51 protein-coding genes and 2 pseudogenes (1 of these 53 running past the window's edge) are annotated in these 57,671 nt (G+C 61.9%); 30 read left to right on the top strand and 23 right to left on the bottom strand.

All coding sequences use genetic code 11. From position 1 onward, the window contains the following. A partial coding sequence (locus FJ979_RS25915; RefSeq protein WP_140584223.1) for a hydantoinase/oxoprolinase family protein occupies positions 1-1,748 on the top strand: 1,748 nt, incomplete at its 5' end. 64 nt (positions 1,749-1,812) lie between these two features. On the opposite strand, the pseudogene FJ979_RS33160 reads toward FJ979_RS25915, so the two are convergent. The 3 genes and pseudogenes from FJ979_RS33160 to FJ979_RS25930 form a co-directional block, all read right to left on the bottom strand. Then, positions 1,813-2,068: pseudogene (locus FJ979_RS33160) on the bottom strand (zinc-binding dehydrogenase); the annotation flags it as partial. A 74-nt stretch (positions 2,069-2,142) separates the two neighbouring features. Beyond that, complete coding sequence (locus tag FJ979_RS25925) at positions 2,143-3,198, bottom strand: hybrid-cluster NAD(P)-dependent oxidoreductase (protein WP_181181814.1); 1,056 nt, start codon at positions 3,196-3,198, stop codon at positions 2,143-2,145. A gap of 89 nt (positions 3,199-3,287) precedes the next feature. Then, a complete protein-coding gene (locus tag FJ979_RS25930; RefSeq protein WP_140584225.1) occupies positions 3,288-4,145 on the bottom strand; it encodes a LysR family transcriptional regulator in 858 nt (285 codons plus the stop codon). Positions 4,146-4,269: 124 nt separating this feature from the next. Between FJ979_RS25930 and FJ979_RS25935 the strand changes: the two genes are divergently transcribed. From FJ979_RS25935 to FJ979_RS25955, 5 genes are all read left to right on the top strand, one after another. Beyond that, complete coding sequence (locus tag FJ979_RS25935; RefSeq protein WP_140521568.1) at positions 4,270-5,352, top strand: amidohydrolase family protein; 1,083 nt, start codon at positions 4,270-4,272, stop codon at positions 5,350-5,352. A gap of 9 nt (positions 5,353-5,361) precedes the next feature. Then, positions 5,362-5,715 carry a Rieske (2Fe-2S) protein gene (locus FJ979_RS25940; RefSeq protein ID WP_140584226.1) on the top strand — a complete coding sequence of 118 codons (354 nt, stop codon included), beginning with the start codon at positions 5,362-5,364 and terminating at the stop codon, positions 5,713-5,715. 120 nt (positions 5,716-5,835) lie between these two features. Next, the gene (locus tag FJ979_RS25945; protein ID WP_140577957.1) at positions 5,836-6,849 is read left to right on the top strand and encodes a glycine betaine ABC transporter substrate-binding protein; all 1,014 of its coding nucleotides are present in this window, start codon (positions 5,836-5,838) and stop codon (positions 6,847-6,849) included. A 125-nt stretch (positions 6,850-6,974) separates the two neighbouring features. Beyond that, a complete protein-coding gene (locus FJ979_RS25950) occupies positions 6,975-8,066 on the top strand; it encodes a betaine/proline/choline family ABC transporter ATP-binding protein (RefSeq protein ID WP_224519145.1) in 1,092 nt (363 codons plus the stop codon). Then, complete coding sequence (locus FJ979_RS25955) at positions 8,053-9,579, top strand: ABC transporter permease subunit (RefSeq protein WP_210241484.1); 1,527 nt, start codon at positions 8,053-8,055, stop codon at positions 9,577-9,579. Before FJ979_RS25950 ends, FJ979_RS25955 begins: the two co-directional genes overlap by 14 nt. An 80-nt stretch (positions 9,580-9,659) precedes the next feature. Here the strand turns inward: FJ979_RS25955 and FJ979_RS25960 are convergent, their stop codons facing one another. From FJ979_RS25960 to FJ979_RS25970, 3 genes are read right to left on the bottom strand one after another with little or no spacing between them, the layout of a single operon-like run. Next, complete coding sequence (locus FJ979_RS25960; RefSeq protein WP_246675965.1) at positions 9,660-11,216, bottom strand: trimethylamine methyltransferase family protein; 1,557 nt, start codon at positions 11,214-11,216, stop codon at positions 9,660-9,662. 14 nt (positions 11,217-11,230) lie between these two features. Continuing rightward, on the bottom strand, positions 11,231-13,696 hold the full coding sequence (locus FJ979_RS25965) for an FAD-dependent oxidoreductase (RefSeq protein WP_140584227.1): 2,466 nt from the start codon (positions 13,694-13,696) through the stop codon (positions 11,231-11,233). After that, the gene (locus FJ979_RS25970; RefSeq protein ID WP_140584228.1) at positions 13,693-16,140 is read right to left on the bottom strand and encodes an FAD-dependent oxidoreductase; all 2,448 of its coding nucleotides are present in this window, start codon (positions 16,138-16,140) and stop codon (positions 13,693-13,695) included. Before FJ979_RS25970 ends, FJ979_RS25965 begins: the two co-directional genes overlap by 4 nt. A gap of 119 nt (positions 16,141-16,259) precedes the next feature. On the opposite strand from FJ979_RS25970, the gene FJ979_RS25975 reads away from it, so the two are divergent. From FJ979_RS25975 to FJ979_RS26035, 14 genes and pseudogenes are all read left to right on the top strand, one after another. Then, positions 16,260-17,237 carry a LysR family transcriptional regulator gene (locus FJ979_RS25975; protein WP_140500683.1) on the top strand — a complete coding sequence of 326 codons (978 nt, stop codon included), beginning with the start codon at positions 16,260-16,262 and terminating at the stop codon, positions 17,235-17,237. Between the two features lie 97 nt (positions 17,238-17,334). Then, complete coding sequence (locus tag FJ979_RS25980) at positions 17,335-18,666, top strand: aspartate aminotransferase family protein (RefSeq protein WP_140500682.1); 1,332 nt, start codon at positions 17,335-17,337, stop codon at positions 18,664-18,666. Between the two features lie 154 nt (positions 18,667-18,820). Next, a pseudogene (locus tag FJ979_RS33165) lies at positions 18,821-18,931 on the top strand (integrase); the annotation flags it as partial. 223 nt (positions 18,932-19,154) lie between these two features. After that, positions 19,155-20,636: a PLP-dependent aminotransferase family protein gene (locus tag FJ979_RS25985; protein ID WP_140584229.1), complete on the top strand. Its 1,482-nt coding sequence runs from the start codon at positions 19,155-19,157 to the stop codon at positions 20,634-20,636. A gap of 129 nt (positions 20,637-20,765) precedes the next feature. After that, the gene (locus tag FJ979_RS25990; protein WP_140500680.1) at positions 20,766-21,530 is read left to right on the top strand and encodes an ATP-binding cassette domain-containing protein; all 765 of its coding nucleotides are present in this window, start codon (positions 20,766-20,768) and stop codon (positions 21,528-21,530) included. Positions 21,531-21,555: 25 nt separating this feature from the next. Then, positions 21,556-22,347, top strand: coding sequence for a transporter substrate-binding domain-containing protein (locus FJ979_RS25995; protein WP_181165247.1), 792 nt, complete (start codon positions 21,556-21,558; stop codon positions 22,345-22,347). A 77-nt stretch (positions 22,348-22,424) separates the two neighbouring features. Then, the gene (locus FJ979_RS26000) at positions 22,425-23,123 is read left to right on the top strand and encodes an ABC transporter permease subunit (protein WP_140517485.1); all 699 of its coding nucleotides are present in this window, start codon (positions 22,425-22,427) and stop codon (positions 23,121-23,123) included. Continuing rightward, on the top strand, positions 23,120-23,854 hold the full coding sequence (locus FJ979_RS26005) for an ABC transporter permease (RefSeq protein WP_140500677.1): 735 nt from the start codon (positions 23,120-23,122) through the stop codon (positions 23,852-23,854). The genes FJ979_RS26000 and FJ979_RS26005 overlap by 4 nt, the downstream gene beginning before the upstream one ends. Then, positions 23,841-24,650, top strand: coding sequence for an inositol monophosphatase family protein (locus FJ979_RS26010; RefSeq protein ID WP_140584230.1), 810 nt, complete (start codon positions 23,841-23,843; stop codon positions 24,648-24,650). The genes FJ979_RS26005 and FJ979_RS26010 overlap by 14 nt, the downstream gene beginning before the upstream one ends. A gap of 20 nt (positions 24,651-24,670) precedes the next feature. Next, on the top strand, positions 24,671-25,795 hold the full coding sequence (locus FJ979_RS26015; protein ID WP_140584231.1) for an aminotransferase class I/II-fold pyridoxal phosphate-dependent enzyme: 1,125 nt from the start codon (positions 24,671-24,673) through the stop codon (positions 25,793-25,795). 11 nt (positions 25,796-25,806) lie between these two features. Further along, positions 25,807-26,793 (top strand): ornithine cyclodeaminase family protein, encoded by a 987-nt coding sequence (locus tag FJ979_RS26020; RefSeq protein ID WP_140584232.1) that lies wholly within the window; start codon positions 25,807-25,809, stop codon positions 26,791-26,793. A 14-nt stretch (positions 26,794-26,807) separates the two neighbouring features. Beyond that, positions 26,808-27,797 (top strand): pyridoxal-phosphate dependent enzyme, encoded by a 990-nt coding sequence (locus tag FJ979_RS26025; RefSeq protein WP_140584233.1) that lies wholly within the window; start codon positions 26,808-26,810, stop codon positions 27,795-27,797. Between the two features lie 11 nt (positions 27,798-27,808). After that, positions 27,809-29,068 (top strand): cysteine desulfurase-like protein, encoded by a 1,260-nt coding sequence (locus tag FJ979_RS26030; protein WP_140500672.1) that lies wholly within the window; start codon positions 27,809-27,811, stop codon positions 29,066-29,068. Between the two features lie 11 nt (positions 29,069-29,079). Continuing rightward, a complete protein-coding gene (locus FJ979_RS26035) occupies positions 29,080-30,201 on the top strand; it encodes an aminotransferase class I/II-fold pyridoxal phosphate-dependent enzyme (RefSeq protein WP_140517481.1) in 1,122 nt (373 codons plus the stop codon). A 200-nt stretch (positions 30,202-30,401) separates the two neighbouring features. Here FJ979_RS26035 and FJ979_RS26040 read toward each other — a convergent pair whose 3' ends face one another. Beyond that, entirely contained in the window at positions 30,402-30,878 is a 477-nt protein-coding gene (locus tag FJ979_RS26040) for a hypothetical protein (protein ID WP_140517480.1), read from the bottom strand. A gap of 294 nt (positions 30,879-31,172) precedes the next feature. Here FJ979_RS26040 and FJ979_RS26045 point away from each other — a divergent pair, with 294 nt between their 5' ends. From FJ979_RS26045 to FJ979_RS26085, 9 genes are read left to right on the top strand one after another with little or no spacing between them, the layout of a single operon-like run. Further along, positions 31,173-32,318, top strand: coding sequence for a glycosyltransferase family A protein (locus tag FJ979_RS26045; RefSeq protein WP_181165248.1), 1,146 nt, complete (start codon positions 31,173-31,175; stop codon positions 32,316-32,318). Further along, positions 32,315-33,331, top strand: a complete 1,017-nt coding sequence (locus tag FJ979_RS26050) for a glycosyltransferase (protein WP_140517478.1) — start codon at positions 32,315-32,317, stop codon at positions 33,329-33,331. Before FJ979_RS26045 ends, FJ979_RS26050 begins: the two co-directional genes overlap by 4 nt. Beyond that, on the top strand, positions 33,328-34,320 hold the full coding sequence (locus tag FJ979_RS26055) for a glycosyltransferase (RefSeq protein WP_140517477.1): 993 nt from the start codon (positions 33,328-33,330) through the stop codon (positions 34,318-34,320). Before FJ979_RS26050 ends, FJ979_RS26055 begins: the two co-directional genes overlap by 4 nt. Further along, the gene (locus FJ979_RS26060; protein ID WP_181165249.1) at positions 34,304-35,407 is read left to right on the top strand and encodes a Gfo/Idh/MocA family oxidoreductase; all 1,104 of its coding nucleotides are present in this window, start codon (positions 34,304-34,306) and stop codon (positions 35,405-35,407) included. The genes FJ979_RS26055 and FJ979_RS26060 overlap by 17 nt, the downstream gene beginning before the upstream one ends. Next, positions 35,404-36,498 carry an NAD-dependent epimerase/dehydratase family protein gene (locus tag FJ979_RS26065; RefSeq protein ID WP_181167683.1) on the top strand — a complete coding sequence of 365 codons (1,095 nt, stop codon included), beginning with the start codon at positions 35,404-35,406 and terminating at the stop codon, positions 36,496-36,498. The genes FJ979_RS26060 and FJ979_RS26065 overlap by 4 nt, the downstream gene beginning before the upstream one ends. Beyond that, positions 36,495-38,066 carry a glycosyltransferase gene (locus tag FJ979_RS26070; protein WP_140517474.1) on the top strand — a complete coding sequence of 524 codons (1,572 nt, stop codon included), beginning with the start codon at positions 36,495-36,497 and terminating at the stop codon, positions 38,064-38,066. The genes FJ979_RS26065 and FJ979_RS26070 overlap by 4 nt, the downstream gene beginning before the upstream one ends. Positions 38,067-38,107: 41 nt before the next feature. Then, positions 38,108-39,052: a polysaccharide deacetylase family protein gene (locus tag FJ979_RS26075; protein ID WP_181165251.1), complete on the top strand. Its 945-nt coding sequence runs from the start codon at positions 38,108-38,110 to the stop codon at positions 39,050-39,052. Next, complete coding sequence (locus tag FJ979_RS26080; protein WP_140500663.1) at positions 39,045-39,923, top strand: glycosyltransferase; 879 nt, start codon at positions 39,045-39,047, stop codon at positions 39,921-39,923. The genes FJ979_RS26075 and FJ979_RS26080 overlap by 8 nt, the downstream gene beginning before the upstream one ends. Next, positions 39,920-40,858, top strand: a complete 939-nt coding sequence (locus FJ979_RS26085; RefSeq protein WP_181168454.1) for a glycosyltransferase — start codon at positions 39,920-39,922, stop codon at positions 40,856-40,858. Before FJ979_RS26080 ends, FJ979_RS26085 begins: the two co-directional genes overlap by 4 nt. A 9-nt stretch (positions 40,859-40,867) precedes the next feature. Here the strand turns inward: FJ979_RS26085 and FJ979_RS26090 are convergent, their stop codons facing one another. Both FJ979_RS26090 and FJ979_RS26095 read right to left on the bottom strand, forming a co-directional pair. After that, entirely contained in the window at positions 40,868-42,097 is a 1,230-nt protein-coding gene (locus tag FJ979_RS26090) for an ABC transporter ATP-binding protein (protein ID WP_140584235.1), read from the bottom strand. Between the two features lie 3 nt (positions 42,098-42,100). Further along, positions 42,101-42,910 (bottom strand): ABC transporter permease, encoded by an 810-nt coding sequence (locus FJ979_RS26095; protein WP_181168455.1) that lies wholly within the window; start codon positions 42,908-42,910, stop codon positions 42,101-42,103. A gap of 629 nt (positions 42,911-43,539) precedes the next feature. Between FJ979_RS26095 and FJ979_RS26100 the strand changes: the two genes are divergently transcribed. Beyond that, a complete protein-coding gene (locus FJ979_RS26100) occupies positions 43,540-44,529 on the top strand; it encodes an NAD-dependent epimerase/dehydratase family protein (RefSeq protein ID WP_140558719.1) in 990 nt (329 codons plus the stop codon). Between the two features lie 340 nt (positions 44,530-44,869). On the opposite strand, the gene FJ979_RS33400 is transcribed toward FJ979_RS26100, so the two are convergent. The 14 genes from FJ979_RS33400 to cyoB form a co-directional block, all read right to left on the bottom strand. Further along, the gene (locus FJ979_RS33400; protein WP_263486168.1) at positions 44,870-44,995 is read right to left on the bottom strand and encodes a hypothetical protein; all 126 of its coding nucleotides are present in this window, start codon (positions 44,993-44,995) and stop codon (positions 44,870-44,872) included. Positions 44,996-45,221: 226 nt separating this feature from the next. Next, entirely contained in the window at positions 45,222-45,608 is a 387-nt protein-coding gene (locus FJ979_RS26105; RefSeq protein WP_224684686.1) for a c-type cytochrome, read from the bottom strand. A gap of 1 nt (position 45,609) precedes the next feature. After that, positions 45,610-46,488, bottom strand: coding sequence for a cytochrome c oxidase assembly protein (locus FJ979_RS26110; RefSeq protein ID WP_140584237.1), 879 nt, complete (start codon positions 46,486-46,488; stop codon positions 45,610-45,612). Continuing rightward, positions 46,485-46,787 carry a hypothetical protein gene (locus FJ979_RS26115; RefSeq protein ID WP_224656132.1) on the bottom strand — a complete coding sequence of 101 codons (303 nt, stop codon included), beginning with the start codon at positions 46,785-46,787 and terminating at the stop codon, positions 46,485-46,487. The genes FJ979_RS26110 and FJ979_RS26115 overlap by 4 nt, the downstream gene beginning before the upstream one ends. 40 nt (positions 46,788-46,827) lie before the next feature. Then, entirely contained in the window at positions 46,828-47,433 is a 606-nt protein-coding gene (locus FJ979_RS26120) for a cytochrome c oxidase subunit 3 (RefSeq protein ID WP_140500655.1), read from the bottom strand. Next, positions 47,430-49,400, bottom strand: a complete 1,971-nt coding sequence (gene ctaD, locus FJ979_RS26125) for a cytochrome c oxidase subunit I (protein WP_140584238.1) — start codon at positions 49,398-49,400, stop codon at positions 47,430-47,432. Before ctaD ends, FJ979_RS26120 begins: the two co-directional genes overlap by 4 nt. Further along, the gene (gene coxB, locus FJ979_RS26130) at positions 49,397-50,410 is read right to left on the bottom strand and encodes a cytochrome c oxidase subunit II (RefSeq protein ID WP_140584239.1); all 1,014 of its coding nucleotides are present in this window, start codon (positions 50,408-50,410) and stop codon (positions 49,397-49,399) included. Before coxB ends, ctaD begins: the two co-directional genes overlap by 4 nt. Continuing rightward, on the bottom strand, positions 50,407-50,940 hold the full coding sequence (locus FJ979_RS26135; protein WP_140500652.1) for a c-type cytochrome: 534 nt from the start codon (positions 50,938-50,940) through the stop codon (positions 50,407-50,409). The genes coxB and FJ979_RS26135 overlap by 4 nt, the downstream gene beginning before the upstream one ends. Further along, positions 50,937-51,737 (bottom strand): substrate-binding domain-containing protein, encoded by an 801-nt coding sequence (locus FJ979_RS26140; RefSeq protein ID WP_224655851.1) that lies wholly within the window; start codon positions 51,735-51,737, stop codon positions 50,937-50,939. Before FJ979_RS26140 ends, FJ979_RS26135 begins: the two co-directional genes overlap by 4 nt. A gap of 49 nt (positions 51,738-51,786) precedes the next feature. Next, a complete protein-coding gene (locus FJ979_RS26145; protein ID WP_263483110.1) occupies positions 51,787-53,547 on the bottom strand; it encodes a methanol/ethanol family PQQ-dependent dehydrogenase in 1,761 nt (586 codons plus the stop codon). A gap of 122 nt (positions 53,548-53,669) precedes the next feature. Next, complete coding sequence (locus FJ979_RS26150) at positions 53,670-54,506, bottom strand: heme-binding protein (RefSeq protein ID WP_224655849.1); 837 nt, start codon at positions 54,504-54,506, stop codon at positions 53,670-53,672. A gap of 315 nt (positions 54,507-54,821) precedes the next feature. Beyond that, positions 54,822-55,232: a cytochrome o ubiquinol oxidase subunit IV gene (gene cyoD / locus FJ979_RS26155; RefSeq protein WP_140500648.1), complete on the bottom strand. Its 411-nt coding sequence runs from the start codon at positions 55,230-55,232 to the stop codon at positions 54,822-54,824. After that, positions 55,229-55,903, bottom strand: coding sequence for a cytochrome o ubiquinol oxidase subunit III (gene cyoC, locus FJ979_RS26160; protein ID WP_140521305.1), 675 nt, complete (start codon positions 55,901-55,903; stop codon positions 55,229-55,231). The genes cyoD and cyoC overlap by 4 nt, the downstream gene beginning before the upstream one ends. Next, positions 55,900-57,671, bottom strand: partial view of a cytochrome o ubiquinol oxidase subunit I gene (gene cyoB / locus FJ979_RS26165; protein WP_181167678.1) — the 3' portion only. Its footprint extends 232 nt past the window's final position; only the last 1,772 of its 2,004 coding nucleotides appear in the window; its start codon lies beyond the right edge, outside the window; its stop codon occupies positions 55,900-55,902. The genes cyoC and cyoB overlap by 4 nt, the downstream gene beginning before the upstream one ends.

The raw sequence follows: 57,671 nt of genomic DNA on the forward strand, positions 1-57,671 counted from the left end.
CGCTGGTGATGATCGGCTTCACTGAAGCCGACCTTGCCCGGAACGGATTGTCAAAAGCCCTCGGCTCCGATCCCGTGATCTTTTGCCCGGGCGGACATGACGTCCACGGAGATCCGCGTGAGCTGGTGCTCGACGCTCTCGTGGCTGCGCTGCCGTTTCTCGCCGACACAGTTTCAGGCGTCGCCGTGGCCTCCTATTTTGCCGTTCGCAATCCCGAACACGAAATCGCGGTACGTGACGTCATCCGCGAGCGCACCGGGCTCCCGGTGACCTGTTCGCATGAATTGTCGTCGAAACTCGGCGGCCCGCGTCGGGCGCTGACCACGCTTCTCAACGCCCGGTTGATCTCGATGATCGATCGCCTTGTCGACGCCACCGAGAGCTTTCTGGCAAGACGCGGGATCGTCGCTCCGCTCATGGTCGTGCGCGGCGACGGCGCGCTCATTACCGCAGAATTCGCCCGCGCTCGGCCAATCGAGACCATTCTGTCAGGACCAGCGGCAAGCCTGGTGGGGGCGCGGTACATGACCGGCATCGATGATGCGGTGGTGTCCGACATCGGCGGCACCACCACCGACATCGCAGTTCTGGACGGCGGCCGCCTGCGGCTCGATCCGGAAGGCGCCACCGTCGGCGGAATGCGAACCATGGTGGAAGCCGTCGCCATGCGCACCTTTGGCCTTGGTGGGGATTCGGAAGTTTCGCTTCATGAGCAGTCGTTGGCTTCGACGATCGTGCTCGGGCCCCGGCGGCTGGTACCGCTCGCGCTCGCTGCGGTGAAACACGGCGATGCCATATACCAAGGTCTCAAGCGGCAATTGCTCAGTCCCAACACCAGCCGGCTGGACGGCCGCTTCGCATTGCGCACAGGTGTGCCCGAACGTCTAGCCGCAGGCCTGACGGTTACCGAGACGCGGCTCTATGCTGACATTTCGGCAATTCCCGCCGCGCTCGACCGGTTGCTCGTATCGACGTCACAGGTCGCGACGCTCAATCGCCTCGTCGCACGTGGCCTGGTGCATATCGTCGGCTTCACGCCATCCGATGCAGCCCATGTGCTCGGCCGGCAAGGGAACTGGGATCCTGTCGCGGCTCGACTGGGCGCCGAATTGTTCTCACGCAAGCGCGACGGCCAGGGGCATCGTGTCGCCAAAGGCGCAGAAGCGTTTTCCGAGATGGTTCTTGCCGCCGTCACCCGGCGTTCTGCCGAAGTAATTCTTGAATCGGTATTTGCCGAGGACGGGCTGGAGGGCGGCGTCTCCGTTGCCAACCCGCTGGTTCAGCGGGCGGTTGGCGGGCGAGGCGGCATGGCGCGGCTGTCGATCGCGCTCGACCGGCCGGTGATCGGCCTCGGGGCGTCGGCTTCGCTGCACTTTGCCGGGCTGCCGCAATTGATCGGCAATGAATGCAGCATTGCCGAACACGCCGATGTCGCAAATGCGTTGGGCGCCGTGGTTGGACAGGTGCGAATGTCAGCGGAAGCGCGCGTCAGCCAACCGGAGATCGGGCTTTTCCGTCTCAATTCCGGCGAGCGGCTGGACGACTATGACACCGAGGACGAGGCGATGGCCGCAGCCGAAGCCCACATTCGAGTCTTGGCGGCAGGTCTTGCCGAGCGCGCCGGGGCCGATCAGGCTCGGATCGAGATCGCACGCGACATAAGAGTTGCTACAATCGAAGGCGAGCGCAGTTTCGTGGAAGCCATCGTCGTCGCGACAGCCACCGGGCGGCCGCGAATCGCGTCGTGACATGCACGCGTTGTTGTGGTGGAGCGTTGTCGAGTGACAATGCTCTGACAGTATTTTTTCCTGAGGCGGCGATCGCCTCGTCGAGATCGCGACCTTGCCAATGTTCATCCGCAGCCGCCCATTCCGCACCTGCTGGACGATCTCGCTCAACTGGCCACGACCGGACTCGACGACGAAATCGACCGCCAAGCCATCCGCGGGCTGCGCCTCGGCTGGTCCGACGACGGTCACCAGCATACCTCGCCCCGGATCAGGGCTGCAGACCGCTTCTGGATGTCGCCACCGATGACGTCGAACACCAGATCGATGCTGCCGACGTCTTATCGGTGCCTTCCACGACAATATCGGCACTGAATTGCTTTGTGATTTGCACGGCCGCGGTGTGCGCCTGCAGTTACAAGTCTATCGACACCGCTCCCATGGGATGAGTGCAGCAGGCGAGCACATATCCGGCGTCCTTCTCCTGTGCGCTGAGTCCGCCGAAATCAGCCATTTCCACGTCGCCGCTGACCTTCAGCACACGACAGGTCCCACAAATCCCTTGCTGGCAAGCGCTTGGCAGGTACAGACCAACGCTTCGAGCGATTTCGAGCAGGGTCTGTGTCGAACGGCATTGGTGGGTGACACCTGTGCGAGCAAAACGCACGGAAGCGGCCTGGGCTGTTTGCAACACCGGTGCAGGCTTCAGCAGGCCGCCAAAGCTCTCCTCATGGTACCGACCAGGATCCAAGCCGATGCTGTTGAGGGCGTTCCGGACTGCGTTCATGTAAGGCTCGGGCCCACAGGCATAAACGGTGCGCTCCCTAATGTCGGGAGCAAACTTCAGCAACATGGACCCACCAACCAATCCAGTTGGACCGGCCCAATTATGCACAGCTTCGGCGCAGACGACATGGACGTGAAAATTGCGATGGTCCCGTGCCAGGTTGTCAAGCTCGTCACCGAAGATGATGTCCTTCGGCGAGCGTGCGCTATGAATGAAGCAGACATCCTTGTCGGAGCCACTGTCGGCGAGCGTACGCAGCATCGACATCACCGGTGTTATGCCGCTGCCGCCGGAGAGGAAAAGCGGCCGGTCGCTCCGCAGGTCATCCCAGTTGAAGCTGCCGGACGGGCCGTCGATCTCTATTTCGCTTCCCTGTTCGAGATTGTCATGCAGCCAATTGGAAGCGAGGCCGCCGGGGACGCGCTTGACGGTTATCCTGAGGTCTCCCACCCGGGTTGGCGGCGAAGAGATCGAGTAAGTTCGGACGGCCGGAGCGCCGTCGATCACGAGGTTCAGAGTGATAAACTGCCCGGCTTTGAACTGGCCGGCCTGCCCGCGCTTTGGACAAAAGACGAAGGTCTTCACGTCGTGCGTCTCCTGAACGATGCCGCGACAGATCAGCGTGTGACGTCCGCTGACGCGGTCGGATCGGCAGGAGGGAGCGAAAGAAACGAGGGCGTTCATCATCTGGCTCCCATTAAGGGGCCAAGAATGCCAGCAGGCCTACGTTCGATACAGGAGGAACCTCAAGCATCTATGATCGACAATATCGATCAACCTTCCAGCGACATGACCGCAAGATGAAGCGCGCGAATGCCTTTCTTTATGTTTGGCTCATGCCGGCGTCGCGCGAGAATTGCGGTGTAGACGGGCTGATGCAGAGTTGGAGCACCTTCCACAATGTGGGAGGGTTGCTCGGCGGCGAAGCGACGCGCACCGTCGGCGCGCATGTAGCAGGTGCCGCCTGCGCGCCTCAGCATATTGTCGGCCAGCGTTTCGGAGCCCATCGAAAGCCGGCACGCAGTCAGATTTGGCAACGCCTCGGCATGAGCCTTCTCGAGCGCAACGGTGTAACCCGGCCGGATGTAATTGTCCGGGCTTACATCGCTAAGCCGGCGTGCCTTGGTCGAGACCATTGTATATTCCTCGACCATCAGTTGGTCATATGTGATCTCGGGCAGGTAGCGTGGAGCATAAACAACAGCAATATCGAGGTTTCCCAGGCTCAGATCAGATATCATCTGCGGCGAGTAGTCGGATTCGACATGGATCGAGGACCGCCGCAAGACTTGCAGCAGCATTTCCAACCAACCCGGCAGGATCGAGCGGGTCATTCCAACCTGGGCAGCGACCCGAAGGCTGCCTTCGAATCTGTTAAAGGCGCGCACGTCGTGACGGGCCTGGGACCAGGTCGACAGCATTGACCGCGCGTAAACCTCAAACCGCCGCCCTGCCGCGGTCGGCTCAGCACCGGCGCGGCCGCGATGGAAGAGTTCGGACCCCACGGCGGCCTCCAGGTTCTTGACACGAGTGCTGACCGTCGATTGCGTCAGTCCGAGGCGCTCCGCCGACCGGTTGAAGTTTCGCGATTCAATGATGTCGAGAAACGTCTCTATTTGTTCCAACTGCATAGGCGAGCCATCGATTTTTGCGATCGTATCTAGCTGTTCATACGCTTGATCCGTGCACTATCAAAGCGGAAGTTCGGTGCAGAAGCCACGGTCTGTGACGGCCGCATCAAAGGAAGAGGGAAAAGTGTTCATAGTCGATTGCGATTGCCACAACTATTGGTCCAACGCGACGGTGCTGGAGCCCTACCTGTCCGGTGTCTGGAAAGACATGTTCATCGAGGGCGAGAAGACCGGCCCGGTCGGCGCTTTTCCGCACGGCCATCGCCCCTGGTTTCATCCGCAGGATTTCTCCCGCAAGGATGTGCGACCGAAGGTGGAGGCGGACAACTACCTGATCATGAAGGAGAAGCACCTCGATAAATACAATGTCGGAGTGGCAATCCTAACTGGCGACGAGCCCATCGAAGCGTCGACACTGGCAAATCCCTATTACGCTAGCGCGCTGGTAAGCGCCTACAACGACTACCAGATCAATGAATGGCTGCCGAAAGACAGCCGCTTCATGGGCTCCATCATCATCGCACCGCAAGACCCGCGCCTTGCGGCGGCGGAGATCCGGCGCCTCGGCGCGCATCCCCGGATGGCGCAAGTTCTGGCCTCCCAAGGCTCTGTGCGGCCGTATGGCGACCCGTTCTATCACCCGATCTTCGAGGCCTGTGCCGAGGTCAGTTTGCCGTTCGCCATACATCTTGGTGGACATGGCGGCATCAACTGGAACGCTGTCGCGCCAGCGCCCACCACTTTCTTCTGGGAGACCCATGCGATCCTGCACATGTCGGCCATGTCGCATGTGGCAAGCATGATTGCCCATGGCGTTTTTGAGAAATGGCCGGACCTCTACTTCGTGATCATCGAGTGCGGCGTCGCCTGGGTCCCGTCGGTCCTGTGGCGCCTGGATGCCGACTACAAAGCACTGCGAAAAGAGACGCCATGGCTGAAAATGCTGCCGTCGGAATATTGCCGGCGTAACATACGTTTCTCCACCCAACCGCTGGAGCAGCCTTCGAATGTCAACCACCTCTGGGCGATCCTGGAGGCCATGGACGGGGAGCACACGCTGCTGTTTGCGTCCGACTACCCCCATTGGGACTACGATGACGTCAACACTTTGCACATCCCGCCGGAATGGCGCCGCAAGGTGCTCGGCCAGAATGCGCTAGACGTTTACAAGCGCATTCCCCGCCCGCAAGCCGCTGCTGCAGCGTGACGACCTGACATGGCTGAGAAGACGTATATTTGTCGCGCCGACGAGATCCAGGTCGGAACGCCGTTCATCGCCAAGGTGCGCAGCCTGTCGATCGGCGTGTTCCGGATCGGCGATAGTTTCCATGCGCTGCTGAATGTATGCCCGCATCGAGGGGCCCCCCTTTGTGAGGGACCGAAATGCGGAACGACTGCTCCCGTCGAGCGAGCCGAATTCATCTATCACCGTGAGAATGAAATCGTTCGCTGTGCCTGGCATGGGTGGGAATTCGACATCAGGTCGGGCGCAGCATTGGTCAACCCGTCCGTTCGCGCGAGGACGTTCCCAGTCTCCGTCGAGGCAGGGAGCATATACGTGACGGCCTGAGCATGGAGACACCCTCTGCCTACAGAGCGGGTATCGGAATCTCAACGACCGCCTTATGCGCTTCATCGTTTTTGCTAATGCGGCACAATTTGGGATGGATTGCCTGCACGTTTCGCTAACTTGACCAATAAGCTGAGAAAAATCAGCGCAACTCAACTGGGGAACGATATGAAAAACCGACTTCTTGCACCATCTCTCGGCGTTCTATTGTTGGCGCCGGTATCGTCGGCGTTCGGTGCAGACGTGACTATGCCGGATCCAAACTATGCTACCGCAACGGCGGTCATGAACGTCATCAAGAACGCGGCCGAACAGGAGCTTGGGCTCGACGTTTCCACCGTCACCACCACCGCAGTCCCAGTCATTTGGGAAGCCATGGATCGCAACAAAGGGGAGGTCGACATCTGGCCAGATGTCTGGCTGCCGAACCAGCAGGGCCTGGTAGACAAATATGTCAAAAGCGCCGGCACGGTGAAACTCGCGCAGAACGGCTACGAAGCCAAGCAAGGCTACTGCGTCACCCAGGTCACGATCGACAAATATGGCATCAAGGATGTCGCGGATCTCACCAATCCGGACAACGCCAAGATCTTCGATACCAATGGCGACGGCAAGGGGGAAATCTGGATCGGCGCGTCAGGCTGGCAGTCGACAAACATCGAAAAGGTGCGGGCCCGCGACTATGGATTCGCCGATTTCTTCGATCTCCAGGTGACCGACGAAGCGGTGGCCGCGGCATCGCTCGACCGGGCCGCGAAGGCAGACAAGCCATGGGTCGGCTACTGCTACGGCCCACACCAGAATTTCGCCCGCTACAAGCTTGCCTTTCTCACCGAACCGAAACACGACCCAGCCAAGTTCATGATGCTGCAGCCGAGCGAGGATCCTCAATGGTTCGAAAAATCGAAAGTGTCGTCGGCATATGCTGACACCACCGTGCACATCGCCTATGCTGGTTCGCTGGCCCAGCGGCAACCGGAACTGACCGCCGCTTTGGATCGGATTACTTTCAATCCGGACGACATCAGCAAATGGGCCTATGCAATCATCGTCGACAAGAAGCCGGCAGGCGATGTGGCGAAGGAATGGATCAAAGCCCACCCCGACGACGTGGCGAAGTGGTTCGGTCATTGAAGGCCAGGGCCGGCATTGCAGGCTCTGAACCGGCCTGCACTGTTGCCCGGCCGCTCAAATCCGTGATCGGACGGGAGCGGTAGCCGGTGGACACCGCACCGATCATTGCGCCGGGAGGACCCGGCCTGGCGGACCGCGGAGACGCGGCAAGCCACGGTGCCGCCATCATTTTGAAGGGCGTCTGGAAAATCTTTGGCGCCCGCGCGCCAGTGGCGATGATGGCGATTTTGCGCGACCGCCTGGACAAGGACGAAGTGGCCAGGCGCTTCGGATGTGTCGTGGGCGTCGCCAACGTCAACATTTCGGTTCGGCCGGGTGAAATCTTCTGCGTCATGGGCCTGTCGGGCAGTGGCAAATCGACATTGATCCGCCATATAAACCGCCTGCTCGAGCCGTCCGCCGGCGAGATTTTCGTCGACGGTGAAAACGTCATGGCCAAGTCGCCCGCTGAGTTGAGGGCATTGCGGTCTCGCAGGATCGCCATGGTGTTCCAGAGCTTCGGTCTGCTTCCGCATCGCACCGTACGCGACAACGTCGCGCTCCCGCTGGAGATCCAAGCCGCGACCAAGCAGCGGAGATTTGACGCGGCCGAGGCGGCACTTGCCAAGGTGAACCTGTCGGGCTGGGGGGATCGCTACTGCCATGAGCTCTCGGGCGGCATGCAGCAGCGCGTCGGCCTCGCCCGCGCTTTGGCTGCCGATCCAGCGATCCTGCTCATGGACGAGCCATTCAGCGCGCTCGATCCCTTGATAAGGCGGCAACTTCAAGACGAGTTCCTGGCCCTCTCGCGCTCGATGGGAAAGACAGTGATCTTCATCACCCATGACCTCGACGAGGCGATCCGGATCGGCGATCGCATCGCGATCATGAAAGATGGCGTCATCGTCCAGACCGACACGCCCGAGGAGATCGTCACATCTCCGAAGCACGACTATGTCGCGAAATTCGTCGCCGACATCTCGCGCCTGAAGGTGATCACCGCCGGGCGCATCATGGAGTCGGTCGAGAGTTTCAAGAGCCGGTCTCATCCGGAATTGGACGTCGAGCGGTTGCGCAGGGTGGATTCTCGAGAATCCCTGGCCGAACTCGTCGAACTCGCGGCACGGGATGCCGCACCGCTTGCTGTGACAGATCCCGGTGGGTCTGTCGTCGGCATCGTCGACAGGCAGATCCTGCTCCACGGTCTGCGAAAGGGCGAAATCCGTGAACGCCCATGATCCTGTCGCTGTGCAATCGATAGAGCACGCCCAAGCGGCAGAGGAAGGACTCGTACGAGAATTCGTCCTCCGCAACCCCGATTACTATATCGATGTGTTCGCCCGCATCCGGCGGGCTTCCGGTGCCGTCTGGCCGTTCAACCTGGCGGCCGCGCTGCTTGGACCGGTGTGGGCCGCTGCCCGAGGCATCACACTTCTGTTCTGGCTCATCTTCTTCCTGGAGACGCTTGCGGTGGTTCAGATCGGCGTCGGCGCGGCTGGCAACCTCGGCGCCGGGGAGCAAGCACGCGCCGAACGCGTCACCAAGCAGGCACAGGTGCGCGCGGAACAGGCAAAGGCCGCCGAGGCAGCGGGGGCGGACAATGCAGCTGGCCTGAAATCATCAGCGGCCGCTCTGGAGAAAGCTGCCAACACGGCCAGAATGCGGGCCGACGCCGCAAAAGCGAAGGCGCCGGTTGTAATTGGGTCCGGCATTGTCACTTTGCTCTTCGCCAGGTTGATCGCCGGTTTCCTCGCCAACCGGATGCTGGAGCGGCGCTTCGCGCGCTGGCGTTCGAACCCGACGCTTCAGCGCGGGCTCAATCATCCGCTGGCGCTATGCGCCCTTGCCTTCTGCATCGCAGCCTATGGGCTTTCGGTCTATCGCTTCGCCGCGCCGACACCAGCCGTCTGGCTGACTGCCGCGCCCTCGAATCGCGAGTGGCAGGCCGCGTTGTCATCGGGTCTGGACAGCCTGATGGGAGCGGTGTCGCATCTCGGGGAGGGCTTTTTCGGCGGCATCACAGGCGCAATATCGTTGGTGCTCGATGTCTTGGCCTATGGACTGACGGGCATGCCCTGGCCAGTGACGATGGCGATCATTCTAGCCCTGGCCTGGCAACTGGCGGGGCCGCGCGTAGCCATCTTCACCGCGGCTGCGCTCGCCTATCTTGCCGTGCTTGGCTTTTGGGAAAAGAGCCTGGAAACAGTCGCCCTGTTGGGCACATCGGCCATTATCTGCCTCGCGATAGGAATTCCGCTTGGGATATGGTGCGGACGCCGACCGCGCGTCTATGCCGCCGTGCGACCGGTGCTCGACTTCATGCAGACCATGCCGGCATTCGTCTATTTGATCCCGGTGATCGCATTATTCGGCATCGGCAAGCCGCCCGGCGTCATCGCCACGTTGATTTTCGGTACGCCGCCAGTGGTGCGCCTGACCGCGCTCGGCTTGCAGGGCGTCCCGCCGGCCATTAGAGAGGCCGCGCAAGCCTATGGTGCAACAAGATGGTTTCTCCTGACCCGGGTCGATCTCCCGCTAGCGATGCCTTCCATCATGGCCGGCATAAACCAGACCATTTTGATGTGCCTTTCAATGGTGGTCATCGCTTCCCTGATCGGCGCCAAAGGGTTGGGAGAAGATGTCCTCAATGCGCTTCAATACGCAGCTGTCGGGCAGGGACTGCTTGCGGGCTTCGCCATACTTCTCTGCGCCATGATCATCGACCGTATCGTGCAAGGACGAACCAGATAAAGCCGTTTGGGAACGATCTTCTCGCGGAGCTCGGCCGGTCAACATTCCACGAACGGGCCATCAAAGATGCGGTACCGGCTCTAGAAATAAGCCTGGTCCGGCTCGCTGGCCTTGCGGTTGGCGATGAAGGCCTGGAGCGCTTCGTCGATCGCCGGATCGAGCCCCGGATCCTGGTAGTCGTCGAGCAGCCTCTTCCATTGCCGGTTGGCGCGTTGCGCGGCGTCGAGCCGGCCGTCCTCGTTCCATTGCTCGAAGGAATTGTTGTCGCTGCTGGTGGAGCGATAGAAGGCCGAGAGGAAATTGGACTGCGTATGCGCACTGCCCAGGAAATGCGATCCCGGCCCGACCGCTTCGATCGCCTCCATCGCCTGCGCATTGAGCGACAGATCGATGCCTTCGAACAGGCTGGCGACCTTGCCGCAGAGATCGGCGTCGATGACCGTCTTTTCGAAACCGGTGACCAGTCCGCCCTCGAGCCAGCCGGTGGCGTGGTTGATCACGTTGGCGCCGGCAAACATCGACATCAATATGCCCCATGTCGCTTCCTGCTCGGCCTGTGCGTCGGGAAGCTTTGAGGCCGACAGCGAACCGACGGTGTGGAACGGAACGCCGACGCGACGCGCCAACTGCCCGCAGGCGAGCACCATCTTGCCCGCTTCCGGCGTCCCGAAGGTCGGCGCTCCACTCTGCATCGAGATCGTGCTGGCAAAGCTTCCCATCAGGCAGGGCGCGCCGGGGTTGATCAGCTGTACGAGGCTGAGACAGGCGAGCGCCTCGGCCAGCACCTGCGCCAGCGTGCCGGCGACCGTGCACGGGCTCATCGCGCCGGCCAGCGTCCATGGCGTGCAGGCGACCGGCTGGTTGTTGCGGGCGCAGACCTTCAGCGAACCCGACATGTTGGCGTCGAGCACCAGCGGCGCATTGGTGTTGGAGACGTTGTAGAGCACAGCGTTGTGGGCGACGAACTCCTCGCCGAAGACGATCTTGGCCATGTCAACCGCGTCCTGCGCTCGCCTCGACCCGATGAACGCGCCCATGAAGGCACGGTCCGAATGGCGGATGTGGGTGTAGAGCATGTCGAGATGACGCTTGTTGGCCGGCAGGTCGACAGGCTCGCAAACGACGCCGCCCGAATGATGCAGATGCGGGATCATCTGATGGATCTTCACCAGATCGCGGAAGTCCGCGATCGTGGCGTAGCGCCGTCCGCGATCGAGATCGTGGACGAAGGGCGGCCCCCACGACGGACACAGCACGGTGTTGTCGCCGCCGATCACCACCGTGTTGGCCGGGTTGCGGGCGTGCTGCTTGAATTGCGAAGGCGCGGTGGCGCGGACGATCTTGCGGCACATGCCGGGCTCGAAGCGGACTCTGGTGCCCTGCACGTCGGCGCCCGCATCGCGAAAAATGTCGAGGATCTCGGGATCGTCATGGAACTCCATGCCGACCTCCTTGAGCAGCCGGTCGGCGTTCGCCTCGATCAGGCTCAGGCCTTCTTCGTCGAGGATATTGAACGTGCCGATCCGCCGGCTGATGTAGGGACGCCGCGGCGCCTGCTGGGCCAGGCGCTGGCCCTGTCTTCCGGCCCGGCCTCCGCTTCGTGGCGCTGGAGCGTCGATCATCGCGTCCTTGTCCATTGTCGTCTCCGTGATCAGGCAGGCATGAAGGCGGCCGGCGCATCGGCCTGAAGGCCGCGCAGCCGCAGATTGTCCGGATCGTAAGGCGCTTTCTTCAGCTCCCGCGCCGTCAGTTCCCTGCCGAGGATCGAGACGGTCAGGCCTTCAGCCGCAACACCGGGTCGCAGATAGGCGAGCGCAACGGTCTTGCCGGTCCGGAAGCCGTGGCTGCCGGAGGAAACGATCCCGACCGGGCGCCCCGCCTGCATCACGGCATGGGCGTAAAACGGCAGTCGCTCGCCGTCGTCGTCGATTTCGAGCAGCAGCATGGACCAGGCGTTTTCGCCGACCCGCTCCAGCATCGCCTCACGACCGACGAACATCCGGTTGTCAGTCTTGACCAAGGCACCCAGTCCGGCCTCCAGCGGCGTGCGCTCCGTGGTCAGGTCGGCGCCCCAGGCGCGGTAGCCCTTTTCCAGCCGCATTGCGTTGAGCGCGTAGATGCCGAACGGACGCAAATCGAACTGCGCTCCGGCTTTGGTGATCGCTTCGTAGAGCTTGCCGAACTGCGCCAACTGAACGTGCAGTTCCCATCCGATCTCACCGGCATAAGAGACCCGGAGCGCTGCCGTCTTGATGCCGGCCACGCGGATGATCTGCGCGGAAAGCCAGGGGAATGCAGCATTCGATAGATCGGCTTCGCAGATCTTTCCCAAGAGGTCACGGGCACGCGGCCCCATCACGCCGAGCACGCCGCGCCTCTCGGTGACGTTGTCGATCGTCACACCTGGAAACGCTGCGGCGCGTGAGCGTAGCAGACCTTCGTCATGTCGCTCCGCAAGTGCTGCGCTGGTCAAGTAGAACCCATCGTCGCCGAGTCGGGTCACGGTAAATTCCGACGCCACGCCGCCCTTTGCCGTCAGCGCGTGAATGAGCCCGATGCGGCCGTGACGTTCCGGTGGTCGGTTGGCGCCGAGCGAAGCCATGAAGGCGCTGGCGCCTGGTCCGCCGATCTCGAATTTGGAGAAGGCCGAAAGGTCGATGGCGCCGACGCTGGCCTGCACGTCACGGCACTCGCCGCGCACCGCGTCGAACCAGCCGGGCTTGCGGAAGGTCAGTGGCGGGTCACGGTCGGCGCCCTTGGCAGCGAACCAGTTCGGCCGCTCCCAACCATAGGCGGCGCCCAGCACTGCCCCCTGGCTTCTCTGGAGTTCGAGCGCCGGCGTCGTGCGGCGCGGGCGGCCGGCCTCGCGTTCCTCGTTGGGATAGTGGATGCCGAATTGCAGGCCGAACCCTTCCACCGCCTTGTCGATGCGATAGTCGCGGTCGGCATAATTGCCGAAGCGGCGTGGGTCGATGGCAAGCGCATCCATTGGCGGTGATCCGTCGACGATCCAGTCGGCGAGAAAGCGACCGGCGCCGCCGCCTTCCATCACGCCCATGCTTGAGCCGGTGAGCAGCCAGGCATTGCCGAGGCCGAATGCCGGACCGACCAGCGGATTGGCATCCGGCGTGAAGGTGATCGGCCCGTTGACCACCGTCTTGATGCCGGCATTGGCGAGTGCCGGGACACGCTCCATCGCCAGCGCGATGATGTGCTCGACCCGATCCAGGTCGGGCGGCAGCAAGTCCATGCCGAATTCTGGTGGCACGCCATCGACCGCCCAGGGGTGAGCCGACTTTTCATAGGGGCCGACGATAAAGCCGTCGCGCTCCTGGCGCAGATACCAGCTTTCTTCCGGATCGCGGATGATCGGCAGTTCCTTGGCGCCGGCGGCGATCCGGTCGGCAATCTCGGGGACGGTATCGGTCACGACATATTGGTGCAGCATCGGCACCACGGGCAGGTCGAGCCCCATCATGGCGCCAATCTCGCGGCACCATGTGCCGGCCGCGTTCACCACATGCTCCGCGACAATGTCACCCTGTTGTGTGCGGACCAGCCACTCGCCCGATGGCTTGCGCTCGATTGCCAGGACCGGATTGTGGCGCACGATCTCGGCGCCGCGCGAGCGCGCGCCGCTGGCCATTGCGTTGGTCGCCAGCGTCGGATCGACATGACCGTCATTGGGCTCGTAGCTCGCGCCTATGATGCCGTCGGTATGGCAGAGCGGATAGATCTGCTTGAGCTCATCGGGACTGAGAATGTGGAAGTCATGGCCGACGAACCGGCCAAGCCCCTGCACATGGCGGAATTCGTCCATGCGCTCCGGCGAGCGCGTAATGCGCAATGCGCCGCTTGGGTGGAAACCTGTCGGCAACCCGGTCTCGGCGGTCAGGATTTCGCGATAGAGCCGCACCGAATGCGCGCGCATCTCCATGATCGTCGCATTGTGGGCGAAATGCGTGCAGAGCCCGGCGGCGTGCCAGGTCGAGCCTGCTGTCAGCTCCTGCCTCTCGACGAGCATGACATCGCTCCAGCCGCGCTTGGCCAGGTGATAGAGCAGCGACACGCCCATGGCGCCGCCGCCGATAACGACCACGCGGGCCTGTTGTCTCATGAATTTTCCTCCGCGCTTACGCGCATGCGCGATCCGGTTGGGTCATAGGGTGGCTTGTCGAGTGGGCGCAGCCTGTAGCGCGCACCGGCCACCGCGATCTGGTAGTCGCAGGCAAGCAGCTGCGTTTTCGTCTCGCCTGGATCACAGGCAACGTAGCCCAGGCAAAGGCTGAGCCCCGTGCGAACGCCGAGGCCACCTGACGTCGTCAACCCGGCAAGTTTGCCGTCGCGATAGATCGGTTCGTCATGCAGCAGAAGCGGATTGTCGCCGTCGACGGCGAAATGCATGAGCCGGCGCTTCAGGCCATCGGCCTTCTGCTTCAGCAGGGCATCGCGGCCGATGAAATCATCCCTCTTCCAGGACACCGCGAAGGACAGGCCCGCCTCCAGCGGCGTGTCCTTCGGCCCGATATCATGGCCCCAATGGCGATAGCCCTTTTCCAACCGGCAGCCATCCAGCGCGTAGTGGCCACAAAAGGTCAGGCCATGGGCGCCGCCCGCTGAGACGATCATGGCAAGCAGGCTCTCGCCGTGTTCGACCGGCACATAAAGCTCGAAGCCGAGCTCGCCGACAAAGCTGACTCGGGTCGCCCGCACATTCGCGGTGCCGATGTCGATGCGGCGCGAAGTCGAGAACGGGAAGGCTGCGTCCGAAAGATCGACGTCGGTCAGGCTCTGCAGCAGCGCCCGCGAATTCGGCCCCATGACCCCGAGAACGGCCTCTGCGGACGTGGCGTCGAAGACCGAGACGTTGAGACCAAGATCCTCAGCATGGCGCGCGATCCAGTCAAAATCTTTCTGTCTGGTCGCGGCACCTGAAATAACCCGGAAGCCGTGCTCGTCGACTCGCGTGACCGTCACATCGGCCTCGATGCCGCCGCGTGCGTTGAGCATCTGCGTATAGACGGCGCGGCCTTCGGGCCTGTCGACGTCCCCCGCGCACAGGCTTTGCATCAGCTGGATCGCGTCGCGTCCACGCACATCGATCTTGGTGAAGGGCGAAAGCTCGAACAGGCCAACGCCTTGCGCCATTCGCTCGGCTTCGGCCCTGGCCGGGCTCCACCATTTCTGAGCGCCGACGGAATAGCCGCGCGTCTCCGTGCCGCCGAACCAGAGCGGTCGCTCCCAGCCGGTCGGCGCGCCGAACACAGCACCCGCTTCGGCGAACGTACGGTGAAAGGCGGAACGCCGCACGTCGCGCCCGGCGGCGGCCTGCTTGTAAGGCCAATGCATGCGGAAGAGGTCGGCAACCGCTTCCTCCATCCTGGCGCCGACGAAAGAGCGCGCCGCGGCGGCGCGGTCGAAGCGGGCGATGTCAAGCGCCCACAGATCGAGGCTGGGCTCGCCGTCGACGATCCATTCGGCCATGGCCTTGCCGGCGCCGGCCGACGACATCATGCCTGTCGAGTTGAAGCCGGCGGCGACATAGAAGCCGCGCAGATAGGGCGACTCGCCCATCAGCGGCCGCGTGTCGGGGGTAAAACTCTCCGGGCCATTCATGAAGTGCCTGATGCCGGTCTGCGACAGCGCCGGCAGGAGTTTCAGTCCGGCCGACATGAAAGGCTCGAACTGCTCCCAATCCTCGGGCAGTTCGAGGAATGGCCTGTCGCCAGCCGGTCCGCGAACATCGAAGAGCTTGGCGTTCGGCTCGAAGCCGCCCAACACCAGCTTGCCGGAATCGCCCTTGATGTAGATGCCTTCGTCGAGGTCGCGCAGGATGGGAAACGGATCCTGCAGACCGGCGATCGGCTCCGTCACGACATACATGTGCTCGACGGCCTGCAGCGGCACAGGAACGCCGGCGAGCGCGCCGATATCGCGCGCCCAGGCGCCGGCACAGTTGACGACGGTCTCGCAATCGATGGTGGCGCCGGAGGCCAGCTTGACGCCAGCGACCCGGCCGTTGCGGGTCACGATGCCCGAACAGGCTAACCCCTCGAGGATGCGGATACCGGCGGCGCGGGCCCGTTTTGCATAGGCCGCACAGATATCAACTGGATTGGCCTGGCCGTCTTCCTCGACCCGCAGCGCGCCCTCGACGCCATCGGTGACGATGCCGCGCACGTGCTCGGCCACGCCCGCCTGATCGACAATCTCAACGGTGAGGCCGCAGACATCGCCCAAATGCGCGATGCGCTTCAGTTCGTCCATGCGCTCCGCACGTCGCGCCAGCCACAGGCCGCCGGTGCGGCGGTAGCCGGACGCCTGGCCCGTCACTTTCTCGAGGCGTGGAAACAGCTCGGTCGCATATTGCGCCAGCCTTGTCAGGTTGAGGCTGGCGCGTAACGGACCGACGATTCCGGCGGCGTGCCAGGATGTGCCGCTGGTCAGTTGGTGGCGCTCCAGAAGGACGACATCGCTCACGCCCAGTTCGGCAAGGTGATAAGCTATGCCGAGGCCAATGACACCGCCGCCAATGATCACGATGCGTGCGCTGCCATTCACCTTGTGGGATACCTTCGCTGGATTGGAACAGCGCGATCTTTTCCCGCTAAACCACTTGCGCTCAACCCAAATTTCGCAACATTAGGAAAACTTATGATGCTTCACGGGCGGAGTTGCGGGTGAAGAGCGGCAGTTTCGATTTCAACCTTTTCCGATCGATCGAGGTTTTCGTCGCCATCGTCGAGACCAGGCACGTCACCCAGGCGGCACAGATGCTGGGCATGACGCAATCGGCCGCTTCGCAGCATCTGAAGAACCTGGAAAGCGCGCTCGGCGTCAGCCTGATCGATCGCAATTTGCGGCCGATCGAGCTCACCAAAGCCGGCATCGCGCTGCATCGCCGCGCCGTTGCCATACTGGCCGAGGTCGAGGGCCTGCGCACCGACGCGCGGCGCGTCAATGCAGCACCGCTGCCGCTGTTGCGCATCGCGCTTCTGGCGTCGATCGCGACCACGCTGGCGCCGGCGCTTTCGGTCCTTGCCCGCAAGGGTTTCGGCATTCCCGAGCTCAGCCTGTTCGCGGGTTTGGCGACCGACCACGTCGCCTTGCTGCGGGCCCGCCGCGCCGACCTCGCCGTCACCTCCGGCGAGCTGTTCGAGATCGAGGGACTGACACGTTATCCTGTGATGACCGAAAAATTCCTGCTGGTGACGCCAAAGGGTTTTGCCGGCGATGTCGGTGACATCGTCAAGCTCTCCAAGAAGCTCGCCTTCGTGCGCTTCTCGCGCGAGACGCCGGTTGGCCTGCGCGTCGACCAGCATCTGAGCCGCCTGCGCATCGAGATCCCGCGTGCCATGGAAGGTGACCGCTCCAGCGTGGTGATGGCGCCGGTCGCGGCCGGCATGGGCTTTGCGATCCTGACGCCGACCCTGCTCATCGACGGGCTGGCGGAGGGTATGGAGATTGACGTCCATCCCTTGCCGTTCACCGGGCTGTCGCGCAACATCCTTCTGGTCGCGCGCGAGCGGGAGCTCGGAAACCTCCCCGAGGCTTTCGCCACGCGTACCGCGGAAGTGCTGACCAACGCGATCAGCACCCGCCTGCCTGGCCTTCCCGCCGACTGCTATGCCGTCGATCGCCCCTCGTCGCATGACTAATCAACTCCATCAGTTATCCTGATAAGGAGGTTTGGCGGTGTGCGCGCCGCGCATTCCGTGTTTTCAATCCAGGAGTTCGCAACACGGGAGACACGGCATGAACGCTCCGCACGTCCATTCCAACCTGGACATCGACTGGTCGACCGAGGCCATCGTCGATCGGCGGAACCGCTTCTATTCGGCCACGCAGCGCAAGTTCGTTCCTTACAAGGACCCGCTGATCCTCAAGCGCGGCAAGGGCCAGTATGTCTGGGACGAGAAGGATCGTAAATACATCGACCTGCTCGGCATGAACCTTTGCATCTCGGTCGGCCACGCGCATCCGCAGGTGGTCAAGGCGGCCACCGAGCAACTGGCGGAACTGACGCATTGCACGACGATGTTCTACCACCCGGTTCCGGCTCAGTACGCGGAGGAACTGGTGGCAACGATGCCGGCCGGTCACGATTGGGTCGTACATTTCACCAACAGCGGGGCCGAAGCGATCGATCTTGCGCTGCTGATGGCGCGCTCGCATACCGGCAACATCGACATGCTGGCGCTTGCCTCGAGCTATCACGGCGCCACTTTCGGCGCGCAGTCGGTGACCGGGATAGCGGGTTTTCGCCATCCCGTGCCCCAGCTTGGCGGGGTCACTTTCGTGGCCGAGCCCAACCAGTATCGCGGCATTCATGGCGAAGGCTTGCAGCCCTATCTCGACGAGGTCGAGCGCGCCATAGCGAGTTCAACCAGCGGCGGGCTGGCCGGCATGATTATCGAGCCGGTGCAGGGCTATGGCGGCATCGTGCCGATGCCGCCGGGCTACATTGCCGGCGCTGTCGAGCGTGTCCGCGCGGCCGGCGGTCTCTGTATCATTGATGAAGTGCAATCCGGTGTCGCCCGAACCGGCGATGCCTTCTGGGCGTTTGAATCCCATGGCATTGTGCCCGATATCGTCGTCATCGCCAAAGGTGTGGGCAACGGCATCCCGCTCGGCGCGGTCATCGCCAAGCGAGATGTCGCTGAATCCATGGCCGATAAATTTCTGTTCCACACCTATGGCGCCAATCCGGTGGCATGCGCGGCCGGCCGAGCCGTGCTAAAGGTCATAAAAGAGGAACGACTCCAGGAGAACGCCCGGGATGTTGGCGCGGTGCTCAAGGGTCGCCTTAACGACATGAAGGAGCGCTTTCCAATCATCGGCGATATCAGGGGCCGTGGGCTTATGCTTGCGATCGAACTCGTCAAGGACGGCGCGACGAAAGAGCCGGCGCCGGAGGAGACGCTCGCCATTTTCGAGGAAACGCGCCGCAACGGGCTCGTCGCCAGCCGCTCGGGACCGTACCGCAATGTCATCCGCATGTGTCCGCCGCTTTGCTTGGCAATGTCCGATATCGAGGATGTCGTCGACCGCTTCGAAAAAAGCTTTGCGGCATTCAGCGGTCAATAACGGTTCCTGTGCTCGGAGGGGCACAAACCTTTGGCGGCGGCTGAGCAGCAGAGAGAATCATTCGGAAAGGACCGGGCCCGCCCAAACCGGCTCTGTCGACGTGCGGAGGCTGAGCTGTCAGAAACATGCTTGTTGGATTGAGGTCAGTTATCCTCTGGGAGCCATCCAGTCTTTGCTCGGTCATAGCAAGATCGTGAACACGGTCCGCTATCTGGGAGTCGATGTAGAAGATGCTCTCGAACTTGCCGAGGCAACTGAGGTGTGATCAAGAGCGGCTCCACTTCACGAGTGGAGCCGTGAACAATTTGCGCGTGCATCTCGGCCATTTGGTGAACGCTGCCAGTGGCTGAAAGCTGGCATTCGACGCATGCAGAGAAGGCTTTCTGCTCATCGTTCGTCATGTGATAGGGTGATTTCAATTCGATAGGAAGATCATCCTTATGGCTGCGTCGCCGCTCGTGAGGTCCCGCCGTAGCCGGTGAACAGACATGCACGCTTTCAACTATCCCAGCTGGAACAGGATCGTCTTCGACCGCAGCCGTGGCACGCCGTTGAACGAGCAACTTTTCGAGCAGTTACGCCGCTGGATACGGGATGGCATCGTGGCGCCAGGAGCGCGCCTGCCGCCAAGCCGCGTCATGGCCGAGGAACTCGGGCTCTCGCGCAACACCGTTGTCCTCGCCTATGAGCGACTTGCCACGGAGGGCTATGTCGCACGTCGGATCGGCGCCGGCACCTTCGTCGAAACCATGCTGCCGGAAGACAATCACCCCCGAGCCGAGACGGCGGTCATACCGGTGTCAGGTCCAAATGCGCTCCCGGCACCCTCGCGCCGCGGCCAGGCGCTGCTCGACATGAACCTGCCAGCCGAACGCATCGAGACCTACGATCTCAGCGCCGGCGTGCCGGCGCTGAACGAGTTCCCCTATGACGAGTTCGCTCAGATCGCTAGCCGCCGCTGGCGCGAGCACGCCAGCGCCCACACCGGCTATGACTATTCGCGCGGCGCGCCACTGCTGGCCACCCGCATCGCGGGCTATCTGGCGGAGGCTAAAGCGATCAACTGTCGTCCCGAACAGATCATCGTCATCGGCAATACGCTGCAAGCGGCCGCTCTCGCGTCTCATGTTCTGCTCGACCGCGGCGACACCGTTCTGGTCGAGGATCCTTGCCACATGCCCGAGATCGCCACGCTGGAAGCCTTCGGCCTTGTCACCGTTCCCGCCCCGCTCGACAGGCAAGGCTTCGACACAGAAGCCGCCGGCGTGATGGTCCGAGAGGCGCGTATGGCCGTTGTCTCCCCGACCGAGCAATGGCCGTTCGGCTGCACGATGACGGCGGATCGCCGGCAAAAGCTGCTTGATTGGGCGGCGGACCGGCCCGGCTGGATATTCGAGGATGATTCCAATAGCGAGATCCGCTGGTCGGGCGAAGCGCAGACGACGCTCTACGCGCGCGATCCGCGGCGGGTCATCTATACCGGCTCGTTCAACCGCATGCTGGCGCCCGGCCTGCGGCTCGCCTATTTGATCGCGCCGATGCCGCTGGTCGAGGCGTTCGCCCTCGCCCAGCGTATTTTCTCCTTCTACGCACCGCTACCGGACCAGGCGCTGGTCGCCGACTTCATGGACCAGGGGCGACTCGCCTCGCACCTTCGGCGTATGCGCACCATCTACCGCGATCGCGCCGCCTGCCTGACACAATGCCTGCGCGCAAAGCTGCGAGACGGCTTCGATGTTCCCGACGTTCACGCCGGCCTGCACCTGACCGTCCACGCACGCGAACCGTTTGACGACGTGGCCGTATCGCGAACACTGCTCCAGAAGGGGCTGGACTGCCCACCACTCTCGCGCTACGCACGCCGGGAAACCAAGCCGAGGGGTCTTGTGCTGGGCTTCGGCAACACGTCGGTCCGCCGCATCCCGCGTTGCGTCGACATCCTCGCGCAGACTATCCTCGAACACGGTTGACGACGCATTCACAGCCCACGGGACTGGAATTGGTCCGCTGCCCGTCGGCGAAATTGGCTCTTTGGGCAGCCGCGCTTCCGGGACAATCTCCGTGTCCAGCCGATCGGGAGGCAAGGGCACCAAGTGGACATGGACCAAAACACCGTCCTGCGGGCAAATAACATCCGTAAGAGCTTCGGCGCTCTGGAAGTCTTGAAAGGCGTCGACCTGGTCGCCCATGCCCATGACGTGATCACCATGATCGGCGCCAGCGGGTCGGGCAAGAGCACCTTCCTGCGCTGCATGAATCTTCTGGAAATTCCCGACGCCGGCACGATCGCGGTGGAAGGCGAGGAATTGACGCTGGATCGCAGTTCGGGGCGCGCGAAGCTGAATGCGCGCCAGATCAATCGCATCCGCAGCCGCATCGGCATGGTCTTCCAGAGCTTCAATCTGTGGAGCCAGCGCACCGTGCTCGACAACGTGATGCTTGCACCGATGAAGGTGCTCGGCCTGTCCAAACAGGAGGCCCGGCAGCGAGCCGGGGCCTATCTCGCCAAGGTCGGGCTGTTCGAGAAGCGCGACCACTACCCCGCGCATATTTCCGGCGGCCAGCAGCAGCGCGTCGGCATCGCCCGCGCGCTGGCGATGGAGCCGAAGCTGATGCTGTTCGACGAGCCGACCTCCGCGCTCGACCCGGAACTGGTCGGCGAGGTGCTCTCGGTCATGCGCACGCTCGCCGAAGAAGGACGCACGATGATCGTCGTCACCCATGAAATAGGTTTCGCGCGCGAGATCTCGCGCGAGGTGCTCTTTCTCCACCAGGGCATGGTGGAGGAGCGCGGCCCGCCGGGACAGGTTCTCGGCGATCCGCAATCGGCGCGCTGCCGGGCCTTCCTGCAGCGCGTTCTTTGAACAGGACAAACAACAGGGGAACATGATGAAAAAACTTGTCTTGATGCTTGCGGCCGGCCTCGCCGCCTTCGCCGCGCAGGTCTCGGCGCGCGACCTGCGCGTCGGCAGTGAATGCACATACCCGCCGTTCAACTACAAGGACGCGAACGGCGAGTTGCGCGGCTTCGACATCGATGTCGCGAAGGAAGTTGTCAAGCGCCTCGGCGCCGACGCCTCCTTTGTCTGCATGCCTTTCGATTCGCTTATTCCGGGCCTTGTCGCCGGCAAGTTCGATCTTCTCGCCGCGTCGATGTCGATCACCGACGAGCGCAAGAAGAGCATCGACTTTTCGATCCCGTACCGCTCCTCCACCGCCCGGTTCGTCGGTCCGGACGGAAGCGATGCCAAGCCGCTGACGGACGACGGCAAGCCCAACCCCGATGGTCTCAAGGGCAAGACCATCGGGATCGAGCGTGCCTCAACTTACGAGAACTACATGCGAGACAACTTTCCTGAGGCCACGATCCAGCTCTACGACACGGCCGACAACATGCTGCTCGACCTGACCTCCAAGCGGACCGATCTCGTCTTCGCCGGCCCGATCAAGCTCGCCAACGACTTCCTCAACAAGGACCGAGGCAAGGGTTACAAATTCATCGGTCCGGAGATCAAGGACGTGAAGTATTTCGGGCCAGGCGTGGGCATCGGCATGCGCAAGGACGATGCCGGCCTTCGCGACGAGCTCGACAAGGCGATGAAGGCCATGATCGACGACGGCACGTTCAAGACCATCAACGACAAGTACTGGTCGTTCAGCGTGCTGCCGGCATCGAACTAGGCCGAGCCGTACGGTTCATCGCCGGCCATTTCACCCGATGGCCGGCGTCTTTCTTCTTGCCACCGCAGGAGCGGCAGATGGACATTTTCCAGGGATGGGGTTTGGAGGTCGCGAGCGGGCTCATGACCACCGTCGAGGTCGCGCTGCTGTCGCTGGCGGTCGGCCTCGTTTGGGGCATTCTCGGCGCGCTGGCACAGCTCTCCTCGAACTGTGTGCTGCGCGCCATCGGCCGGGGCTTCACTCTGGTCGTGCGCGGCACGCCCGAACTCCTCATCATCCTCATCGCCTATTTCGGCGGCACGGTGGCCCTGACCGGCTTGGCGAAGATGATTGACCCCAGCATCCACTTTCTCGAAGTGCCGGCGATGCCGGCCGGCGTCTTCGCGCTCAGCCTGGTCTTCGGCGGCTACGCGGCCGAGGTGCTGCGCGGCGCCTATCTCGCCATTCCCAAGGGCGAGATCGAGGCGGCAGATGCCTTCGGCATGTCGGCCGCGACCAGCTTCATCCACATCCGCCTGCCGCTGATGTGGCGCTACGCGCTGCCCGGCCTCGGCAACAACTGGATCTCGCTCATCAAGGACACGTCGCTTATCTCCATCGTCGGGCTGGAGGAGCTGATGCGCATCTCCACCATGGCGACGCAGGTCAATGGCGAACCCTTCCGCTTCTACCTCGCCGCGGCGCTGATCTACCTCCTGCTCACCATACTGAACACCTCGATTGTCGACGCGCTGGAACGGCGTGCGACGCGCGGCGAGAGGAAGCTGGCGCGATGAACTTCGAGCTTATGGTCGAGAGCTTGCCGGCGCTGCTGTCGGCCACCGTCACGACGATCGAACTGCTCGTCGCCTCACTCTTCTGCGGCATGGCGGTGGCACTTCCCGTCGCCATCCTGCGCGTCAGCGGCCCGGCGCCGGTGCGCCTCCTGCTGCACTGGTACATTTACTTCTTCCGCGGCACGCCGCTCCTGGTCCAGATATTCCTTGTCTATTACGGTCTCGCCCAGCTCGAGGTCGTTCGCGACAGCTTTCTGTGGCCATATCTGCGCCAGGCCTGGGTGTGCGCCATTCTGACCTTCAGCCTGAACACGGCCGCCTACACCGCCTACATCCTGCGCGGCGCCATCGAGGCGGTGCCAGCCGGTGAGATCGAGGCGGCGCGTGCCTGCGGCATGTCGACGGCGTTGACCTACCGCACGATCATCCTGCCGGGCGCCTTCCGCATCGCCCTGCCGGCTTACGGCAACGAGGTGGTCAGCATGCTGAAATCCACATCACTCGCCTCGACCATCACCGTCATGGAGCTGACCGGCGCCGCCAACACGATCGTCGCCCGCACCTTCGCGCCCTATGAGCTCTTCATCACCGCGGCGCTTATCTACCTCACCATTACCTACGTGCTCACCACGGCGTTGCGCGCCCTCGAATACAGGCTTTCACGACACACGCGTCCTCTGGACGAACCCGCAACCCCACTCATAGAGGGAGCCGACAATGCCGGCATCTGACCCCAAGACCTTTACGGCTTTCGCCGGTTCGCTGGCAGACGTCAGCCGGGCGACAATCCAGGAAGCGCTCAGCGAGCAACACGGCTTCGTTTCCAAGGGCGATGCAAGCCCTGTCACCGCGGTAGACCGGGAGGTCGAGGAGAGGCTGCGCGCGCGCATCCAGGAGGCGTATCCCGACCACGGCATCCTCGGCGAGGAATTTGGGTCCGTCGGCCTCGACGCGGAATGGGTCTGGGTCATCGATCCGATCGACGGCACCAAAGCCTTCATCACCGGCATTCCGACCTTCGGCACGCTGATCGCGCTGGCCCGCAACGGCGTTCCCATGCTCGGGGTCATCGACAATCCCGTCACCAACGAGCGCTGGCTGGGCGCCGACGGTTCGCCGACCACCCTCAACGGCAAGCCCGTACGCACGCGCGCCTGCCAGGACCTTAGCGAGGCCCTTGTCGGCAACGGCAACCCGGAATCCTTCGACGACAAGGATACGGCCGCCTACAAGAGGCTGCGCCGCCAGGTGCGCTGGAGCGTCTATGGCGGCGGTTGCCATGCCTATGGCCGCGTCGCCGACGGCGCGCTGGACATCAATGTGGACGGGGGGCTGGACGCCTTCGATTATTGCGCACTGATCCCGATCGTGCGTAACGCCGGTGGCGTCATGACCGACTGGCAGGGCGGCGAGCTGACGATCCGTTCCGGCCGCCGTTCCGTCGTGGCCAGCGCCACACCTGAGTTGCACAGAACTGTGCAAGGCATCCTGGCCAACGCGACCTCACCGGCCCGCGCGGCTTCCTGAAGAAGAGGAATCGTACACACATGCAGATCGAAGAATTCACCCTCGAACGCATCCAGTCGCTCTACGAGAACATCGTCGAGTACAACCTCTCCGATAGCGGGGTACACCCCTATTCGCTCAACGAACTGCTGAGCCCGGAGGAACGCGAAAAGGTGCTTGCCGCCGAACTCGGTTACGGCTGGACGAACGGTGCCGTCGTCCTTCGCGAGGCGATCGCGGCCACATACAAGAATCGTACGGCCGACGAGGTGATGGTCACCAACGGCTCGGCCGAAGCCAATTTCCTGATGGCGATGACGCTGCTGGAGCCGGGCGACGAGATCATCGTCGTCGTCCCCAACTACCTGCAGATCAGGGGATGGGCGAAGGCGCTCGGCGCGATGGTCCGTGATGTGCCGCTGCGCGAGGAACTGGGCTGGCTGCCCGATCCGGCCGATATCCGCGCGGCGATTTCGCCCCGCACCAAGGTCATCACGCTCTGCACGCCCAACAATCCGACCGGACGCGTGGTGCCGGCGGACCTGCTCGGGGAAATTGTGGCCATCGCACGCGCCAACGGCATCTGGCTACATACGGATGAGGTCTACAAGGGCGCCGAATACGGTACCGTCGAGCCGCCGAGCAGCGTCGACCTTTATGAGAAAGCCATCGTCACCAACGGCTTGTCGAAGGCGATGGCGATGCCGGGCCTGCGCATCGGCTGGCTGGTCGGCCCTGCCGCCGAGATCTATGCCTCCTGGCAGCGCAAGGACTATACCTCCATCACCACCGGCGCGGTCAGCGAACTGGTCGCGTCGATGGTGTTGCAGCCGGCGCGCCGCAAGGCGATCCTCGACCGCAGCCGGGACCTCCTGTCACGCAATGTCGACATGATGGTGCGCTGGGTCCGCGCCAACGAGGGGCTGGTCTCGCTGGCGCCGCCGCAGGCAGGCGGGATGGCATTCGTGCGCTATCACTTGCCGATAAATTCGACCGAACTGGCGCATCGCGTCAAGGACGAGCAGGGCGTGCTTGTCGCGCCGGGCGACGTCTACGGCATGGACGGCTATTTCCGTGTCGGCATCGGCGCGCCGGCGCATGTCCTGGAAGACGGGTTGGAACGTGTGCAGCTCTTCCTGCGCGGCCTTGCCCGCTCGGCGGCCTGAACGGAACGACCATGGCTAGGCCAGCCGCAAACATGCCGCTCATCCTCGACCGGGCGGAGATCCTGCGGCGGCTCGACCACGCCGCCGGTATTGCGGCCGTTCGCGAAAGCCTCGTCGCCTACAGCGCCGGGGCAGTCCAGCAGCCGCCCGTCGTGCATATGGGATTCGCGGCGGCGAACGGCGATTGCCATGTGAAATGCGCCCATGTATCGGGCGCGTCGATCTTCGTCGTCAAAGTCGCGACTGGGTTCTACGACAATCCGACCAAGGGCCTTCCAAGCGGCAACGGCATGATGGTGGCGCTGTCGGCCACGACAGGCGAACCGGTAGCGCTGCTGTTCGACCAAGGCATGCTGACCGACTGGCGCACTGGCTATGCCGGCGCGCTGGCGACCCGGCTGTGCTGGCCTAAGGGCGCGACGCGCCTCGGCATCGTCGGCACCGGAACCCAGGCACGCATTCAGTTACGCGCGCTGCGAGCGCTGGCTCACGGCGAGCCGCTTTCGGTCGCGGTATGGGGCCGCTCCCCAGCGGCGGCGGGACGCTTCGCCGCCGACGTGGCCGACCTTGGCCTCCAGGTATCGCCAGTCGGCTCGCTCGCCGACCTTTGTTCCGATTCACAAGTGATTGTCACCACGACGCCCGCGACCGCGCCGCTGGTACGCGCTGAATGGATCGCGCCCGGCACGCACATTACAGCCGTCGGAGCCGATGCGCCCGGCAAACAGGAATTGGAGAATACGTTGGTCGCGCGCGCCGACACGTTGCTCGCCGATTCGGCCCTGCAGAGTATCGACCATGGCGAGTTCGCTCATGCCATCGTGGCCGGCCTCGTCGAGCCAGAGCGGATCGGTGAGATCGGCGTATCGCTGCGGACTGGCTCATTGACGCGCAAGCCTGGCGACATCAGCATCGCCGACCTGACCGGCCTCGGCGCAGAGGACGCGGCAATCGCCAGCGCCATCCTCGCGAGCGCCGGCACAGCCGCAAACTCTTGACCCAGGACAGAACCATGTCGAACGAAGGTGACATCGCCGCCGCTGCCGCGCGTTCCGTGCGGGCGCATGCCCGCATCCGCGGCCACATCGCGAAGACGCCGCTGCTGGGCGCGTCCGCCGTCGGCGACGCGATCGGTAGCACCGTTTTGTTCAAATGCGAAAATTTCCAGTTCACCAACTCCTTCAAGGCGCGAGGCGCCTTCTCGAAGCTGACCGCGATGGACGATGCGACCGGGGGCCGGCCGTTCGTCACCGCCTCGTCCGGCAACCACGGCATAGCCTCCAGCTTCGCGGCGTCGCGCCTGTTCCGAAAATTGTCGGTCGTGCTTCCGCACAATGTCACGAAGGCCAAACTGGCGCGCATACGGTCCTTTGGCGTCGACGTGATCCTGCATGGCGACGAAAGCGGCCAGTCCGAGGCGCACGCGCGCCGCCTGGGCGAGGAGAAGGGACTCGTCTACGTATCTCCGTACAACGATCCCGATGTTGTTGCTGGCCAGGGCACGATCGGGCTCGAACTGCTGGAAGAGCATTCGCATATCGACAATGTCTTCATCGCCATGGGCGGCGGCGGGTTGATCGGCGGCATCGGCGCCGTGATGAAGGCCTTCAGTCCGCGCACGCGGATCATCGGCTGCGCGGCCGCCAACAGCATGGCGCTGGCAGCGTCGATGGAAGCGGGCAAGGTGATCGATGTCGAGCACTTGCCGACGTTGGCCGACGGCGTCGCCGGCGGCATGGATGAGGATTCCGTCACGCTCGGCCTCGCCCGGTCGGTCGTCGACGATGTGGTCATCTGTTCCGAAGCCGAGATCGCCGGCGCGCTCGCCCGTCTCGCGATCGAAGAGCATCTATTGGTCGAGGGTGCAGCCGGCCTAGCGCTGGCAGGGCTGATGAAGCACCCGGAACGGTACCGCGGCCAAGTCAATGCGATCGTGCTGTGCGGCGGGAATTTCGACTACGACGAACTGACGGCCGCGATCGCGGCGGTGCGACCGACCTGAAAGGGAATTCCATGACGACTGGACGATGGGACATCGAGGCGGTGCGCGGGGCCTTCCCGGCGCTGGCGATCACCGACGACGGCAAGCCACGTATCTATCTCGACGCGCCGGGCGGCTCGCAAGTACCGGCACGCGTGGTCGAGCGCATGAGCGAGGTGATGCTGCGAAGCTGCGCCAACGAGGGCGGTGCCTTCCACACCTCGCGTGATAGCGACCGCATCTTGGTGGGAGCGCATGCAGCGGCGGCCGCCTTGCTCGGCGCACAGCCGGACGAGATCGTCTTCGGCCTCAACAGCACCTCGCTGATCTTCCATTTTTCGCGCATGGTGGCACGCGACTGGAAACCGGGCGACGAGATCGTGCTTACCCGCATGGACCATGATGGCAATGTCGGCCCGTGGATCATCGCAGCCGAGGAACGTGGCGTCACCGTCCGCTGGCTCGAGTTCGATACCGAAACCTTCGAATATCGCTACGACATGCTGGACGAACTGATCGGCCCGCGCACGCGTCTGGTTGCCTGCAATCACGCGAGCAACATCTTTGGCACCGTCAACGACGTTGCCCGTATCGTGGCTGCTGGTAAAGCTGCCGGCGCCGTCACCATGGTCGATGCCGTGCAGTCGGCGCCGCATTTGGCCCTCGACGTGTCGGCGATCGGCTGCGACCTGCTCGCATGCTCTGCCTACAAGTTCTTCGGTCCGCACGCCGGGGTCATGTATATACGGCCGGAGCTGCGCGACCGGCTCACGCCGCTCAAGGTGCGGCCCGCCTCCTTCGACATGCCGTGGCGCCACACCCCCGGCACTCCCTCCTTCGAGGCGCAGGCCGGCACGCAGGCGGCGATCGAGCACATCGCTTGGCTCGGCGAGCAGTGCGCCGGCGTCGACGTTGCCGCGCCGCTGCGCCAGCGCATCGTGGCGGGATTGGAGGCGGCGACCGACTACGAAGCCGGACTGATGGACCGGTTCCTGGCGGGTGTTGCCGGCATTCCCGGTTTCAAGCTCTGCGGCATCGCCAGCCGCAACCGGCTGGACGCCCGTGTGCCCACCTTCAGCTTCCGGCTGGCCAAGAGGTCGCCGCAGGAGATCGCAGCCGCGCTGGCGGGCGAAAACATCTTCGGCTGGGCCGGCGATTTCTACGCTTATGAAGCCTCCGGCCTGCTCGGCCTGCGCGAGCAAGGCGGCGTCGCTCGGCTCGGCCTATCGCATTACACCACAGCAGACGAGGTCGACCAGGCCGTTTTGGCCGTCGCCCGGCTGGCAGCCTGACGGGGGAAAGCATGGACTACGCACGCATGGTGATCGAGAAGGAATCACCGGAGGAATACGGCTATGACCGCATTCGCTTCAACCTGTCGGAAAGCTCCGTACGAGACCGTAAGCTGTCCGATTTCCATCTCTCCGTCCCTGACCTGCTGCTGCCCTATGGCGAGCATCGCGGCGACCCTGAGCTTCGGGCGTTGGTAGCCGCGCAGGGCAAGGGCCTCGGCCCCAACAACGTTTTGGTGGCCGCCGGCGCCGCTGGCGCGCTGTTCATCATCGCCACCACGCTTCTATCGCGCGACGACCATCTTGTCGTGGTGCGGCCGAACTATGCCACTAATATCGAGACGCCGCGCGCCATCGGCTGCGGCATCACCTTTATCGACCTCAAATTCGACGATCGGTTCGGCCTCGACATCGATGCCGTCGCCAGCGCTCTGCGCCCGAACACCCGCTATGTCAGCATCACCTGCCCGCATAACCCAACCGGCACGATGATCGGCCGCCCTCAACTGGACGCGCTGATCGCCTTGGTCGAAAAGGCGGGATGCAGGCTACTGGTGGACGAAACCTACCGCGACCTGACCCATGGCGAGATGCTGCCCCCCGCCGCCTCGCTCAGCCCCGCCGCGATCAGTGTGGCTTCGCTGTCCAAGGCTTACGGCGCGCCGGGCATCCGCGTGGGCTGGATCATGACGCGCGACGTGCACTTGATGGAGCGCTTCCTGGCGGCGAAGGAGCAGATCGGCATCTGCGGCAGCGTCGTCGACGAGTGGATCGGCGCCCGCATCCTGGAAGGCCGCGACGCCTTCCTCGCCGCGCAGGCGCCAGTGCTAGCCGGACGCCTTGCCATCATGCGCGATTGGATTGAGAGCGACGAGCTGATCGAATGGGTCGAGCCCCAGGGCGGCGTGGTCTGCTTCCCCCGTTTCCGTCATGGTCCGGGATTCGATTTCGACGACTTTTACGCAGACCTGCTGGAAAGCTATGGCACCTATGTCGGTCCGGGCCACTGGTTCGAGATGCCGCGCAACCACATGCGTGTCGGCTTCCTCTATCCTCTTGAGGACGAACTGCGGGGTGGCCTGGCGGCGATCTCCGCAGCGATTCGCAAGCATTCTTCCCGGCAAAGGTCGTGACATATACGGCGATGTCCTGCCGCTGAAGGCGGCCGTCGCCGGGGCACCGGGTGAGGCCGACGCGCGCCCTTCGACGATGGCAGTAAGGTCTATCTGGAAATTCCTGTGCCGCATCGATCAGGGCGAGGCACCCCCGCTCTTCATCATCGGGCGGGCGGAGGCAGCCAGCGACAAAGCGGCGCCTGATCCTGGGCTGCAGATCACGCTCGCGCATCAACCGCTTGACCTTCTTGGGGCTGACGACGATGCCGCGCTGCCAGCGCCGCCTGCATGCGGCGATAGCCGTAAGCTTCGAAGCTGTCGGAGATTTGACCCATCGTCTCGACGAGCGCTGTGTCATCCACGGCGGTGTCGGGCTGATCGTAGTAGGTTGATCGCGCGCCATCAGCCGGCAATCCTGCTTGTTCAATTTGTCCGGTGCCAGGGGCGAACTCCAGATGGAAGGCGAATTTCCGCAGTCTTGGGTGCGATTCAGTCAGCTCGTGACATTCGTGAACGCGCGCAGCAAAGAGACCGTTTATTCTCGCGGCATCCCGAAACGGTCGCGAATTTTCCTTAACGGGTACCGCTTTTGACGATCTATCTACTCGCCATCCAGGGGCATAGATTGCAGGAAACAGCAGATACTCTCGGATCCGCCACTCTGCGTGGGCGGCTCTACGCACGGGCGAGATCATTTTGGGTCACTTAGTCAGGGTGCAGCGTGGGCTATTGCGTGAGTTTTCGAACCCCAAGTCGGCCAGGGGCGAAAGGAAAATACGCTATGGGCTGTGGCACAAAGAGAATGGATCGGCCACCTAAGAAGGCCGCGCGAGGGCCGTCCAGTGTGCGTGGCCCCAAATGTTAGTGAGCCGGACAGCGGCCGTTTAGCAGTACATGCAGAGCTCAGAGGCCGGGTGACAGTGAAGGGAAGTGGCCGCACCAAGGGGAGTTGTTCTACGAGCAACTCACAATGTCCTACTCACGCATTCGTGGCTGTCATTATCCCTGCCTACAACGCAGAACAATTTATCGAACGCACCTTGGCGTCGGTGATAAACCAGACCTACAGAAACATCGAAATAATAGTCGTTGATGACGGTTCGACTGATGAAACTGCATCAATCGTCCGCCGACTATCCAATGACGACCCGCGTATCAAGCTGCTCCAACAGAAGAACAGTGGCGTCGCGTCGGCGCGGAATACGGGGATACGTGCAAGCAAGGGCATCTATATAGCTCCTATAGACGCCGACGATCTCTGGCACCCGACCAAACTCGAAAAGCAGTTGCGTGTTTTCGCTGCAGCAGGCAATGATGTTGGGCTTGTCTATACGCTTTACCGGACGATTGATGCCGATGATAAGGCGATCATTACGCCTAAGCGCATGCACCCGCACGGATGGGTATTCATGCAGCATCTCGGACAGAACTTTATCGGTCACGGAAGTTCGGCAATGTTCCGGCGCGATGTCTTACTCGAAATGGGTGGCTATTCCTCGCGACTGCGCGAAAACGGTGCGGAGGGTTGTGAGGACTTCTTCCTCCAATTGAGTATCGCCTCGAAATACCGATTCGATGTCGTCAAGGAGCACTTGGTCGGATACCGCCGAACGCCAGGAGCCATGTCGCAAGATTTCGTCCGAATGCTCATCTCGCGTCGGATGGTGCTCGAGAGCCTCTTTGCTCGCTGCAGCGAGATGGTGAGCCCGATCCTATCGGATGTGATGTTCCGTAACGATGTCGAGATCGCCAGGCTCGGGCTTAAAAGGCGCCGCTTTGCTGCCGTCGGCATGAACTTCGCCAGAGTGCTCTGGCGATCGCCCTCGCAGTTCGCGAAAGTCGTCGGTGCGACGCTTGCCATTTTCCGGCGCAAGGCGAAGCAAGGAACCAAGCTGGAACGCGAAGGCCGCAGCTCGGGGATCGGGAAACCGTTCTGGGACTACGCTGTCGATGAGCTTTTCGATCGCGGCGAGAATACCGATTACCGTGCCTTGCTCAACAATCTGGCTGCAATGGACAGCAAACTTGGACCCTGCGGAGGCTATTTGGCGCAGCATCCCGAACGAGGAACCTTTGCAATGCCCCAAGAGGGCAGCGGCTCAGACAGCCCGTTTCTCCTTAGAGGCTTGGAATGAAGAAGCTGCTGCTGTCGGAAGAGCAGATGTCGTCGGGCCGCAATTTGGCTCAGAGGGCAGAATGCACTTTTGAGCGGACAGTGAATGAACCGACGGTCAGTGTGACCGTGCTCATTGTCACCTACAATCACGCTCGCTACGTAGCGGCAGCGATCGACAGCGTTCTCATGCAAGATACGGAATCCGGTGTCGAGATCCTGATCAGCGAAGATTTTTCGACGGACGGTACCCGGGAGATCGTGGAGCGGTATGTATCCGATTATCCCGAAAGACTATCGGCGATCTATTCTGGCAGCAATTTGAGATCCAACGAGGTCGTTGCGAGAGGACTCCGGGTTGCGCGCGGGCGCTATGTCTCGATCCTTGATGGCGACGACCTGTGGACATCCAAGACCAAGCTGCGAGATCAGGTGGCCCATCTTGACGCGCATCCTGAGCTCTCGGCCATATTTTACAATGCGCTCGTGGCGCACGGCGACGAGATCACGTCGCGGCGGTGGACGCCGCGGGATCAGAAGCCCTTAATCACACAAAGGGAAATTTGGGAAGGCAATCCCTTCGCCACTTGCGGCGGTATGATGCGAACCGCGTGCGTTCGGGATGTACCGTCTTGGTATGCAGATTTCTTTCCGATTACTGATTGGCCGCTGTATGTGCATTGCGCAAAGACAGCAGACCTCGCCTTTGTCGACGAGGTGGCAGGTATCTATCGTCTGCACCCGGGTGGGCTTGTATCGGCGCTGCCAAGCCCGCTCAGGCTTGATGCGATCGAGGGATTCTACCGGCGAATGGCGAATGTCATGGATGCCCGTGGGGCACAGTTTGCCCGTGGCGGCTGTTCCCGCTACTTTTACGAATGGTCGAAGCAGTATCTGAACGGAGGTGACTTGCCGTCGGCCAGATCGTGCTTCCTACGATTGCTGCGAAGCGGCACTGGCGGAAACAACGTGCCGAAACGCGATATCGCGCGGTTGGCACTGCTCCTGCTGAAATCCTCGGTGCTCGGGAGATGACGGCTTTCCGCAACTTCGAGAATCGCGATCCGGTCCCGTCATTGCCACAGGCGGCTGTTCGTCCGAAGTGGTCGGTGATGATCCCCGTCTATAATAGCGCCCGCTTTCTTGCCTCAACGCTGCAAAGCGTGCTCGCGCAAGCCCCTGACCCGGCTCATATGCAGATCGAAGTGGTTGACGATTGTTCGTCCGACGATCCGCAAAAAGTCGTGAACGAAATCGGGGGAAGGCGTGTCGGCTTTTTCCGCCAGCCGCAAAACCTCGGCCACATCGGCAACTTCCATACCTGTCTGAGCCGAGCCCAGGGGGAACTTGTCCATCTCCTGCACGGCGACGATGCCGTCCGACCAGAATTTTACGAATTGCTCGGTCGGGGTTTCGATGCGGATCCGAGAGTAGGAGCGGCGTTCTGCCGGACGGTCTTCATGGACGCCCACGGACAGGAGTTGTCGATCGAACCTGCAATGCAGTCAGTCTCCGGAAGGCTTGAGAATGCGGTGATCCGATTGGCGCTCGAACAGCGCATCATGACGCCGTCCATCGCGGTCCGACGCGCGGTCTACGAAGAACTCGGCGGCTTCGACCGGCGGCTGAAATGCAGCGAAGACTGGGAGATGTGGATACGCATCGCTTCTCGTTTTCCCGTCTGGTACGAACCGCAAGCCCTTGCGCTTTATCGGATGCACCCGCAATCGAACACAGGGCGCCATATCCGGAATGCCGCGGACATGGCCTACACGCGAATGGCGATTGATATTTTCAAGAGCTATCTTCCAAGCGAACTCGCGGACGATGTCGCCGCATCGGCTCGGCGGACTTATTCGCAAAGCGCTCTCGAAACCGGACGGCGGCTGCTTGGCTCTGGTGATTGGGCTGGATGCCTCGCGCAAATGAGTGAAGCCTTCCACCTCGATCCGTCGCTCAAGACAATTGGACGTATGCTGTGGCTCGTTGCGAAGCAGGGAGGCGAGATTGTCCGCCCAAATTGAAACTGTGCAACGGCAGCCGGCACGGCTGCGGCAAGGTGAGCCTGTCCGTCTCGTTTTGGCCGGATGTGGCGCCGTCACGAAGCTCTACTATGCGGAAGCGCTGTCGCGCCTTCAAGGCAGAGGCCAGATCGCAGTCGCAGCCATCTTTGATCCCGAAGCGAAATCCGCCGCGGTCGTACAGGCGCGGCTGCCCGGAGCGAAGGTTGCAGCCAGTTTCGACGGCCTTCTGGCTGTGGGCGCCGATGTGGCGATCATCGCTTCCCCGCCTCGATACCATCTTGATCAGTCGATGCAGGCGTTGCGGGCCGGCATGCATGTTCTGTGCGAGAAGCCGATGGCCACGAGCAGCTCCGACGCAGACCTTATCCTGGCGGTAGCGGCAGCCAACAATCTGCATGTGGCAACAGGCCTCGTCAGAAGGCAGTTCCCTGCCACCCGATCGATAAAGGCCATGGTCGAGGGCGGATTGATCGGAAAAATTCAAGGTGTCTGTTGTTTTGAGGGTGGCCCTTTCCAGTGGCCTGTCGCTTCGACGAGCTATTTCAGCCGCGCGGAATCCGGCGGTGGCGTGCTTCAGGACATAGGCACGCATTGCCTTGACCTCCTGACCTGGTGGTTCGGAGAGCCCCATGAAATCCACTACGCCGATGACGCAATGGGCGGCGTCGAGGCGAACTGCCTTGTCCGGTTAGGTTTTGGCGGCTTCGAGGCAACGGTCCGGCTGAGCCGTGATTGGGCTCGTCCGAACCTTTACCGTCTTGAGGGCGAACGTGGCTCGATTTCTTGGGCAGTCAATGAGACGGAGCTTGTAGAGATCGCCTTGAAAGGATGCCGCACGGCAGCCACCGCCTCCTTCACCAACACCGACGACCGGTCGCGCGATTTCGTCGACGCGTTCTGCGATCAGATTTCGGACTTGGTCGACACGGTCCGAAATGGAACCCTCCTTTCCGGGTCAGCCACAGCGGGGCGCAACGTGCTCAAGCGAATCGAGGAATGCTATGCCAGACGGAAACGGCTGGACATGCCTTGGCTCGGAGCAGAAGACTTTCGCCACGTCATTGCTTCCGCCGAGACCAGACAATGACCGGCACTGTTGCCGTGCTTGGCGCCAACGGCTTCATAGGTTGCCGGACAGTGGAGTTGCTGCATCTTTCCGGCTGGGCTGAGGTGAGGCCGATCGTTCGCAGGCCGAGTGCTTTCGCCAGCCTGTCCCGCTTTGCGATCGATGGAAGGGTGGCGGACGCGCATGACGTTCCGGCTCTTACTGCGGCCCTTCTTGGCTGTCAGTCCGTTGTTCATGCAGTTGCCGGTGATAGTCGCACGATCGTCGATGCCGTCGAGCCTGTCTATCTTGCCGCCGCCGCTGCGGGCGTCGTTCGCCTGGTCTACCTCAGTAGCGCATCCGTTCATGGCCAATCGCCGCTGCCCGGAACGGACGAAACGAGCGCGCTGCACGACGGCCAGACGGTCGAGTACAACAATGCCAAGGTTCGTGCTGAACGTCGTCTCGGGGAATTGTCACGGGACGGTGCAGTCCAGGTGGTGGTGCTGCGGCCCGGAATTGTCTTTGGCCCGCGCTCCAGCTGGACGGGGGGCTTCGCCAACGATCTCCTCGACGGCTCTGCCTATCTGGTGGATGGCGGCCATGGCATCTGCAACAGCGCTTATGTCGACAATGTCGTTCATGCGATCAAGCTTGCCATCGAAGTGCCCGAGGCGGCTGGGCGAACTTATCTGGTCGGGGACCGCGAAAGGATAAGTTGGGCAGATCTTTGCCGCCCGATAGCCGAGGCATTGGGCTTCGACCTGGCTGCGATTTCGGTTTCCGCGCCATTGTCATTCGCGCCGAACTGGACACAATGGCTGAGAGATGGCGACCTTTACCGGCGGCTTGTCCGAAGCCTCCCGAGACCCGTTCGTAGCGGACTAAAGGTAGGCTATGCCGAGTGGCGGAAATCAGGGCTCGATCAGAGGCCGCCTATGGCTCCAAAGATCAAGGTATCTGAAGAACGTGCGCTGTTGCACCGGTGTCGGGTGAAACTCCCGTCGGCCAAGGCCGAGCGCGAGCTCGGATACCAGCCGGTGGTCGGCTTCGAGGAGGCATGTCGGCGCTCAGTCGCATGGCTAACCTTTGCCGGCTACCCGACTGCGCAGAGCCAAGTGGGCGAAAGATGACCGTCAGACCCGCCGCAGCCTGTGTCTCGGTTGTCATTACGACCTATAACCATGCTCGATTTCTCGCGGAAGCGATCGACAGTGTCCGGAACCAGAGCGTGCGGCCCGATGAGATCATCGTTGTGGACGATGGTTCGTTGGACAATCCCGAAAATGTTGTTCGCCGGTATGTCGACGTCCACTACATCCGCCAAGAAAACCAGGGTTTAGCCGCTGCCCGCAATACGGGAATGAAGGCAGCACGTGGCGAATTCATCGCGTTCCTGGATGCCGATGACAGGCTGCGCCCGACGGCGCTCGCTACCAATCTTGCTTTGTTCCATGACAGTCCGGATTGCGCCTTTGTCTATGGAGCCTATTGCTACATCGATGAGGCCGGCGCAGTCAGGAATTCAGTTCCGCTGAGGCCGGTGGGAGAGGACCCGTATGCCGGATTCTTGACCGGCAACCTGATTGGAATGCATGCGACAGTGCTCTATCGGCGTAGCACATTGGAGGCTGCTGGCGGATTTGACCGATCCCTGCGGGCTTGCGAGGATTACGACGTCTACCTTCGCCTGTCTCGGGCAAACAAGGCCGCATGCACCCCGGAGTGTCTCGCAGATTACCGCAGGCACGCAACGAATATGTCCAACAGCAATCCGATGATGTTGCGCGCGGCGCTCAAAGTCCTTGGCCGGCAGAGGAATCTTGCGCGGACCAATCCAGACTGGACGGCCGCCTACCATCAGGGCGTCGAAAATTGGAAACGCTATTATGCGCACATGCAACTGGGACAGCTTAGTACAGCGGTTCGATCCCGTTCTTCGCTCGGCGGTCAGCTCCTGAACACCATTGCCGTTTCGCTCGCAGCGCCATTGCAGACCACCATGATGCTGCGGCAGCGTTTCAAGGGCTGGTCAAGTCGGCGCCGATCGGGCGTCCGGTTCGGTGACCTCAGCCGCCCGCTGCCCTTCAGTACAAATTTCGGTTTTGATCGCGGCAAGCCAGTGGACCGCCGCTATGTCGAGACTTTCCTCGCATCATGTTCGCTGAACATATCCGGCAGGGTTCTGGAGATCGGGGACAACGCCTATACGACCCGCTTCGGAGGCAGTCGAGTTGCCAGGAGCGACGTTCTAAACCGATATGAAGGCCACCCGCTGACGACCTTCGTTGGCGATCTGGCCAACGGCGACGACCTGCCGCTCGAGACATTTGACTGCATCGTGCTCACCCAGACCCTGCACCTCCTTTTCAACATGCCTGTCGCGGTTGCAACCCTATGGCGGATGCTGAAACCGGGAGGCGTGCTTCTGGTCACGGTCCCTTGGGTAAGCCCGATTGACCGAGGAGAATGGGGCGAGAGCTGGTTCTGGTCGATAACCCCGGCGGCGCTGGGCCGGCTTCTCTCAGACAGGTTCGGGGTGGAGAATGTCGAAGTCCGCCACTATGGAAACGCCTATTCGGCTACCGGGTTTCTCTATGGCTTGGCGGAGCATGAGCTGAATTCGGCAATGCTCGATGTGCATGACCCATGTTGCCCGGTGATTGTCGCCGCGCGCGCTTTCAGGCGACGAGCGGCGTGACAGTGCGTCAAGCTCTTAGCAAGCTCCTGCGACGGGGCCGATTGCTTGCCGGTTACAACCGGCCGCTCGTGCTGATGTATCATCGCGTCGGAGAACCACGCGTCGATCCTTGGGAACTCTCGGTCTCGCCACAAAATTTCGCACGCCAAATCGAAATCCTGACAAAGGCGCGCGATATTGTTCCCCTGCAATGGCTGGCACAACGGCTTCGGGACGGAAAGCCAGCGAGAAATGCCGCGGCAGTTACCTTTGACGACGGTTATGCGGATGTCGTGCAAAATGCCGTGCCGGTCATGCTACGCATGAACGCTCCTGTGACCGTCTTCGTCACTACCCACGCGCTCAGCGACCCCTCAGTGTTCTGGTGGGATATTCTGTCGCGCATCACTTTGGAAACGCCTGCTCTCCCGGAGAGGCTCGCGATCCAGATCGCAGGCCGAAACTATGATTGGCTCGTGACGGAGGACGCCACGCGCGCGAAATCGAATCTCGTCATCAGCCGCACGGCGCTCCATTTCGGCTTGCACGCACTGCTGAAGCCGTTGAGAGTACACGAACGGAGGAGGGCGCTGCAGCAGCTGGCAAGATGGGCAGGAACCGACGCCAGCCCCCGAAGGCGTGACCGCGCCATGACTCATTCGGAGCTGCGGCATCTCGCCGACACCGATGGCGTTTCGATCGGTGCCCACACCTGCACGCATCCATCCCTGCCGTTGCTGAAACGGGACAGTCTTGAACGCGAGATCTCTGCTAGCCGTCAACAATGCGAAGAGATTACAGGGCGGAGGGTGGCGGGATTCGCATACCCCTTCGGAGACTTCGACGACAGCACCGCCGAAGCGGTAAGATCTGCTGGCATGGACTATGCAGTAACCACCCTGCCGCGTGAAGCTGGGCTCAGGGTCGACCCTTTCCGACTGCCGCGGGTCACGGTCGCTGATTGGGGTGAGATAGAGTTCCGGCGCGCGGTCCTTTGCCATGGCTGACCATGCATGCCGAGAACCGCGCGTCACGGGAATCATCGTCGTGTTCAACGGCGAGAAATATCTCCGAGAAGCTATTGACAGCGTTGTAGGTCAAAGCTTCACCGACTGGGAACTCCTCGTCGTCGACGATGGCTCGACGGACCGGTCATCTGTCATCGTGCGCGACTATGCGCAGCGCTTGCCAGGCAAGGTGCGACTACTCTCCCATCCCGATAACGGCAATCATGGTATCAGCGCGTCGCGCAACCGCGGGCTGGCCGAGGCGCGGGGCGCCTATGTCGCGTTTCTCGATGCAGACGATACATGGCTGCCCGAAAAGCTGTCCGAACAAGTCTGCATCATGGAAAACGATCCGGCGCTCGGTCTAATCTACGGCCGGACGTTGATCTGGCATAGCTGGGCAAAGCTTGCTGGTCGTGCGGACTACTATTACCCGCTCGGAGTCGAACCGAACGCCCGATACGATCCGCCCGTGCTGCTGGAACTGCTGCTGCAGAACCAAGCCCAGACGCCGACAACTTGCAACGCCCTGATGCGTTCAAGTTTGTTGGCAACGCTCGGGGGATTCGAGAACAGCTTTCGCCTGATGTTCGAAGACCAGACATTCTTTGCGAAGGCGCTCGCATTCGCGCCCGTCTACGTGTCCGGCCAGACCTGGGCGAGATACCGCCAGCACGTCGAAAGCTGCTCTGCCGCTTCTGCCAGGGCAGGCGCTGACGAAGCCGCGCGTATCACGTTTCTCAGATGGCTGAATGGGGTGATGGCGGATCAGGGCGCCTCCTTCCGCATTCGTTCCGCAATCTGGAAAGTGCTCGCGCGCGAAACCTGGAAGACGAGCAAGCGAAGCATCGTAAGACGGCTGCAGCGATGACTTCCGTGCCGCGGGTGACGATCATAACCCCCTTCCTCAATGCGGCGTCAAATCTGGGTGAAGCGATCGCCAGCGTCCGGGCCCAGACGATTGCAGATTGGGAGCTCTTGCTGGTTGACGACAATTCGACGGACGACAGTATCAGGATCGCCAATGATGCCGCGGCAATCGATCCTCGAATTAAGGTGCTGCGCAGGCCTCCCGGATCCAAGCGTGGCGCCGCGGCAGCGAGAAACGCCGGAATAGCGGCCAGCTGCGGCGATTTGCTTGCCTTCCTGGATGCAGATGATTTGTACGAGCCGCATATGCTGCAGACGGTCCTGGCGGCAGCCGATGCCAACCCGGATGCCGCAATGATTTTCGGGCCGACCAAATGGTGGTACCCGGATGGAGCGCGCTCCGACTGGGTCGAGCCGACGGATGGACTTGCCGCACGCTTACATCAGCCCCCCCGGCTTTTGGGTCGGCTGCTGCTGATGCAGGACGGCCACGTTCCGTGTACCTGTTCCGTGCTCTTGCGGAGAAGCGCGGTTGGCACGGTTGGTGGCTTTGAGGAGCACTTTGAGCTCTATGAAGACCAGGCTCTGTGGGCGAAGCTGTTCCTGCGATTCCCAGCCTTTATCACTCCTGTAACTCTCGCACGTTACCGGCAGCATTCCAGTTCGGCCTCGGCGATTGCCACTCAGCGAGGGCTCTACGATCGGATGGGGAAACACCCCGCCCGCGCCGCTTTTCTGGACTGGATCGCGGAGCATATGATGGAAAGTGGAACGCGGGATTTCCGCCTCCAATTGGCGCTGCGGCTGGCACGCGCGCCCTATGTCACGCCTGCAACGATCGGAAGCAAAGCCGAACGGCTTGCCCTGAAGATCATGATGTGGACAGCAAAGCAGCGGCGCAGGATTCGGCGACAGCTTGCGCACGTGGCTAGGTGAAAACAGGCGTCACTTCCTGACCACCCATCGATGCGGGAAGCTGACATTGCCAAAGCCAGGCTGGGCGCTGACCGGTCGATCGTCGAGCAAACCGGGCATGACATCGAACACAGCGGCCGTCTCGACATGGTCTTCGACCACCCTGTCGTCCGCCACCAGCGCTACGTCAATCCTGTAGCGCCCTGGTCTCAGCATAAGGCTGTCCACATGTACCGTGTAGACTTCGCCGTGACGGTCATGCAGGGAATGCTCCCGGCTATCAAATGAGGTCACAGGATCCCCGAGATCATCAATGATAGTCACAAGGCACTGCAATGTTTCGCGCGGCCCATCAACCTGAAGCCGAAAAGTTGCCGGCTGCCCGGACGCGACGGGACCCATTTCATTGAAAACTTCGATGCCGACCACACGGAGGCGGCCGCGCCCGGTGCGCGTGGATCGCACAATCAGATCGGTTCCTGCGCGGGCCTCAAGCGTCTGGAGATAATCCCGGACCACGTCCTGAGTCGGACCGTCCGCCTGGATCATCCCGCCGTCGATAAGGATTGCGCGGGTGCAAAGTCGCTGCAGAACCGGCATCTGGTGACTGACGATCAGCACGGTGCGGCCTGTCCCGGCGATGCTCGCTGCCTTGGCGATGCATTTCTTCTGGAACGTGGCATCGCCGACGGCCAAGACCTCATCGACCACCAGAATGTCGGGATTGACGTGGGCGGCAATCGCGAAGGCCAGACGCAAGTACATGCCGCTTGAGTATCGTTTGACAGGCGTATCGAGAAACGGCTCGACCCCGGAGAAATCCACGATCTCGTCAAGCTTGGAATTGATCTCGATGCGCCGCATGCCGAGTATGGCCCCGTTGAGATAAATGTTCTCACGGCCGGTCAGTTCGGCATGGAACCCCGTGCCGACCTCCAGCAAAGCTCCCAGCCGTCCATGTATCGTCGCGCGGCCGGAAGTCGGCTCCACGATCTTCGCCAGTATCTTGAGAATGGTGCTCTTTCCTGCACCGTTGGGACCGATCACGGCAAGGACTTCGCCTGCGTGCACCTCGAAGGAGACGTTTTTCAACGCCCAGAACGGCTCGTCCGCACCTTTGCGGTGGCTTGTATCGGCCTCCCCGCGAAGACCCCGCCTTTTGCTGGCGAGCGCGTCTCGCAGCGTGGGGAAGCTGTTGTTCGCCACACCAAGTCTATACGCCTTGGAGAGATTGGCAGCCTGGATCACGATGTCGGTCATCACTCAGATCAGGTCCGGAAACGCGCGTTCGGATTTTGAGAAGATAGTCAGTCCGGCAACGAGAAGGGCTAGCGAGGAGAGCGTTGATATCGAGATCATGAGCCAGTCCGCAGGCGTGCCCAGCACGCTCCAGCGGATGGCCTCGACTGTCCCAACCATTGGGTTCAGACTATAAAGCGGCCGCCACAATTGAGGGACGAGATTGGCTGGGTACACGATCGGGGTCATGAACAGAAGTATCTGAAGGCTGAACGGCAACAGATAGCCCACATCGCGAAAGCGAACGTTGATCGCCGACAATGCCACGCCCACTCCAGTCGCTGACGCAGCCATTACGAGCACGAACAGCGGCAAGAAGACTGCTTGTGGTGCCGGCCAGCTTCCGAATGCCAGCATGGCGGCGAACAAAAGAGCGAAGCCGACGAGCATATCGGTCAGGCATGAGGCCATCGTGGAGATGGGAATGATCAGACGCGGGAAATAGACGCGTTTCACCAGTTCCTGGTTTCTGACGAGGCTGCCCGTCATGCTGGCGACGGCTCGCGAAAAAAAACTCCATGGCACAAGCCCACACAGAACAAATAGCGGGTATGGCGCGCCGTTGGACGAAATGCCTGCGAGCTTGCCGAAGAAGATGCTGAAGACCGACATAGCAACGAGCGGCTGCAGCATTGCCCAAAGGATGCCCAGATAAGTCTGCCGGTATTTGACCTTGAAATCACGCCAGGCCAGGAAGAACACAACTTCCCGATATCGCCAAAGCTCGGAAGGTTCGAACAGTCCTCGCTTGCGGGACGGATCGATGATTGTCACGACAGCTGATTGCGCGCCTGTCCGATCTGACACGATGATGGCGTCCGCCTCCCTTGACAGCCCCATTGAGGCCTACATTTCCGCGCAGTGCAATCAGCACTTTTGATGGTGCCTGCCGTTCCACGAACCTCACCATTCGAGAGCGCAAGCAGCCGCCCTTAATGCTCGACCAGATCCTCCGGGGGCGCGAGATCGCGCCACATATCCCCGTTGTTCGATAAGAAGGAGGGCATTTCTCGCACACGGACTTTACGTTCGATCCGGATGCGAACGAACACCTGCCCGGGCCGTCTGAGTTTCTACCGCTACTCTCCCACCTGTGCTGGGTTTGTCGAGGATACATTTCCCATTGAACTTGTGGTGATGTTATGCCCATCGAAGATAGTCAGGCTACAGAAATCTGTCGTTTTTACAGTGTAGTGTATGCACTGCACCGCTGGTGACAGGGTCCTTAAGATGTGCCATTGTCCAATGGGGTGGTACTATTTGCGCGGATTAGGGTTGTTCGGGCGATGCGCGTTGCGCGAACCATCATTGCGTGGAGGGAGTGACATCTCATTGGAAATTCAGACGGCTTGACGAGTCAGCGTTCATAGCTCCTGAGCAAGCTGCAAAGCTTTGGGTCGGAAATGAAAAGTGTTCTTGTCGCGGGAGCAGCCGGGTTCATCGGATCCCACCTGGTTGATCGACTGTTGTTAAGGCAAGAAATCAATCGAATTGTTGCTGTTGACAATTTCTGGACTGGTACGCGTGCCAATCTGGATCATATCGCCGACCCTCGCTTGGTCGTGATAGATGTGGCTGTTGAAGATTTTCAGCAGGGGAGCCTTTTTGACGAGATCTATCATCTCGCCTCGCCTGCTTCGCCTCCCTGGTATATGCAAGATCCGGTACGAACCATCTCGGCCAACGTAATAGGAACTATGCGGCTTCTGACCCTTCTTCGCGCCGGGGGCCGCTTCTGTTTCACGTCCACGTCTGAGGTTTACGGCGATCCGCTGGTAACGCCGCAACCGGAAACTTATAGGGGCTCCGTTGATTGCACCGGGCCGCGTTCATCGTATGACGAAGGTAAGCGTTGCGCCGAGGCCCTGCTTTTTGAGAGTAACCGATTGAGCGGGCTCGACATTCGAGTTGCAAGATTGTTCAACGTCTACGGACCTAGGACACGACCTGACGATGGACGTGCAGTATCAAATTTCATCACGAATGCGCTGTTCGGCAAACCTATAATCGTTTTTGGCGACGGCTTGCAGTCGCGGAGTTGGGGATACGTCAGCGATATCGTGGACGGCCTAGAACAATTCTTCTGGGGGAAGGAGCATGGTTATATTGGTCCCCTGAACATCGGAAACGATCGTGAGATTTCCGTTGTCGATGTTGCCCGTTACGTCGCTGGCTTGGTGCCAGGCACCAAAATCGTGCATGTTGATCCGATTCCCCAAGATCCGACGAACCGCTGTCCGGACTTAACCCTAGCGCGGAGGATCATCCCCGGCTGGGCCTGTCAAATACCTCTTGAAGAGGGTGTGCGCCTCACCCTGGACTGGTTTCGCCGCCAGCAACAGAACGACTTGTCCAGTGTCTCCTCGGACTCGATGGTTGCCGCATCGGTGTGAGTGGGATCCGCCCCGATAAAATGTGACCGAAAAAGGGGAGAAATGTGCTCGCCGCAATCCGGATTCTTCGACCAACGTCGCGGTATGCTCAACCGGCCAGTTCGATGCTGTGAACGCGCGCTTCCGCGCATCGTTCAGGGCCCACCGAAGGCGACATACAAGTGCGGAAGGCTCCTCCGCGGCAATGCATGCTCCCCCAGCAACTCCTCCAACGCGTGGTCGGCAACCTTATGGGTGTTCGAGCGGCGCGGATGGCCTCGGCGACGATTCCAGTTCGTGATGGTCACTCACATCTTGCGCTGGCAGGTAACAAAGCCCGTACGATCGGAAGGCTGGGCGATCAGAGGCAGTGGCATGTCTTGATCAGGAAGATTACTCCCACGGAGTAAGGCAGGGCTAAAAGCCCCAAGGCGATCCAGAAGCCGGGTTCGGCCATTGCGGCGAGATCTGACAGAAGTTGCTTCATGTCGCCTCAGTCCTCGCCCCTGATCGCTCCGCATCGATCCACAAGGAAAGAGCCCGCTCTTGAGGGAGGGGGAAGCGGGCTCTTGGCTGGGGGCTTATGGCCCAGCAGCACGGCGGACTTGAATTTGTACTGCGCCGGCTGCTGTCCAAACCGTAATCGGGCAGCTTTGTTCCCCGTCGTCGGCTATGGTCCTGGGCGCAGCCCGTAGTCCCGCCGAGGCGGCGGTCTATCTCAAAGCATAGAGATAGGCGGCGATGTCACGCGCTTGCTGCTCGGTGATGCCGGTGGAGGGCATGGCGGTGTGCGGATTAATGTCCCTTGCTGACCGTATCCAGCGGATCATGTTCTCCGGATTGTTAGCCAGCACACCGCCAACATAGATCCTGTCAGATAGACTGGCGTCCAGGCGTGGGCCGACGTGGCCTACCGCACCGGGTACACCGGTGATGGTGTGGCAGCCGGCGCAGCCATTCGCCAGCATGATCGGTATTGCACGTGCACCGACGCCGCCGGTAGCGGCATCCGCCTCTTGCTGCACCCGACGGGCTTGGTCGGCCCACAATGCGAGCGCGCCGCCCGCGACGACCAGCAGAATGCACACGGCAATGATCAATTTAGATGGGCCAGGGCGCATGCGCGACCTTCCTGGTTCCGCTCGTCGTTATCCAGAGGCCGGCCAGCAATAGCGCTGCCCCGCCATAGATAAGGCCGGCCGGGATCCACATAACGAGCCCGGCAAGCTGCTGGTCCTCGATCGGGCTTAAATTCCACACTGCCGCCCCGGCAGCATTCTCCGGGTACCAGAGCTTCGGCGATAGAAGAAGCAGGACACCGAGCAGGCCGGTGTGCAGGGAGGTGAAGAAAAGATGCATCACGGCATTTCCATAGGCCTGCTGTTGGCTTGGGCGCGGCAGCAACGCCCACCAGAAGAGCAGGCCTGTGCCGAGGAAGCTCGCATGTTGGGCATAATGCAGCACGCCATGCTCGAGCGCTGCCTCAAACAGGACCGGAATGTGCCACACCCATATCGCGATCCCGTGAACAATCGTTGCGGTGACAGGCCGGCTCGCAAAGGTCCAGAGCGCTCGCAGCGATTTGCCATGCCCGACCGTGCCCAGGGCACGCCGGAACGTTACGGGAAATGCCCACAGCAGAGCAGGGGCGGGGCAGGCGATGACCAGCAACGGCGCCGCCACCGCCATCAGAAACTCGTGTTCGATCATGTGCGCGACAAACAGCCGCTCGCCGAGAGCATGAATCGGACTGACCAACGCTGCCGTCAGTACGCTCCAGCCGGCGGCAAACAGCAGCGCCTGACGCATCCGTAGCGGACGGCCGCGAGTGCTGCGGCGCCACAGCCGCATCGCACCGGCCATGTAGATGAGCGCGACGGCCGTCAGCGGGACCGTGATGGGAAGCGCAAGTGTCCATCCGGCCTCGGGCGCGTCGGAGCCATAGCAGATCGAGGTGGAGAAGAGCGTGGCCAGGTTCATCGCAGACACTCGTCCAGGATAAGTGCGGCGCTTCCCTGCATGATGATGACCAGTGCAAACAGGAGAGCCGCCAGCATGCCGAGATCGGCGACAAAATGCTCGGTACCGCGCGTGCGTTCTGCTTTGAAAGCAGCGCCGCCTTGCCGCTTTGCCTGCCAGGACAGAGCACCGCCCAGAAGCGAGAACAAGGCGAGCAGCAACGCTAAGGGAAGCACGACCGGCACCTGGTGATTGCATTGCCAGGGAACCAGCGAGTAGTTCAGTTGCGTCGAGACCGCCCAAGCCAACGGGCCCGACAAAAGCCCACCCCAAGAAGTTCCCAACCGGACCGCGCGCATGTCAGCCGAGCCTCGGTACCCAGTAGATCAGCAGATAGATCGGAAGCCAGGTTGCGACCACGAAATCCCAATAGAAAACATTGTCGCCGACGTCGCCGAAGCGTCGCCCGCTATAGCCATGGCGCGTGAACATCAGCACCGTCAGCACGATCGTATCGCCGACATCTGTTATCAGATGCGTGGTGTGGAGCCCGAGCAGCACCCAAAGCATCGAGCCGTAGGCGTTCGTATCCCAGTAAACGTTCAAGGCCGGAAACTCGAACCAGCGCACAAGGAGCGGGGCGAGGCCGAGCAGCGACATGACAACCAGTCCGATCCGCACCGGCACGATGGCGCATTGCTTGGCATAGCGATCGAGGATGTGGTTCGGCACCAGGCTGGCGATCAGCAGCAGCGTGACGATCGTTCCTGGCCAATGGTTCGGCTGCGGTGCACTCAACGGCCATTCAGGCCAAGAGACCGCCAGGTAGAGATAGGCGGCTGCGGCGAGCGCAAAGCCGGTGCCCTCCAGAGCCATGAAAGCGAGCGTGCCCCACCAGGTCGGGCTGCGCGGACCATGCCCAAAGGTGGGGAGACCGGAAACATCTGTGACGGGACGCTCGTTCATTCCTCGTCCTCCAGATCACCTTTTGGCCAGAACCAGCCGATCAAGGTGACGGCGATTGGCAGGGCGCCCCACACGATGGCCCAGGGGGTGAAGATCGAATAGAGAAACGTGCCGCCTACGGCGAACGCTGCAAAGAGCGGCCAGATCGACGGTGTCGCCGATTTCTCGCGAATGTCGGGATGCGCTTCAGCGACTGTCGAGACCAGCAGCTCGCGCGCGTCGACGCGAAGCCCGGTCGCTACGGGAAGAGCGTCGCGCTCGGCCCAGAGTGGCTCCGCGTTGGTGACGACCGGAATGCGCGCGAAATTATAGCTCGGCGGCGGCGAGGGCGTTGCCCATTCCAGGGTGCCGGCCTCCCAGGGATTGTTGCCTGCCGCTGCGCCTTTCAACGCGCCATGCACAAGATTGAAGGTGAACAGGACGAAACTCAGGAAGAAGACCACCGCGCCTGCTGTTATGAACAGGTTGATGTTCCCCCAGCCAAGCTCGGCCGGATAGGTGTAGACCCTTCGCGGCATGCCCCACAGCCCCACGATGTGCATCGGGAAAAAGGCGGCGTTGAAGCCAATGAAGGCCAGCCAGAAATGCAAGCGGCCCAGGCGCTCGCTCATCATGCGGCCGGTGATTTTAGGAAACCAGAAATAGGCCGCACCCAGCAGCGGGAATACCGATCCGCCGATCAGCACATAGTGGAAATGCGCGACGACGAAGTAGGTGTCGTGCACCTGCAGATCCAGCGGTACGGAGGCCAGCATGACGCCGGTGAGACCGCCGATGACGAAGATGAAGAAGAAGCCGAACACGAACAACATTGGCGTGCGGATCACCGGTCTGCCGTCCCACATCGTTGCCAGCCAGCAGAAGATCTGTACGCCGTTGGGAATAGCGATCATCATGCTGGAAGCGGTGAAGAAGCTGGCGCCGAGCTTGGGCAGGCCTGTCGCGAACATATGGTGGACCCACAGGCCGAAGGACAGGAAGCCGACCGCGATCAACGACAGAACCATGCCGAGATGGCCGAACACCGGTCGCCGGGCGAAAGCCGGGATGATCGAGGAGACCATGCCGGTCGCCGGCAGGAAGATGATGTAGACCTCGGGGTGACCGAAGAACCAGAACAGATGCTGGAACAGCAAGGCATCACCGCCTTCGGCCGGGTTGAAGATGTGTGTGCCGACCAGCCTGTCGAGGATCAGGAATGTCGAGGTGATCATCACCGCGGGCATTGCGAAGACGATGACAAAGGAGGTGACCAGCATCGCCCAGACGTATAGCGGGATCTTGTCCAGCGACATGCCGGGAGCACGCTGCTTCAAGATCGTGACGATCGTCGCCACTGCCACAGCCAATGAAGACACCTCGGTATAGGTAATCATCTGCGCCCAGACGTCGGCGCGCTTGCCAGGGGCGAATTCGGGACCGGACAGCGGCACATAGGCGAACCAGCCGACGTCCGGCGCCATGTTGAGAGCGAAAGACACCCAGGCGAACAGGCCGCCCGAGACATAGACCCAGTAACTGAACGCATTCAGCCGCGGAAACGCGATGTTGCGGGTGCCGACCATCAGCGGCACGAGATAAATGCCGGTCGCCTGCACGATCGGTACCGCGAACAGGAACATCATCGTGACGCCGTGCATGGTAAACAGCTGGTTGTAGAGGTCCGGCCCGATCAGCCCACGCTGTGGTCCCGAGAGCTGAACACGCATAGCCACTGCGTTGAGCCCGCCCAGACACAGAAAGACAAAGGCAGTGATCAGATAGCGCCTGGCGATCACCTTGTGGTCGACGCTCGACAGCGCGCCGACGATGCCCGGGGGCGTACGCCAGGTGCGCTCCAGCCACCGCTGGAGATCGGCTTGCTCCATACCGGTATCGCGCGGTCCGTCATGCTCGGGAGCGAGATCTCCCTTTGCTTGCGCCTCCGCCCGCAGGTCACGTCCGCTCGTCAGGTCGGCGCTGGTCATTTCAGCCCCTCGAGGTAGGCAATGATGGCATTGAGCTCGTCGCCATTGAGAGCCGTTACAGGCATGTGGGAGCCGGGCTTGATGCCTTGCGGGTCGGCGATCCAAGCGGCGAGATTGCCGCGGCTCATCGTCAGCGTTCCGGCTGCGAGAGTTTGCCGGCTGGCTATATGGGTAAGATCGGGCGCTACCGTGCCACCTGCGGGTGTGCCGCCGATCCTGTGGCACATCACGCAGGGCCGCTGGAGGAAAAGATCCGCGCCGGCCTTGGCTTCGGCATTGGTCGGAGCGGCGGCAGGCCGCAACTGGTCGTCCAGCCAGGCATCGAACTGCGGCCGCGGCTCGGCAATGATGAAGGTGCCCATGTTGGCGTGCTGCGCGCCGCAGAACTCAGCACATTGACCACGATAGACGCCTGGCTTGTCAGCCCTGATGTCCAGCACATTCATATGTCCGGGGATGAGGTCGAGCTTGCCGGCAAGGCTCGGCACCCAGAAGGAGTGGATTACGTCTGTTGAAGTCAAAAGAAGCCGAACCGGCTCGCCGGCCGGAATATGGATTTCGTTCGCCGTCGTCAGGATGCGGCTTGGCTGGGCATTCTCGTAGCGCACTTCCCACCACCATTGATGGCCGGTCACGCGGACCGTCAGCGCCTCATCCGAGCCGATCCCGGCAAGCGTCCTGTTGGCGAAAAAGCTCAACAGGGTCAGCCCAATTAGGATCGCCGCAGTCACCCCAACCGCGGTCAAGACCACGCGCATTTTGCGATGTTCGGAAGCGAGGTCGAGCACGAGCGGATCTTTTCCTGTTCGAACTCGCTGGAACAGGGTGGCGACCAGCACGACCATCACCAGCATCCACACGGCCGCGCACAGGGCAGTGAAAAACCAGATCAGCCAGGCGAGCTCGCCCGCGGCCGGGCCTTTCGGATCGAGAGCGGACTGCCAGCCGCTGCAACCTGAAAGCGCCAGGAGAGCGGCTGCGCAACTCGCTTTGGGAAAAAATCGTTTCACGGCGATTTCCCCAGCGTCGCGGCATCGGGGAGGCGATTTTCCGACGGATGGACCATCATGTCGTCGTTACGCTGTGGTGCGGCGGAGGAGGGGGCGTTGCCGCTCAGCGAACGTACGAAGGCTGCAAGCTCCCAAATCTGATCATCGGGTATCTTGTTTCGGAAGCTAGGCATGCCGTTAGGCCGCCCGTCCCGGATAGTTGCGTGGATACTCTCGATCGAGCTGCCGTAAACCCACTTCTCATCCATCAGCGCCGGTCCCATGCCGCCGCCGCCATTGGCATGGCACCCCGAGCAATTGAACCAGCTGAACAGGCGCTTGCCCTCGCTAAGATGAAAGGCGTTGGCCTCGAAGCTGGCCGCCTTGTTGTCGCTCGGGAGCGGCCTTTGGCCGCCTGGCTCCAGCGCAGTCACCGGCGTTGGCTGTTGGCCGGACCCAAGGGCCGATTGCGGACGTGTGTCGCGCTCTTCCCGCTGGCAAGCGGCAAGGGCCAGCATCGCCGACAAGAGCACGGTGAGGTTCCGCCTCATCGGTCCGCGCTCCCGCCGGTATCAAGGCGCGGCACACCGTATCGGGCCAGGGTCGCGTCGATCTCAGCCTTGTGCTTGGCAAGGGCTGCATCCACTTCGTCGCGCAGCCCGTCGTCCCCGCGTCGGACGCCCATGGAGATGTCGTAGACCATTGGCAATTGAGGCCCGTCGATTCGAGGTGTCACGGGCGTGATGCGCAGCGGTGTCTTCTGCTTGGCGGCGAAATAACCAGCGAGCGGGCCCCAGACGACGGCAACATCGATCTCGCCGCTGGCCACCGCCTCGACAATGCGCGCGGGCGGGTTGGGAGCCGAATAGTCGCCATAGACTGGATAGCCGACGAGATGACCGACAATGCCGCGGCGGCCGAGTGCCTGGGCCGGTGGGGAGTTGGCCCCGTCATCGCCGATGAGCTGCACGCCGATGCGTAGAGTGCGCAGGCGTGGATCGTTGAAAGACGTGATCTCGGGACTGTCCCGCCGCGTCACGAAGACATAGGTCGAGCGGTAATAGGGAGCGGTGGCGCGGAGAATTTCGAGATTGGCGGGAGTGCCAGGTATGAGATCGCACAGGCCTGCCTTGAGCGTGTTGCGAACGAAACCGCGGCGTTGGGCCCACCAGGTATAGGAAAGTCTTGCATCCAGCTCTTTGGCGATGATCTGGGCAATCTTGTTTTCGAAGCCCTGTCCAGCGGCGTTGGAAAACGGCATGTTGTTAGGGTCGGCACATACCTTGAGTTCACGTGCGTCGGCGGCAACCGCGAAGAGCAGCGAGGCAAACGCTACCACCGCGGCCACAAGACGCCCGTTCGCCTCGCGTCTTCGAACTGCCTTCAACTCGAAAGCATCAGGGGAGCCGGAACACATAGAGCGTGCCTCCCGCCGTGGTCGCGTTCTTCAGGTCTTTCATCGCATTGACGAAGCCGAGCGCGGCGGTAGCGTCGCGCGGGTCGAGGTCGCCCGATACGATCGCGCCGGCCCAACCGCCGACGCCCGACAGGATCGCGACGTATTGGTGCCCGTCGGGGCCGCGATAGGTGACCGGCTGGCCGATGATCCCGGACGAGGTCTTGAACTGCCAAAGCAATTCCCCTGTCCTTGCGCTCACAGCTTTGAACCAGCCCTCCATTGTGCCGTAGAACACGACGTTGCCGGCGGTGGCGACCGCGCCACTCCACACCGGAAAATTCTCTTTAAGGTTCCAAGCCGGCTTTGCGGCCGCGATGTCCCAGGCGGTGAAGGCACCGCGGTTGCCACCCGGGCCCGGGATCATGCGCACATTCATGCCGACATAGGGGGTGCCGGCGATGTAGTTCACCTCGAGGCCTTCTTCGTCCATGCACAGATTGTTGTGTGGGATGTAGAGCAGTCCTGTCTTCGGCGAGAACGCAGATGGCTGCCAATCCTTGAGCCCGGATGCTGTCGGGCAGATATCCCGGATCACCCTGCCGGTGCCGGTTTTCTTGTCCGGGTTTTCGATCAGGCGCCCGGTTTTCAGATCGACGCCCTTGCTGGAATTGACGGCCCCATAGGGTGTCGCTGACAGGACTTCCCCGGTGGTCCGATCCAGAATGTAGAGATAGCCGTTGCGCTCCGGGCGGACGAGCACTTTGCGCGGCTTACCCTGCCAATTCATATCGAGCAGGATCTGCTCGTTGATGCCGTCGTAGTCGTGCAGGTCGTGCGGGCTCCATTGGTAGAACCATTTCGCGGCTCCGGTATCGGGATCGCGCGCGAAAATCCCGGAGGTCCATTTGTTGTCGCCGGGCCGAAGGTCCGGATTCCACGGCCCTGGATTGCCGGTCCCGTGATAGATCAAGTTGAGGTCCGGATCGTAAGAGATCCAGCCCCACATGTTGCCGCCGCCGATCTTCCAGGCTTCCGGCGGCCATGTGGTCACGCCAAGGTCTTTGCCATTGTCCATTTCGTAGTGCGGCTTGAAATCCGGCCCGATCAGCACGTCCTTGTCCGGTCCGGTGCCGTAAGCCGTCCAGACGACATGTCCGTCGCCCGCGTCCAGCGCCTTGACCCAGCCGCGCACACCCATCTCGCCGCCGGAATTGCCGACCAGCACTTTGCCCTTCACCACAAGCGGCGCCATGGTTATGGTCTCGCCGATATTGATGTTGCCGACATGGGCGTTCCACACCGGTTGGCCAGTGGCGGCATCCAGCGCGATCGTGTGACCATCCAGCGTGTTGAAGAAGAGGCGCCCGTCGGCGAAGACCGCACCGCGGTTGACCACGTCGCAGCAGGCAACGCCCTGCGCGGCAGGCTCAGGATTTGGCTCGTACTTCCATTTCATCGGCGCGCCCGGTTTGGAAAGATCGAGCGCGTAGACGATGTTTGGAAAAGGTGTCACGATATACATCGTGTTGCCGACGACGAGTGGCGCCGCTTCCTGACCCTTGTTCACTCCGGTCGAAAAAGTGAAGGCAACTTGAAGGTTCTTGACATTGTCCTCGTTAATGTCCGCCAGTTCGCTGTAGCGCGTCGAGGCATAATTCTTAGCCGGCATTGTCCATTGGCCGTCATCAGGTGGCGCGGCCGCGGCGGGCGGTGTGATGGCGGGTGTCACCGCGGACTGCGCGGCCGCGGCGTTCAGCAATGAGCAGCCTGCGGCCAGCACCAGCCACTTCAACGGCCTAAAGTCGAAACCGCGGCCCCTTTCCGCTCCTCGGCCGTCTGGTGTCGCAGATGCGTATTTCCCCGCCACTTTCAGAGATCCCCTCATTTGCGGATCGAACCTCCCACTCCGGCGCCGAGTTCGGCCGCGACGTCCGCCTCGGTTCCCGCGCACAACGGATGACCCCAGCCGGAGGCGCTCTTTCCGCCAGGATCGAGATCGTAGACGATGGCGTCCTTGGCGTTGGGGTTGACGCCCGCCGGAACCTTGTCCAGGCCCAGGGCCGCACGCAGGCGCCAAGCGACATTGTGATCGGCGCAGGAGGAGTCGCCGCTGATGCCAAGCCCGCCGACAATCGTTTTGCCGTCGTAGAGAGCAAGGCCGCCGCCAAATGCCACGACGCCGCCGATCGGCTTGCCAATCAGCGGATCGCTCGCACTCCCAAAGTTCTTGCTGTCGCCGGCATAAGCGGCTGCCTGGTTGACAGGATTGGTAAGCTGCAAGCCGAACAAGGGGCCACCCGGCTGAACAGAAGCATATAGATTCGCCGTCGAGAGAGCCATCTGGGCAACGCTGAGCCCGTTGGCCGTGCTGGCCTTTTCGGCTGCGATCAGCCGGCTGCCGGGCCACTGCGCATCGCTGGTGGGGCCGCTGAAAGCAACGGCGCAAACTGTCCCGTCACGCGTAACGATCGCCGCCCATTCATTGGTCTCGAAGCCGCCATTGGCGGGGCCTCCGCTTGCTTTGACGTTTGCCTTGAGGGCAGCCAGGAGCTTGGCGTGGTCGGCGGGGCAGGGTAGCTGTGCCCAGGCCCTGCTTTGCAGCAATGCACAATTAACGAGTACCAGGAGGCTGAAAGCCAGGGAGGAAAGCTGTGGGCGACCCATGATCCGGAGCATTCGTTGAACACAATGTGGAAAGTGGGAGCGCTCACAGAGCAAGGAATCCTCGCCCGATCCCTTGGCAAACTGAGCTATGTTCCCACGCTTTCAATGGAACTCGGACGAGGCCCCTATGTTCCTAATTCCTGAAATTATGATGGAAGGCACAGACGTTGCGACCATGGGCAGCAGTTCACTCTGCCGCCGACCGTGAGCGGGCCGATATAGACATTGCCGGGCCAAACAGCTCGACTAGTTCCTCACGGCTCTTCGCACCTATGGATTTTCGACGCCTGAAAGTGCGGACGCTATGCGCAAGATAACCGAACCGATGGACAGGCGGTTTTGCGCCCAGGCCACAGACCTGGAACAGCGTTATGGCATCATCTGAGCCTGATGCGCATCCATCGCTCCCATGTTCTGGCTGAGATGGTTCATGATCCACACCGAGCCCAAAACGACCAAGGTCACGATCAGCACACCGAAAGCGAGCGCGAGCACGTTGTTGGTGTTGTCAGGTCCTGTCGTCAGGTGCAGGAAAAAGACGAGATGGACGCCCATTTGTGCGATGGCAAGCACCGTCAGGGCCGAGATCACGGCCGGCTGGTAAATTAGATCGGTTTGTGCCGCAATGAAGGACGCCACTGACAACAGGATTGCCAGGCCAAAGCCCAGCAGATAGCCGGAAAGGCCTCCCGCCACCTCGTGTTCCTCGCTGCGTTCTTCGCCTGGTGCGGAATCGCGGCGGTCAAGCATGTCCTCGTTCCGGCTGTCCATTTCGCTCATGATGACGCTCCCAGCAGATAGACCAGGGTGAAGATGGCGATCCAGATAATGTCCAGCGCGTGCCAGAACAGGCTGAAGCAGTGAAGCCGGCGCAATATGTCGGGACGAAAGCCTTTTATCCAGAGCTGCGCCATCATGGTGCCGAGCCAAAGCAGGCCAAGTCCAACATGGGTTCCGTGGCAGCCCACAAGGGCGAAGAACGCGGACAGGAAGGCGCTGCGTGATGGGCCCGCCTGCTCATTCACCATGGCCGCGAATTCCTGCACCTCCAGGAACAGGAAGGCCGCACCAAGCAGGCCGGTCACCAGCAACCAGAACTGGGCGGCGGCCATTGACCGGCGGTGGGTCGCGAGCATCGCAAGGCCGCCGGTGAAGCTCGAGGTGAGCAGCAGCGCCGTCTGTGCCGCGACGCGCGTCAACTCAAACAGCTCCTTGCCTGTTGGCCCGCCCGCCGCCGAATTGGACAGGACGGCATACGCGGCGAAGAAAGCCGAGAACATTATGATGTCCGACAACAGGAAGATCCAAAAGCCGTAGGCAACCGTGACGAACTTCGAGGCCGGGCCTCCCTCGCCGTGGCCGGTCGCCGAGAATACGTGATGGCCATGCCCTGCGGTGCGGCCCAGCCGGTAGGGATCGCGCGTTGCGGTGCCGGCGGGGATGTCGCTCATGCCACACGCTCGCGTCTACGCATCCAGGCAAGCTGGGCTGCCTTGCGGTCAAGATCGATGCGGCCGACCTCGTCGGCAGGGATCTCGTAATCGCCATGCTCGCGCCAGGCGAATACAACGAAGGTGGCATAGGCCCCGATGAAGCCGACAACCGCCAACCACCAGATGTGCCAGATGAGCGCGAAGCCAATCAGAGTGCTGAAGAAGGCGGTGACGAAGCCTGTGGGGCTATTGCGCGGCATCTCGATCGCCTCGTAGTCCTCTTCGGTCTCCTGACTCTGCTCGTCCATTGCCCTTTGCTTGATGGTCCAGTAGGGCTCCTCGTTTTCGACATGCGGCAGCCGCGCGTAGTTGAAGACGGGCGGCGGCGAGGATGTCGACCATTCCAGCGAGCGCCCGTCCCAAGGGTCGCCGGTCTCGTCGCGCAACTCGTCGCGATGCCTGATCGAGACGACGAGCTGCGTGATCTGGCATGCGGCGCCGACGATCATCACCACGATTCCGAAGGCCGCCACGACAAGCCACGGCGCCCACATATCCATGTCGATATGCTGAAGGCGGCGGGTCATGCCGAGAAGGCCGACGATATAGAGCGGCACGAACACCAGAATGTAGCCGGCAAGCGTGACCCAGAACGCCGCCTTGCCCCAACCCTCATGCAGCCGGAACCCGAAGGCTTTCGGGAACCAGTAGGTGAAGCCGGCAAAGGCCGCGAACAGCACGCCCGAGATGATGACGTTGTGAAAATGCGCCACGAGAAAGAGCGAATTGTGCAGCATGAAATCGGCCGGCGGAACGGCGAGCAGCACGCCGGTCATGCCGCCGATGATGAAAGTGGTGACAAAGCCCAGCGCCCACAGCATTGGCGTTTCGAAGCGCACGCGCCCGCCATACATGGTGAAGAGCCAGTTGTAGATCTTGACCCCGGTGCCGACGGCGATAACCGAGGTGGCGATGCCGAAAGCCGCATTGACATCAGCGCCGGCGCCCATGGTGAAGAAGTGGTGCAGCCAGACCATGAAGGAGACGATGCAGATGAACATCGTCGCCGCAACCATCGAACGATAGCCGAACAGCGGTTTCGACGAGAAGGTCGAGAAGATCTCCGAATAGATCCCGAAGGCGGGAAGCACGAGGATGTAGACCTCGGGGTGACCCCAGGCCCAGATGAGATTGACGAACATCATCTGGTTACCGCCGGCTTCGTTGGTGAAAAAATGGAAGCCGAGATAACGGTCGAGGGTTAGCATGGCCAGGGTTGCGGTAAGGATAGGGAATGCGGCGACGATGAGCATGTTGGAGGCAAGCGAGGTCCAGCAGAACATCGGCATGCGCAGATAGCCCATGCCTGGCGCACGCATCTTGAGGATGGTGGTCGCCAGGTTGACGCCCGTGAGCAGGGTGCCGACGCCGGAGATCTGGATCGACCACAAATAGTAGTCGACGCCGACGCCTGGCGAGTAGGTCGTCTCCGACAGCGGCGCATAAGGCAGCCACCCGGTGCGCGCGAACTCGCCGACGACGAGCGAAATGTTGACAAGCAGCGCGCCGGTCGCGGTCAGCCAGAAGCTGACTGAGTTCAGCGTCGGGAAGGCGACGTCGCGGATGCCGAGCTGCAGCGGGATGACGAAATTCATCAGCCCAATGACAAAGGGCATCGCGGCGAAGAAGATCATGATCGTGCCGTGGGCCGAAAAGACCTGGTCGTAGTGCTCCGGCGGCAGGTATCCCGGCCCGTGGATGGCGAGCACCTGCTGGGTGCGCATCA

Origin of the sequence: Mesorhizobium sp. B1-1-6, assembly GCF_006443035.1 — a bacterium.
Lineage (GTDB): Bacteria > Pseudomonadota > Alphaproteobacteria > Rhizobiales > Rhizobiaceae > Mesorhizobium.

Excerpts from the sequence above, each read along its gene's own strand:
- FJ979_RS26005 (WP_140500677.1), top strand. The coding sequence starts at position 23,120 with ATGAACTTCGAGCTTATGGTCGAGAGCTTGCCGGCGCTGCTGTCGGCC.
- FJ979_RS26080 (WP_140500663.1), top strand. The coding sequence starts at position 39,045 with ATGGCTGACCATGCATGCCGAGAACCGCGCGTCACGGGAATCATCGTC.
- FJ979_RS26030 (WP_140500672.1), top strand. The coding sequence starts at position 27,809 with ATGACGACTGGACGATGGGACATCGAGGCGGTGCGCGGGGCCTTCCCG.
- FJ979_RS25990 (WP_140500680.1), top strand. The coding sequence starts at position 20,766 with ATGGACCAAAACACCGTCCTGCGGGCAAATAACATCCGTAAGAGCTTC.
- FJ979_RS26055 (WP_140517477.1), top strand. The coding sequence starts at position 33,328 with ATGACGGCTTTCCGCAACTTCGAGAATCGCGATCCGGTCCCGTCATTG.
- FJ979_RS25930 (WP_140584225.1), bottom strand. The coding sequence starts at position 4,145 with ATGCAGTTGGAACAAATAGAGACGTTTCTCGACATCATTGAATCGCGA.
- cyoC (WP_140521305.1), bottom strand. The coding sequence starts at position 55,903 with ATGAGCGACATCCCCGCCGGCACCGCAACGCGCGATCCCTACCGGCTG.
- FJ979_RS26025 (WP_140584233.1), top strand. The coding sequence starts at position 26,808 with ATGTCGAACGAAGGTGACATCGCCGCCGCTGCCGCGCGTTCCGTGCGG.
- FJ979_RS26090 (WP_140584235.1), bottom strand. The coding sequence starts at position 42,097 with ATGACCGACATCGTGATCCAGGCTGCCAATCTCTCCAAGGCGTATAGA.
- FJ979_RS25960 (WP_246675965.1), bottom strand. The coding sequence starts at position 11,216 with ATGGACAAGGACGCGATGATCGACGCTCCAGCGCCACGAAGCGGAGGC.
- FJ979_RS25985 (WP_140584229.1), top strand. The coding sequence starts at position 19,155 with ATGCACGCTTTCAACTATCCCAGCTGGAACAGGATCGTCTTCGACCGC.
- FJ979_RS26135 (WP_140500652.1), bottom strand. The coding sequence starts at position 50,940 with ATGAGGCGGAACCTCACCGTGCTCTTGTCGGCGATGCTGGCCCTTGCC.
- FJ979_RS25925 (WP_181181814.1), bottom strand. The coding sequence starts at position 3,198 with ATGAACGCCCTCGTTTCTTTCGCTCCCTCCTGCCGATCCGACCGCGTC.
- FJ979_RS26035 (WP_140517481.1), top strand. The coding sequence starts at position 29,080 with ATGGACTACGCACGCATGGTGATCGAGAAGGAATCACCGGAGGAATAC.
- FJ979_RS26065 (WP_181167683.1), top strand. The coding sequence starts at position 35,404 with ATGACCGGCACTGTTGCCGTGCTTGGCGCCAACGGCTTCATAGGTTGC.
- FJ979_RS26120 (WP_140500655.1), bottom strand. The coding sequence starts at position 47,433 with ATGAACGAGCGTCCCGTCACAGATGTTTCCGGTCTCCCCACCTTTGGG.
- FJ979_RS25995 (WP_181165247.1), top strand. The coding sequence starts at position 21,556 with ATGAAAAAACTTGTCTTGATGCTTGCGGCCGGCCTCGCCGCCTTCGCC.
- FJ979_RS26015 (WP_140584231.1), top strand. The coding sequence starts at position 24,671 with ATGCAGATCGAAGAATTCACCCTCGAACGCATCCAGTCGCTCTACGAG.
- ctaD (WP_140584238.1), bottom strand. The coding sequence starts at position 49,400 with ATGACCAGCGCCGACCTGACGAGCGGACGTGACCTGCGGGCGGAGGCG.
- cyoD (WP_140500648.1), bottom strand. The coding sequence starts at position 55,232 with ATGAGCGAAATGGACAGCCGGAACGAGGACATGCTTGACCGCCGCGAT.
- FJ979_RS26000 (WP_140517485.1), top strand. The coding sequence starts at position 22,425 with ATGGACATTTTCCAGGGATGGGGTTTGGAGGTCGCGAGCGGGCTCATG.
- FJ979_RS26070 (WP_140517474.1), top strand. The coding sequence starts at position 36,495 with ATGACCGTCAGACCCGCCGCAGCCTGTGTCTCGGTTGTCATTACGACC.
- FJ979_RS26020 (WP_140584232.1), top strand. The coding sequence starts at position 25,807 with ATGGCTAGGCCAGCCGCAAACATGCCGCTCATCCTCGACCGGGCGGAG.
- FJ979_RS25980 (WP_140500682.1), top strand. The coding sequence starts at position 17,335 with ATGAACGCTCCGCACGTCCATTCCAACCTGGACATCGACTGGTCGACC.
- FJ979_RS25965 (WP_140584227.1), bottom strand. The coding sequence starts at position 13,696 with ATGAGACAACAGGCCCGCGTGGTCGTTATCGGCGGCGGCGCCATGGGC.
- FJ979_RS26040 (WP_140517480.1), bottom strand. The coding sequence starts at position 30,878 with ATGATCTCGCCCGTGCGTAGAGCCGCCCACGCAGAGTGGCGGATCCGA.
- FJ979_RS33400 (WP_263486168.1), bottom strand. The coding sequence starts at position 44,995 with ATGAAGCAACTTCTGTCAGATCTCGCCGCAATGGCCGAACCCGGCTTC.
- FJ979_RS25940 (WP_140584226.1), top strand. The coding sequence starts at position 5,362 with ATGGCTGAGAAGACGTATATTTGTCGCGCCGACGAGATCCAGGTCGGA.
- FJ979_RS26010 (WP_140584230.1), top strand. The coding sequence starts at position 23,841 with ATGCCGGCATCTGACCCCAAGACCTTTACGGCTTTCGCCGGTTCGCTG.
- FJ979_RS26085 (WP_181168454.1), top strand. The coding sequence starts at position 39,920 with ATGACTTCCGTGCCGCGGGTGACGATCATAACCCCCTTCCTCAATGCG.
- FJ979_RS26050 (WP_140517478.1), top strand. The coding sequence starts at position 32,315 with ATGAAGAAGCTGCTGCTGTCGGAAGAGCAGATGTCGTCGGGCCGCAAT.
- FJ979_RS26110 (WP_140584237.1), bottom strand. The coding sequence starts at position 46,488 with ATGAACCTGGCCACGCTCTTCTCCACCTCGATCTGCTATGGCTCCGAC.
- FJ979_RS26100 (WP_140558719.1), top strand. The coding sequence starts at position 43,540 with ATGAAAAGTGTTCTTGTCGCGGGAGCAGCCGGGTTCATCGGATCCCAC.